Here is a 57671-nt window from a genome sequence, read left to right on the forward strand (position 1 = left end):
GGCGGCCGGAGCCGGTGCCGGTGCGGCAGCGGGTGCCGGTGCGGCGGCGGCCGGAGCGGCGGCGCCAGCGGTGGCCTCGGTATCGATCTTGGCGATGACTTCATCGGCCGTCACGGTGTCGCCGTCGTTCTTGACGATCTGCGACAGCACGCCCGCGGACGGTGCCGGCACTTCGAGCACGACCTTGTCGGTCTCGATTTCGATCAGGATTTCGTCCTGCGCGACCGCTTCGCCGGGCTTCTTCTTCCAGTTCAGCAGAGTCGCCTCGGCGACGGATTCGGACAGTTGCGGGACCTTGACGTCAACAATGGCCATGGTGTGAGTTTCCTCGGTAAATGCGTGTATGCAGCGGTATTCGGGGCGAACCGGCGCAGTCGCGGCGGATGCGGGCGACTGGCGCGCGATTCGATGCGTTCGATGCGATGCGTCGGGGATTGCAGGGGCGCAAGTGCAAGCACGGCGGCAAGCGCAGCGCGGCAGGGCCCGCCAACCGGCGCGCCCTGCCCGCACTGGCGCTTACTTGCTCAGCACGAAGCCCTTGAGCTTGGAGAACGCCGCGTCCAGCAGCGCCTTCTGTTGCTCGTTGTGCTTGGCGTAGTAGCCCACGGCCGGCGAAGCCGACGCCGGACGGCCGGCGTAGCCCAGCTTCTGCCCTTCCGTCATGTTCTCCATGATGTAGTGCTGGACGAAGAACCAGGCGCCCTGGTTCTGCGGCTCGTCCTGGCACCACACGATCTCGGTGGCGTTCGGATACTTCTTCAGTTCGGCGGCCACCGCCTTGTGCGGGAACGGATAGAGCTGCTCGAGGCGGATGACGGCGACATCGCTGGCGCCCCGCTCCTTGCGCGTCGCGACCAGGTCGTAATAGACCTTGCCCGAGCACATGATCACGCGCTTGACCTTGCTGGCGTTCAGTTCTTCCTGCTCGCCGATCACGGTCTCGAAATGGCCCTTGGCCAGATCCGACAGCGGCGACACCGCGTCCTTGTTACGCAGCAGCGACTTCGGCGTCATGATGACCAGCGGCTTGCGGAACAGCCGGATCATCTGGCGGCGCAGCAGGTGGAAGATCTGCGCCGGCGTGGTCGGCTGGCAGACCTGCATATTGTGGTCCGCGCACAGTTGCAGGAAGCGCTCGATGCGCGCCGAGCTGTGTTCCGGACCCTGGCCTTCGTAGCCGTGCGGCAGCATCAGCGTCAGGCCCGAGGCGCGGCCCCACTTGACTTCGCCCGACGAGATGAACTGGTCGATCACGACCTGCGCGCCGTTGACGAAGTCGCCGAACTGGGCTTCCCAGATCACCAGCGCGTTCGGCTCGGCGGTCGAGTAGCCGTATTCGAAGCCCAGCACCGCTTCCTCGGACAGCACCGAGTCGATCACGGTGAACGGAGCCTGGCCTTCCGACACGTTCTGCAGCGGCACGTACGAGCCCGCATCCCAGCGCTCGCGGTTCTGGTCATGCAGCACGGCGTGGCGGTGCGTGAAGGTACCGCGGCCGGCGTCCTGGCCGGTGATGCGCACCGGATAGCCCGAGGCCACCAGCGAGGCGAAGGCCAGGTGCTCGCCCATGCCCCAGTCCAGCGGCTGGTCGCCGCGGCCCATGTTGGCGCGGTCCTTGATCACCTTCTCGACCAGCGGATGCAGCTTGAACTGTTCCGGGATCGTCGTGATCCGCTCGGCCAGGCGCTTCAGTTCGGTCACCGGCACGGCGGTGTCGGCGGCGTCGGTCCACTTGCGGTTCAGGAACGGCATCCAGTCGACGGCGAACTTGTTCTTGAAGTTCGACAGCACCGGGTCGACCGTGTGCTTGCCCGCGTCCATCGCGGCGCGGTAGGCCTTGACCAGCTCGTCGCCGAAGTCGGCCGGCACCACGTTCTGCGTGGCCAGCTTGTCGGCGTAGACCTTGCGCGTGCCCGGATGCTGCGAGATCTTCTTGTACATCAGCGGCTGCGTGACCGCCGGGGTGTCCTGCTCGTTGTGGCCCAGCTTGCGGAAGCAGATGATGTCGACGACGACATCCTTCTTGAACTCCATGCGGTAGTCCACCGCCAGCTGCATCGCGAACACGACGGCCTCGGGATCGTCGCCGTTGACGTGCAGCACCGGCGCTTCGATCATCTTGACCACGTCGGTACAGTACAGCGTCGAACGGGCGTCGCGCGGGTCCGAGGTGGTGAAGCCGATCTGGTTGTTGATCACGATGTGCATCGTGCCGCCGGTACCGTAGCCGCGGGTCTGGGCCAGGTTCAGCGTTTCCATCACGACGCCCTGGCCGGCGAAGGCCGCGTCGCCGTGCACCTGCACCGGCAGCACCTCGCGATGGCCGGCTTCGCCGCGGCGCTCCTGGCGCGCCTTGGCCGAACCCTCGACCACCGGGTTGACGATTTCCAGGTGCGACGGGTTGAAGGCGAGCGACAGGTGGACCGGGCCGCCTTCGGTCGACACATCGCTGGAGAAGCCCTTGTGGTACTTGACGTCGCCTGCCGGCAGATCGTCGACGTGCTTGCCTTCGAATTCGGCGAACAGGTCGGCGGGCATCTTGCCCAGCGTGTTGACCAGCACGTTCAGGCGGCCACGGTGGGCCATGCCGATGACGATTTCCTGCACGCCCTGCTTGCCGGCGCGCTGGATCAGCTCGTCCATCGCGGCGATGAAGCTCTCGCCGCCTTCCAGCGAGAAGCGCTTCTGGCCGACGTACTTGGTATGCAGGAAGCGCTCGAGGCCTTCGGCGGCGGTCAGGCGCTCGAGGATGTGCTTTTTCTTCTCGGCCGTGAACACCGGACGGGCGCGCGTCGATTCGAGGCGCTCCTGCCACCAGCGCTTCTGCGCCTGGTCGCTGATGTACATGAATTCGGCGCCGATGCTGCTGCAATACGTCTCGCGCAGGTTCTGCAGCAGCTCGCGCAGGCTCATCGACTCCTTGCCGAAATAGGTATTGCTGGCATTGAAGACGATGTCGAGGTCGGCCTCGGAGAAGCCGTAGAAGGCGGGATCCAGATCCGGCAGGGGCGGACGCTCCTGGCGCTTGAGCGGATCGAGGTCGGCCCAGTGCGAACCGATGTTGCGGTAGGCGGCGATCAGCTGGGTCGCGGCGACGCGCTTGCGGCCCATGTCGGCATCGGCCGAGGCGACGATGGTGCGGATCGGGCCCTGCTTGGCGCGCTCGGCGAACGAGGCGACGATCGGGGCGTGGGGAATGTCTCGCGAGGCGGTGCCGTTCGCGGCCGGCACGTTCTGCATCGCGTCGAAGTACGCGCGCCAGTTGTCGGGGACGGAGGCGGGATTCTGGAGGTAGGCTTCGTACAGCTCTTCCACGTACGGCGCGTTGCCGCCGAAGAGGTACGAATTGCTCTGATACTGCTGCATCATGGGGCGCTCACTATTCTTCGGGTATGCCGAAGTTAAGCGGGTTTATCAACCTTCCGCGACACGGCTTGACCGGTTAGCGGATTGCAAACAACTCTTGGAGGCCCCTAAGCAAACGGCACCACTGGGGTGCCGGCGCGCAGAAGCCCGGAAGGGCAAGTTGTGCGGGGAAGGACCTAAGTCTTCACTGCGCGTAAGAATAGCACGTTTGCGCAAACGTCCACCGCTCTTTTCCTGTAGTGCAACACCGATCCAACGATTTCCCGCGGTATTGCGCGCCTTGCCGGTTTTCCGGGCCGAAAACCCCGTCTGGAACAGGGAATGGCTGTTGCGAAATCCCCTCGCTTTCTTTCAGCCGGCTTTCATTCCTGATTCACCCCGGCTTTTATTTCCGTGCTGCGGCGCAATAAGGTCGACCGCGTCCGTAATCACCGCGTCGACGCCCCAGGCCAGCAAAGCCGTGGCCCGGTCAGGGTCGTTGACGGTATAGCAGGCGACCCGATAACCGGCCTGATGCGCCTCTTCAATCACGTCTTGGTCCAGTTCCCGGTGATTGGCATCCAGCGCGACGCAGCCCAGCCGCGCCAGCCGGTCCCGCCAGTCGGCTGGCAGCGTGTCGAGCAGCAGCGCGCGCGGCAGGTCCGGCGCGACCCGGCGCGCCGCCTCGAGCGCCGTCTCCGAGAACGACGACAGCAGCGGCGGCACGGCGGCGCCGGCCCACAGCGCCAGCGCGTCGAGCGCCACCGCGGCGCCGGTGCGCGCCTCGGTACCGGGCACCGGCTTGATCTCGATATTGACGTGCAGGCCGTTGGCGCGCGTGTAGGCGGCGATCGCCGCCAGCGTCGGGATCGGTTCGCCGGCATAGGCCGGGCTATGCCAGCTGCCCGCGTCGAGCTGCGCCAGCTCGCCCAGCGTCAGCGCGTCGACGCGGCCGCGGCCGCTGGTGGTGCGATCCAGCGTCGCGTCGTGCAGCAGCACCGGCTTGCCATCGGCCGACAGCTTGACGTCGAACTCGAACATCCGATAGCCGAACGAGGCGCCGTGGCGGAACGCCGCCAGCGTGTTCTCGGGCGCCAGCTTGCCGGCGCCGCGATGGGCGATCGTGCGCGGATAGGGCCAGGGGGGAAGCGTGGTCGCCATCTCAGGCCTCGATCCGCTTCTCGATCCGCTTGCCGCTGGCATGGTCGAAGAAGTGCAGATGGTCGGCCGATGCCGTCACCGGCAGCTGCTCGCCCGCGCGCACGTGCATATGGCTATCGAGACGGACCACCACCTGCTGGCCGCCGAGCGTGCCGTAGGCGAACGAGTCCGCGCCCAGCGCCTCGACCACGCGCACGTCGATCCGCGCGATGGCCTCGTGGGCCGCGCACGGTTCCAGATGTTCGGGCCGCAGGCCCAGCAGCGCCTGCTGCGGCAGATGCAGCCCCATCGGCAGATGGCCCAGCGTCGCGTCCGACGGCTTGCCGTCCGCGCCAAGCACGCGCATCTGCGCGTCCGATGGCACACCCGAAGGTACCGTGCCCTGCCCCGCCTCGTTGCGCGCCACCGGAATCAGGTTCATCGGCGGCGAGCCGATGAAGCCGGCGACGAAGATGCTGGCGGGCCGCGCATAGACCTCGAGCGGCGTGCCGATCTGCTCGACGCGTCCGCCGTTGAGCACCATCATCCGGTCGGCCAGCGTCATCGCCTCGACCTGGTCGTGCGTGACATAGAGGCTGGTGGTGCGCAGCCGCCGATGCAGCTCCTTCAGCTCCAGCCGCATCTGCACGCGCAGCTTGGCGTCCAGGTTGGACAGCGGCTCGTCGAACAGGAATACCGCCGGCTCGCGCACGATCGCCCGCCCCATCGCCACCCGCTGGCGCTGGCCGCCCGACAGCTGGCGCGGCTTGCGCTCGAGCAGCGGCGCCAGCTCGAGAATGCCGGCCGCATGGCGCACGCGCTGTTCGATCTCGGCCTTCGGCATGCCGCGGATCTTCAGGCCGTACGCCATGTTGTCGTAGACGGTCATGTGCGGATACAGCGCGTAGTTCTGGAACACCATCGCGATATCGCGCTCGGCCGGCTCCAGCCGATTGACGACGCGATCGCCGATATGGACCTCGCCGCCGGTGATGGTCTCGAGCCCCGCGACCATCCGCAGCAGCGTCGACTTGCCGCAGCCCGACGGGCCGACGATCACGATGAACTCGCCATCGTCGATCTCCATGTCGATGCCATGCACGGCCGTGACATTGCCGGCGTAGGTCTTCTGTACGTTTCGGAGCGACAGTTTTGCCATGTGTTTCTGTTGTTCTGTTCGATATCGATCGATGCGACCTTACGCATTTACTCCCCTCTCCCGCTTGCGGGAGAGGGGTTGGGAGAGAGGGAAACGGCGGTTGACGCCGCGGGCGCGTTCGCGAATTCCGGCGCCCGTTGCCCTCTCCCCCGCCCCTCTCCCGCGAGCGGGAGAGGGGCGAAAACCATCGCGGATGGAGGATCGTGACAGTCTTCCCCTTACTTCTCGGTCTCCACCAATCCCTTCACAAACCACTTCTGCATCAGGATCACCACCACCGCGGGCGGGATCATCGCCAGCAGCACGGTCGCCATCACCAGGTTCCACTCTGTGGCGGCATCGCCCGAGCGCGAGATCATCTGCGTGACGCCGACCACCACCGGGATCATCGACTTCTGCGTGGTGATCAGGAGCGGCCACAGGTACTGGTTCCAGCCGTAGATGAACTGGATCACGAACAGCGCCGCGATGCTGGTCTTGGACAGCGGCAGCAGCACGTCGAGGAAGAACCGCATCGGCCCGGCGCCATCGATGCGCGCGGCCTCGGCCAGCTCGTCGGGCACGGTCAGGAAGAACTGGCGGAACAGGAAGGTCGCGGTCGCCGACGCGATCAGCGGCACCGTCAGGCCGACGTAGCTGTCGAGCATGCCGAGGTCCGACACCACCTCGTAGGTCGGCAGGATGCGGACCTCGACCGGCAGCATCAGCGTGATGAAGATCATCCAGAAGAAGGTCTTGCGCAGCGGGAACTTGAAGTACACCACCGCGAAGGCCGAGATGATCGAGATCGCGATCTTGCCCAGCGAAATGCCCAGCGCCATGATCATGCTGTTCATCAGCATCGTCGACACCGGCGCCGCGGCCACGCCGACGCCCTCGAACAGCACGGTGCGGTAGTTGTCCAGCAGATGCGGGCCGGGGATCAGCGTCATCGGCGCGTCCAGCACCTGCTCGGCGGTCAGCGTCGAGGCGACGAAGGTCACGTAGACCGGAAAGGCCACGATCAGGATGCCGACGATCAGCACCACGTGGGTCAGGAAATCGAGGAAGGGACGCCGTTCTACCATGAGGGATACCTGTCTGCGGTCTTCATTGCCGTATTCATCGGCCGCCGTTCAATACTGGACGCGCCGTTCGACGTAGCGGAACTGCACCACGGTCAGCGCGATCACGATCGCCATCAGCACCACCGACTGCGCCGCCGAGCCGCCGATGTCCATGCCGCGGAAACCGTCGTGATAGACCTTGTAGACCAGCGTGTTGGTCGAATTGAACGGCCCGCCGTGCGTGACCGCATCGATGATCGCGAAGGTATCGAAGAACGCGTACACCACGTTGATCACCATCAGGAAGAACGTGGTCGGCGACAGCAGCGGGAACACGATCGACCAGAAGCGGCGCCACGGTCCGGCGCCGTCGATCGCCGCCGCCTCGATCAGCGAGCGCGGGATGCTCTGCAGCCCGGCCAGGAAGAACAGGAAGTTGTAGCTGACCTGCTTCCAAGCGGCGGCGATGATCACCAGCAGCATCGCCTGGTCGCCGTTGAGCAGGAAGTTCCAGTCCACGCCCATCTGGCGCAGCACGTACGAGACGATGCCCAGCGTCGGATTGAACAGGAACATCCACAGCACGCCGGCCACCGCCGGCGCCACCGCATACGGCCAGATCAGCAGCGTCTTGTAGGCGACCGCGCCGCGCAGCGCGCGATCGGCGAAATAGGCCAGCAGCAGCGCGAACGACATGCCCAGCAGCGCCACCCCGACCGCGAAAATGGCGGTCACGCGGAACGACTCGATGTAGTTCGGGTCGTTCCACAGCGTCATGAAGTTGGCCGCGCCGACGTATTCGAGGCTGATGCCGAAGGCGTCCTGCTGCAGCACGGACTGGTACAGCGCCTGGCCGGCGGGCCAGAAGAAGAAGATCAGCGTGATCGCGATCTGCGGCAGCACCAGCAGATACGGCAGCCAGGGCGAACGGAAGACGACGCGTTTTTCCATGCGTGGCGATGGCAAGGGAGCGCCGTCGCGGCGCCCCGGGGGAAATCAGGCTGCCGCCGGTCCCAGGACACGGCGGCAGGTTCCGATGGAAACAGGGATCGCAGGCGGCGGACCGGCGGGCAAACCGTGGCGCCGATCGCCTGCCGCCGCTTACTCCTTGGCGGTGCGCTGGAAGCGTTCGAGCAGCTCGTTGCCGCGCTTGACCGCGGTATCGAGCGCTTCCTTGGGCTCCTTCTTGCCGGCCCAGACCGCTTCCAGTTCCTCGTCGACCACGGTGCGCACCTGGACCATATTGCCCAGACGCACGCCGCGCGACTTGTCGGTGGTCTTGACGACCATCTGCTGCACCGACACGTCGGCGCCCGGATTCTTCTCATAGAAGCCGGACTTCCTGGTCAGCTCGTAGGCGGCCATCGTGACCGGCAGATAGCCGGTGGCCTGGTGCCAGTCGGCCTGGACTTCGGGGCGCGACAGGAAGGTGAAGAACTTGGCCACGCCCTTGTATTCCTCGGGCTTGCGGCCGGCCATCACCCACAGCGAGGCGCCGCCGATGATGGTGTTCTGCGGGGCACCCTGCACGTCCGGGTAGTACGGCAGCTGCGACACGCCGAAGGCGAACTTGGCGTTCTTGCGCACGTTGGCCAGCGTCGCCGACGAGCCGGTGAACATCGCGCATTCGCCGTTGAAGAACTTGGCGCCCGACTCCGCCTTGCGGCCGCCATAGCTGAAGTAGCCCTTCTTGACCATGTCCTGCAGATTGCCGATGTGCTTGACATGCAGCGGGCTATTGAACACCAGGCGCGTGTCGGTGCCGCCGAAGCCGTTGTTCTTGGTCGCGTACAGCGTGTTGTGCCAGGCCGAGAAGCTTTCCAGGTGGACCCAGCCCTGCCAGTCGGTGGTGTAGGCGCAGTTGCCGCCCGAGGCCTTGATCTTGGCCGAATACTGCATCACCTCGGGCCAGGTCCTGGGCGGCTTCTCGGGATCGAGGCCGGCCTTCTTGAAGGCGTCCTTGTTGTAGTAGAACACCGTGGTCGAGCTGTTGAACGGGAACGACAGCATCTCGCCCTTGGCGGACGTGTAGTAGCCGGCCACCGCGGGGATGTAGACCTTCTGGTCGAACTTCTCGCCGGCTTCCTTCATCACGGTGGACACCGGCTTGATCGCGCCCTTGGCGCTCATCATCGTGGCGGTGCCGACCTCGAATACCTGCAGGATCGCCGGGGCGCCGCCGGCGCGGAAGGCGGCGATGCCAGCGGCCAGCGTCTCGTCGTAGTTGCCCTTGTTGACCGGCACGATCTTGTATTCGGTCTGGCTGGCGTTGAACTTGCTGGCAACCTCGTTGACCTTGTCGTTCAACGCGCCCTGCATCGCATGCCACCACTGGACTTCGACGGCGGCATGGGCGGCACCGGTGGCGGACAGCGCGGCCACGGCGGCAGCCGCGGCGGCGAGCTTGATGGTGATGGTGCGGGGGTTGGTCATCGACGGCTCTCCTCGTTTATTGCGTCATCCAGTCTGAAACCGGCTGAATGTATGCATTTTTTGTGACAAGCGGATGTTACTCCGCCAGCGCGCGCCGAGAAACCGAGCGTTTCTACCAATGTCCATGCGGCCTCGAGCCGAATCGGACCGGGGCCAAGGCAAGATGACAGCGCCGTGACATAGCTTAGGCCACGCCACATGCGAGGTACAATGCGCCGCCATGCCGACCCGCCCAATGCCCCCCGCGCTCCCCGACCTTCCCGTCTTTCCGGCGGCCCTGCCCGCCGCCGCGCTGCGCCGCGTGCGCGGCGTGCTGACCGATATCGACGGCACGCTGACCACCGCCGGCCGCCTGCCGGGCGTGACCTACCTGGCGATCGAACGCCTGCGGCACGCGGGCCTGCAGGTGATCCCGGTGACCGGCCGCTGCATCGCCTGGGCCGAGATCCTGACGCGGCTGTGGCCGGTCGACGCGATCATCGGCGAGAACGGCGCCTTCTACTCGCATCTGCGCGACGGCCGGCTGGTCACGCGCTTCATCGACGACGCCCAGACGCGCGCGCACAACCTGCGGCGCATCGACGAACTGGCGCAGCGGATCCTGCGCGAGGTGCCGGGCTGCGCGCTGGCCTCCGACCAGCACTGGCACGCAGCCGACCTGGCGATCGACCACGCCGAGGACGTCGCGCCGCTGCCGCCCGCGGCGGTCGACCGCATCGTCGCGCTGATGCGCGAGGCCGGCATGACGGCCACCGTCAGCTCGATCCATGTCAACGGCTGGTTCGGCCGGCACGACAAGCTGAGCACCAGCCGCCTGTGCGCGGCCGAGCTGCTGGGCGCCGACCTCGACGCCCGGCGCGACGAATGGGTATTCATCGGCGATTCGGCCAACGACGCGTCGATGTTCGCCCACTTCCCCCTGTCGGTCGGCGTGGCCAATGTGCGCGAGATCCTGCCGTTGCTGCCGGTGCCACCTGCCTATGTGACCGAGGCCGCCGGCGGCGAGGGTTTTGCCGAGATGGTCGACGCGCTGCTGGCGGCGCGGGACGCCGGCTAGGCGCCCTGCCGTCCGGCCGCACCGCCGTATCACCGCACCGCCGTATCACCGCACCGCCGTATCACCGCACCGCCGTATCGCCGCATCGCCGCATCGCCGCATCGCCGCCCGATCCGGCATGGTCCCGGTCCCGGTGCCGGCGTAAACACCGGCACCGGCCGCCGGCATCAGCTCATGATGCCGATGTGCCAGGGCACGAACTCGTTGTCGCCGAGCCCCAGCAGCTCGCTCTTCGAGCGCTGCCCCGACGCGGTGCGCAGCATCAGCGCGAAGATCTCCTCGCCGACCTGCTCGATGGTCTTGTCGCCGTCGAGGATGCTGCCGCAGTTCAGGTCCATGTCCTCTTCCAGCCGGCGGTACATCGGCGAATTGGTCGCCAGCTTGACGCTGGGCACCGGCTTGGCGCCGAACATCGAGCCGCGCCCGGTGGTAAACGCGATCAGGTTGGCGCCGCCGGCGATCTGGCCGGTGGCCGACACCGGGTCGTAGCCCGGCGTATCCATGAAGACCAGGCCGTGCTCGGTCACCGGCTCGGCATAGCGGTAGACCGCCATCAGCGGCCCGGTGCCGCCCTTCATCGACGAGCCCAGCGACTTCTCGAAGATGTTCGCCAGCCCGCCCATCTGGTTGCCGGGGCTGACCTGCCCGTTGATCTGCACGTCGCGCCCGACCGAATACTCGTCCTTCCACCAGCGGATCCGCTCGACCAGCTTCTCGCCGACTTCGCGGCTGACCGCGCGCCGCGTCAGCGTGTGTTCGACGCCATAGATCTCCGGCGTCTCCGACAGGATCGCAGTGCCGCCGTGGCGCACCAGCAGATCGACGGCGGCGCCGAGCGCCGGATTGGCGGTAATCGACGAAAAGCCGTCCGAGCCGCCGCACTGCAGGCCCACCGTCAGGTGGCTGGCCGGCACCGGCCGGCGTTCGACGCGGTCGGCCTCGGGCAGCATCGCCATCACCGCGGCGATGCCGGCCTCGATGGTCTTGCGCGTGCCGCCGCTGTCCTGCATCACGAAGGTCCGCAGCATCGGGCCGTCCCGCAGCGACTGCGTCTCGAGCAGGCCCTTCAGCTGGTTGCGCTCGCAGCCCAGCCCGACGACCAGCGCGCCGCCGAGATTGGCGTGGCGCGCGTAGCCGGCCATGGTCCGCCGCAGCAGGTCCATCGGCTCGCCGGTCATCTCCATGCCGCAGCCGAGCGAATGGCTGAAGGCGACCACGCCGTCGACATTCGGATAGTCGGCCAGCCGCTCGGGTGTGAACCACTCGGCGATCTTGCGCACCACGGTCGCCGAGCAATTGACGGTCGACAGGATGCCGACATAGTTGCGCGTCGCCACGCGGCCATCGGGCCGCACGATGCCGTCGAACATCGCCTGGCGCGACGCCGGCACGCGCTGCACCGGCACATAGTCGCGGCCGTAGGCGTAGTCGCGCTCGTACTCCTGGAAGCTGACGTTGTGCGAATGCACGTAGCTGCCCGCCGCAATGTCGGTCGCGGCGAAGCCGATGCAGACGTTGTACTTGACGATCGGCTCGCCGGCACGGATCGCCCGCGCGGCGATCTTGTGGCCGGCCGGCACCTGGCCGCGCGTGGTCCAGGCCTGGCCCGGCACCTGCGCGCCGATGCCGACATCGATGCGCGCGACCAGCACGTTGTCGGCGGGATGCAGGCGGATGCAGGGCCCCAGCAGGGTCTTGTCTTGGCTGACGGGAGGGCGAACTTCCATACGGGAGGGGATTGGCTGGTTTGGTGGAGGGGAACGCAGATCGAGAACAACCATCCTGTCGTTCCCGCGCACGCGGGAATCCAGCGTCCTCCAAAGAGGCTGGGTCCCCGCCTGCGCGGGGACGACAACGTTGGCTCAGCGTTCTGCTCGGATACGCTTATTCCGGCCGGATATTCGACGCCTTGACGACCGCGGCCCATTTCGGCACTTCTCCGGTCATGAACTTGCCGAACTGCTCGGGATTGGTGCCCAGGATGTTCAGGCCCTGCTCGGCGAATTTGGCACGCAGGCCCGGCTCCTTCAGCGCCTTGGCCACCTCGTCGCTGATGCGCGCGGCGATCGGGCGCGGCGTGCTGGCGGGCAGGAACAGGCCATACCAGGTCAGCACCTCGAAGTCCTTCAGGCCGGCCTCGGCGACGGTCGGCACCTGTGGCAGGCCCGGCGCGCGCGCCAGGCTCGATACCGCGATCGCCTTGAGCTTGCCGGACTGGATGAACGGCGCGGCCACCGGCACGTTGGCGAACATCACCGGCACATTGCCGGCGATCACATCGGTCAGCGCCGAGGACTCGCCCTTGTATGGCACGTGCGTCAGCTTGATGCCGCTCATCGTGTTGAACAGCTCGCCGGCGATGTGCTGCGGACCGCCGGGCCCGGACGACGCGTAGCTCGTCAGCTTGCCGGCACGCACCAGGTCGGCGACCTCCTTGATTGTGCTGGCCGGCACCGATGGATTGACCACCATCACCAGCGGCATCGATACCACCTGGGTCACCGGCATGAAGTCCTTCAGCGGATCGAACGGCAGCTTCGCGTACATGCTGGGCGCGATCACCATGGTCGATTGCGAGGCCAGCATCATCGAATAGCCGTCCGCCGGCGATTGCGCGACGTTCGACGCCGCAATCGTGCCGGTCGCGCCGGGCCGGTTCTCGATGACGACCGACTGCCCCATCTGCTTCGACAATTGCGCGCCGAGCTGGCGCGCCACGATGTCCGCGCCGCCGCCGGGCGCAAAGCCGACCACCACGCGGATCGGCTTGCTCGGGAACGTGTCGGTGGCGGCCGCCGCGGGGACCGCCGTCGACGCGGCGATGGCGAATCCGGCCACGGATGCGCACAGCGCGAGGCGAAGGCCGGCGGGACGCCGGCATGGCTGGGTAGCGAACATCATGTCGTCTCCTGGTGTTGTCGTTGTGTGTGCTGGTGTATGTCTTGCTGCCTGTGTCGCTGCCTGTGTCGCTGCCTGTGTCATTGCGCGAATCGCGGCGTTACGCGCCGGCCGACATCAGGCCGCGAGCCGCTCCGCGCCCGGCATCGCGAAGCCGAGCGCATCGAGCGCCTGGCGTAGCAGCGCGCGCTGGCCTTGCTGCAGCTCGGTCAGCGGCGGCCGCACCGTGCGCCAGCCGCCGTCGGCGCTCTGCACCGCGATCGCCTCCTTCATCGCGGCGATCATCGGGAATTGCTGGAAGGCCGCGCGCGTGCGGTTCAGCGCGGCCTGGCGCGCATCGGCATCGGACGCCTGCCAGTTGTCGTACAGGTCGACAATCGGCCCGGGATTGACGTTGCCGGTCGCGGTGATGCAACCCGCCCCGCCCGCGCGCATCGTCTCCAGCAGGATCGCCTCGGTACCGGCGAAGACATCGAAGCCGCGCGCGCCGAAGCGCTCGATCATCGCGCGCGTGTTGGCGAGGTCGCCGGAGCTGTCCTTGATGCCGGCGACGATGCCGGGATAGGCGCTCAGCAGCCGGTCGATCAGGTCCAGGCCGAGCGGCACCTGGCTGACCGCGGGGATGTGATACAGGTAGATGCGCAGCCGCTCGTTGCCGCTCCCCTCGCCAACCGCCTCGATGACCTGCGCAAACGCGCGGAACAGGCCATCGTCGCTGACGCCCTTGTAGTAGAACGGCGGCAGCATCAGCACGCCGGCGCAGCCGGCCGCCACCGCGTGGCGCGTCAGTGCAATGGCGTCCGGCAGCGCGCAGGCCCCGGTGCCCGGCATCAGGCGATCCGGCGGGATGCCGGCCTCCAGCAGACGATCCAGCAGCGCGCGCTTCTCGTCCAGCGACAACGAATTGGCCTCGGAGTTGGTGCCGAACACGGCCAGGCCGACGCCCTGCTCGATCAGCCAGTGGCAATGCCGCACCAAACGCTCGGCATCCGGCGCATAGCCGTCGGTGAACGGCGTCAGCACGGGGGAAAAGACGCCGCGTGGGCGGGCGGACTGGATCATGGCTGTCTCCGGGGATGGGCGCTCTCCATGTCGTCCCCGCGAAGGCGGGGACCCAGCGGCTTCCCATTGCGCGCAAAGATGAGCGCGGAAAGACGGACGCGGAAAGGCGCTGGGTTGCCGCCTGCGCGGCAACGACATCGATAGCGATGCGGGCCTGGTTGGCGGTCTTGGCCACCTGGTCGAATGGAGCCCATTCTAGGAACCGCCACCCCGCGAAAACAGCATCGGACGGCTGCTTCAAACGATAAAGTTTTTTGCGTTCCAGCCGGACCGATCTGGCGCGCACCCTTTGCTAAGATTTGCCGCGCCCCCCCTACGACAACAACGAGAGACAACCAGAGGCCTGCCTGCCGTGGACATTCGCTACCTGCAGAGTTTCGTCGCCGTGGTCGAGCACGGCTCGTTCGCCGAAGCGGCGCGACGCCTGGGCCTGACGCCGGCCGCCATCGCGGCGCGGGTCAAGGCACTGGAAGAATCGCTGGATACGCCGCTGGTGCAGCGCGCCGGCCGCACCGTGGTGCCGACCCAGGGCGGGCTGCGCATCCTGCCGAAGGCGCGCGCGGTGGTGCGCGATGTGCGCGACCTGAACGCGGTCGCGCACGACGACAGCCTGCTGGGGGAACTGCGGCTGGGCGTATCGACCTCGGCGCTGACCGGTCTGCTGCCGCCGATCCTCAAGCGCGTCTATGCCGCGCATCCGCGGTTGAAGATCTTCGTCGAACCCGGTTCGTCGTCGCACCTGTATCGCCGCATCGTCGGCGGCGATCTCGATGCCGGCATCATCGTCGCGCCGCAGTTCGCGATCCCGAAGGCGTTCGAGTGGCACGTGCTGGTGCGCGAGCCCTTCATCGTGCTGGCGCCCGAGTCGATGGCCGAGCGCGGCGCGCACGAGCTGCTGGCGACCGAGCCCTTTATCCGCTACGACCGCGGCATGTGGGGCGGCATGGTCGCCGACCGCTATCTGCACGAGCACAACATCGTGCCGCACGAACGGCTCGAGATCGACGCGCTGAACGCGATCGCGACGATGGTGGACCAGGGCATCGGCGTGTCGCTGGTGCCGGATTGGACGCCGCCCTGGCCCGAAGGGATTCGCGTCGCCCGCATTGCGCTGCCGGGGCGCGCGCCGGTGCGGCAGGTCGGCCTGCTGTGGTCGCCGCACGCCGCGCACGGCGCGCTGTCGCGCACGCTGCTCGAGCATGCGGCGAGCGCGACCGGGCAGCGCTAGGCGGCCGGCCGTCGCGCTACGCGCGCGGGCCGCTCATTCCGGAGTTCCAGGCGTCTTGCCGCGCGTCTCGGCGGCGCGCAGGAAGTCGAAGTCGACGCCCCGGTCCGCCTGCGTCACGGACTGCAGGAACAGCTTCAGATAGCCGCGCGGTGCGCTCGGCTCGCGCACCGGACTGGCCGCACGGCGCCGTTCCAGCTCGTCGTCCGGCACCAGCAGGCTCAGCTCGCGGCGGCTGACGCTCAGGCGAATCCGGTCGCCGGTGCGCACCAGGGCCAGCGGTCCGCCCACCGCGGCTTCCGGCGTGACATGCAGCACCACCGTGCCGAACGCGGTGCCGCTCATGCGCCCGTCCGAGATCCGCACCATGTCCTTGACGCCGGCGCGCGCCAGCTTGCGCGGGATCGGGATATAGCCGGCTTCCGGCATGCCGGGCGCGCCCTTCGGTCCGATGTTCTTCAGCACCAGCACATCGTCGGCGTTGACGTCGAGATCGTCGCCGTCGATGCGCTCGACCAGGTCCTGCGAATGCTCGAACACCACCGCGCGCCCCTCGTGCTCCATCAGCGCGGCGTCGGCGGCGGACTGCTTGATGATCGCGCCGCCCGGCGCCAGGTTGCCGCCGAGCACGGCGATGCCGCCCTGCGGATAGATCGGATCGGCGATCGGGCGCACCACGTCCTGCGCGAAGCCCGGCCCGGCGGCGTCGAGCTCCTCGCCCAGCGTGCGTCCCGTGACGGTCAGCGCATCGAGCCGCAGCAGCGGCCGCAGCTCGCGCAGCAGCGTGGCCATGCCGCCGGCCTTGTGGAAGTCCTCCATGTAGTGCTGGCCGCTGGGCTTCAGGTCGAGCAGCACCGGCGTCTCGCGGCCCATGCGGTCCAGCGCCTGCATGTCGATGTCCAGCCCCATGCGGCCCGCAATCGCGGCCAGGTGCACGATGCCGTTGGTCGAGCCGCCGATCGCCAGCAGCACGCGCATCGCATTCTCGAACGCGGCCGGCGTCAGCACCTTGTCGATGGTCAGCCGATCGCGCGCCATCGCGACCGCGCGGGTGCCGGTCAGCTCGGCGATGCGGATGCGATCGGCGGTGACGGCCGGCGGCGTGGCGGCACCGGGTAGGCTCATGCCCATCGCCTCGGTCAGGCAGGCCATCGTGCTGGCGGTGCCCATCACCGAACAGGTGCCGACGCTGGCGACCAGCTGGTCGTTGACCTGCGCGGTCTCGTGCGCGTCGATCTCGCCCGCGCGGAACTTGCCCCAGTAGCGGCGGCAATCGGTACAGGCGCCGACCCGCTCGCCGCGATGCGAGCCGGTCAGCATCGCGCCGGTCACCAGCTGGATCGCCGGCACGCCCGCCGAGGCCGCGCCCATCAGCTGCGCCGGCACGGTCTTGTCGCAGCCGCCGATCAGCACCACCGCGTCCATCGGCTGCGCGCGGATCATCTCCTCGGTATCGATCGACATCAGGTTGCGCAGCACCATGCTGGTCGGCGCGGCGAAGCTCTCGTGGATCGAGATCGTCGGGAACGGCATCGGCAGCCCGCCGGCCAGCAGGATGCCGCGTTTGACCGCCTCGATCAGCTGCGGCATGTTGCCGTGGCATGGGTTGAAGGCGCTGCCGGTATCCGCGATGCCGATCACCGGCCGCTCGAGCGCGGCGTCGGTATAGCCCGAGCCCTTGATGAAGGCCTTGCGCAGGAACAGCGAGAAGCCCTGGTCGCCGTAGTTGGTCAGGCCCTGGCGCAGGCCGGTGTCGGGCCGGGTATCGCCTCGGGTATCGCTGGGCGTATCGCGTCGCTTGTCATTGCCGGATGCGTCGGGTGTCTTCGAAATCGTGCTCATGGTGGGTGCGGAAATGATCGGTTTCGCGAATGCCTGTCAAACGATGTCGTCCCCGCGCAGGCGGGGACCCAGTGACTTAAAAAGACGCTGGGTTCCCGCGTGCGCGGGAACGACGAGATGAATGCGGAATCGGCTTCAGCTGTCCGATTCGATGCCGGCGTCGGTGATCACCTTCTGCCAGCGGCTGACCTCGTCGCGCAGCCGCTCGGCGGCCTTGTCCGGCGTGGTCGCGGGCAACGCGTAGACGCCCTGCTGCAGCAATTGCGCCTTGACCGCCGGCATCTGCAGCATCTTCGCCAGCGCGGCGTTCAGCCGCTGCACCACCGGCGCCGGCGTGCCGGCCGGCGCCAGCACGCCAAAGGTCGAGCTGACATCGAGCGCCGGCATGCCGCTCTCGCCGGCCGCCGGCACGTCCGGCAGCATCGAGATCCGTTTCGCCGCCGCCACCGCGACCGGCCGCAGCTGGCCGCTCTTGATGAAGGGCTGCGCCGCCGGCACGGTCTCGACCATCATGTTGACCTGTCCGGCGACCAGGTCGGTCATGGCCGGGCCGCTGCCCTTGTACGGCACGTGCACCATGTCGATGCCGGCCTCCTTGCGGAAGATCTCGGCCGCCATCCGCTGCGGCGCGCCGGCGCCCGAGCTCGCGTAGTTCAGCTTGCCGGGATTGGCCTTGCCGTACTGGATCAGCTGCTGCAGCGTGGTGACCGGCAACTGCGGATTGACCACCACGACCAGCGGCACCGAGCCGACCACCATCACCGGCACGAAGTCCTTCAGCAGATCGTAGCGCAGCCGCCCCTTCTCCAGCGTCGCCATCGTCGAATGCGAGGTCAGCGCGCCCATCAGCAGCGTGTAGCCGTCCGGCGCGCTCTTCGCGACCGCCTCGGCGCCGATATTGCCGCCGGCGCCGCCGCGGTTCTCGACCACGACCTGCTGTCCCAGCGCCTCGCCGAGCCGTGCGGCGACGATGCGGCCGATCACGTCGGTGGCGCCGCCCGGGGGATAGGGAATCACCAGGCGCACCGGCTTGTCCGGGTACGCGGCCAGGGCGGCGGGCGCGAGCGCGGCCCATAGCGGCGCGGACAAGGCGAGCAGGCCGGCGCGCAGCCAGGTCCGGCGGCGTCGCTGGAATGAGGGGATCGGCTTGGTGGTCATGGGGTCTCCTGGATCTCGTTGTCGTGGGCGCTGTCCTCGGGCCTTGCGTGGGAACGCATCGAGGCACGGGGCGCCGTGACGGCAAGTGTGGAGACGGGCGGCGGGCGGAAGAAGCGGTTGCCGCACCGATTAACCAAAAAATTATTTTGGTCCGGGCGGATCGCGCTGGCGAATCATCGATCGGAGTTTTTGATGCTCAGCGCCAAAATCATTCGTTTCATATCGCGAGTCCTGCTCAGTACAATCGGCCTGGCTTCGCGCGGATCTCGCCGCTGTCGACGACCCTCGCCCAACCCTTCGCTTCGCTCTCAATTCCATCACACCATGACCGAATTCGTGATTCCGCCCGTTGAACAAGCCAGCGTCGCCGTTGCCGGCAGCCACGCCCGCTTTCCGATCCGCCGCGTGTTCTGCGTGGGGCGCAACTACGCCGCCCATGCGCGCGAGATGGGCAAGGACCCGGACCGCGAGCCGCCGTTCTTCTTCACCAAGCCGGCCGATGCGGTGGTGCCCGCGCAAGGCACCGTGCCCTACCCCCCGCTGACGGACAACCTGCACCACGAGATCGAAATGGTGGTCGCGATCGGCACGGGCGGCACCGACATCGCCGTCGAGCGCGCGCTGGATCATGTGTGGGGCTATGGCGTCGGCGTGGACCTGACGCGCCGCGATCTGCAGGATGTCGCCAAGTCGATGAGCCGGCCGTGGGACTGGGCGAAGGCCTTCGACGCGTCCGGCCCGTGCGGGCCGCTGCAGCCGGCCAGTGCGGTCGGCCATCCGGCCCAGGGCCGCATCTGGCTCGAGGTCAATGGCGAGGTGCGCCAGCAGGGCGACCTCGACGAGATGATCTGGCCGGTGGCCGACGTGATCGCCTATATCTCGCAGAGCGTCGCGCTGGCCCCCGGCGACCTGATCTTCACCGGCACGCCGGCCGGCGTCGGCAAGCTGCAACCGGGCGACGCCGTGCGCGGCGGCGTGCAGGGGCTCGGCGAGTTCGTGTTTACGGTGGGTCAACGCCGCGGTTGAGCGCGGACGCGTCTTTCGCTGTCATTCCCGCGCAGGCGGGAATCCAGCGTCGTTTTCAAGCCGCTGGGTCCCCGCCTTCGCGGGGACGACAGCGCCGCCAAGCAAAAAGGCCACGGCATGGGACCGTGGCCTTTTGTTTGCGTGGCGGCAAGCACCACGCAGCGTTCAATCGAAGCCCAGCTCCTGCAGCTTGCGCGTGATGGTATTGCGGCCGATGCCGAGCCGGGTCGCCGCCTCGACGCGGCGGCCGCGCGTGACGCCCAGCGCGGCCTCCAGCACCGCCTTCTCGAAGCGGCGCGTCAGCAGGTCCATCACCTCGGGCTGGCCCGCTTCCAGCATTGCGCGCGCCTCGCCCGCCAGCAGGCTTTCCCAGCCGGGGGCCGGCGCCGAAGGCAGCGCGCCCGCGGCGCCGAAGCCCGGCGCCAGCCGGCCGCCGTAGGCCGGGCCTTCCGCATCGGCTGACAGCGTGGCCGTGCCATCGGCGGCAAACCCGCCCGCCATCGCACCGGCGATGCCGCCCGCCACGCCTCCCGCCACGCCGCCCGCCAATCCGCCAGCCATGCCGTTGCCCAATGCCCCCGCCTCGGCCGCCTCGGCGCCGCCCTGCGCGTCGCGTTCGGTCACGCGCGCGCCGCCGTAGCCGGCCATGCCGGCCTGCCCGTCCGGGGCACCGCCGCCGATCATCTCGCGCGGCAGATCCTTGACCTCGATGGTCTGCGCCGGCGCCATCACGGTCAGCCAGTTGCACAGGTTTTCCAGTTGCCGCACGTTGCCGGGGAACGGCAGCGTGCTGACGTAGGCCAGCGCCTCGTCGGACATCCGCTTCGGTTCGACGCCCAGTTCCTTGGCGCTCTTCTGCAGGAAATGCCGCGCCAGCAGCGTGATGTCCTCCGGCCGTTCCCGCAGCGGCGGCAGCCGCAACCGGATCACGTTCAGGCGGTGGAACAGGTCCTCGCGGAACAGTCCCTCCTTGACGCGCGTTTCAAGGTTCTGGTGCGTGGCGGCGATCACGCGCACATTGGCGCGCAGCGGATTGTGGCCGCCGACCCGATAGAAGTTGCCGTCCGACAGCACGCGCAGCAGCCGCGTCTGCAGGTCGAACGGCATGTCGCCGATTTCGTCGAGGAACAGCGTGCCGCCCTCGGCCTGTTCGAAGCGGCCGCGCCGCATCGTCTGCGCGCCGGTGAAGGCGCCGCGCTCGTGGCCGAACAGTTCGGACTCGAGCAGGTCCTTCGGAATCGCCGCGGTATTGAGCGCGATGAACGGGCCGTTGGCACGCGGGCTGTGCTTGTGCAGCGCGCGGGCGACCAGCTCCTTGCCGGTGCCCGACTCGCCGGTGATCAGCACCGTCACGTTCGACTGCGACAGCCGGCCGATCGCGCGGAACACGTCCTGCATCGCCGGCGCCTGGCCGAGGATCTCCGGCGCGTCGAGCAGGCGGTCGTCCATCTCCTCCTCGCGCAGGCTTTCCTCGAGCGCGCGGCGGATCAGCTCGACGGCCTTGTCGACGTCGAAGGGCTTGGCCAGGTATTCGAAGGCGCCGCCCTGGAAGGCCGCGACCGCGCTGTCGAGATCCGAATAGGCGGTCATCACGATCACCGGCAGGCCCGGATGGCGGGCCTTGATCGCCTGCAGCAGATCGAGCCCCGAACCGCCGGGCATGCGGATGTCCGAGATCAGGACCTGGGGCTCGTCTTCCTCGAGCGCCGACAGCACGTCGCGCACATTGGTAAAGCTGCGGGACAGCAGGCTCTCCCGGGCCAGGGCCTTTTCCAGGACCCAGCGAATAGATTGATCGTCGTCGACTATCCAGATCGGCTTCATGTGCGTCGCTTGTCTGCTCGGTGTTTCGGAGGTCCGCCTTCGCTGCGCTGTTCAGCCCGCCGCCCGGCGGGGGAGGCATCGATCGTCAGCCGATCTCGGGCGATTCAGCGCAGCGGCAGCAGGATGCGGAAATCGGTACAGCCGGGCCGGCTCTCGCATTCGATCAATCCCTCGTGCTGCTGCACGAAGGTCTGCGCCAGTGTCAGACCGAGCCCACTGCCGCCATCCCTGCCCGACACCAGCGGGTAGAAGATGCGTTCGCGAATATCGTCGGGAATGCCCGGACCGTTGTCGATCACATGCAAGTCCAATGCCAGCTTGTACAGCCGCTTGGCGATCGTGACCTGGCGCGCGACGCGCGTGCGCAGCACGATCTGCGCATCGCCGCGCGCGATGCGCTCGGCCAGCGCCTGCGCCGCGTTATGGACGATGTTGAGCACGGCCTGGATCAGCTGCTCGATGTCGCCCGACAGCTCGGGCAGGCTGGCGTCGTAGTCGCGCACGATCTCGAGGCCATTGGGGAATTCGGCCAGCACCACCGAGCGCACCCGCTCGAGCACCTCGTGGATATTGAGCTCGCGCACGATATGCGGATGCCGGTGCGGTTCGAGCAGCCGGTCCACCAGCGTCTGCAGGCGGTCCGATTCCTTGATGATGACCTGCGTGTACTCGCGCAGGCTGCGCTCGGGCAGCTCGAATTCGAGCAGCTGCGCCGCGCCGCGGATGCCGCCCAGCGGGTTCTTGATCTCGTGGGCCAGATTGCGGATCAGCTCCTTGTTGGCCGAGGTCAGGTCGAGGATCCGTTCCTCCCGTTCACTGCGGACCTTCTGCTCGTTGGGCAGTACCTCGACCAGCGCGGTGCCGGGGCTGGCGTCGATGCCGCCGATCACCACGTGCGCGTGCATCGGCTCGCGCAGCGGCGGTTGCAGGACCACGTCCTGGCGCCGCGCGTCGACCTGGCGCGCCAGCACCGAATCGATCATCGCGTCGAGCTCGTCGGCGCGGCCGAACAGCGCCGACAGCGACAGCTCCAGCATCGATTTGCGCGAGAGGCCGAAGCTCGCCTCGGCCGCCGGGTTCGCATAGACGATCCGCATGCCGGGCTGCGCGACCAGCAGCACCGGGTTCGGCATCATGTCGAGCCCCCCGGCAAGTCCGGTCAACGCGGCCAACGCGGGCGCCACCGGTGGCGCGGCGCTTGCCGGCGACCCGGTGTCGTCGTCGGCCGGCGCGCGTTCGCCGCCGCCGACCTTGCGTGAAACGCTGCGAATCAGGCGGCGCATCGATCGATCCTCAGTCCTTCAGGTTGGCCAGCTCGCGCCGCAGCGCGGCCGCATTGGCCTCGCTGCGCGCGATGTCGTCGCGCAGCGCGGCGGTCCGGTCCAGATAGCGCTGGTAGTTGCGCTCGTCGCCCTGCCGCTCCGGCTGGCCCTCGTTGAATTGCGCACGCAGCGCGGCCAGCTTGGCCTGTTCGCTGCGCAGCTCCTCTTCCAGCACCGCGCGGCGTTCGCCGTCGCGGCGGCGCTGCGTGGCCGCGTCGATGCGCGGGAAGTTTGCCGCGGCGGCGCCATCGGGCGGGGCCGCACCGGCACCACCGCCGCCGCCACCGCCGCGTGACGGCTGGCGGGTCACCGGCACGGTCAGCACCTCGGGCAGGTCCAGCCGCCTGCAGCCCTTGCCGCCGTTGCCGTTGCGGTATTCGGGCACGCCCTTCGGGCCGCTGCAGACGTAGATCTCCGAGCCGTTCGGCGCGGCCTGCGCCGCTGCCGGCGACACGCCAGCGGAACCGAGTGCCGCGGCGACGCCCAACAACAGGGCGGCCGATGCACCGGGCCGGGCAGGCGGCGCCGATCCGGCACCGGGGCGGTGCGGCAAGCGGAACGAAGACAGGGTCGCGGTCATGGACGGGCGTCGCATCAAGAGGCATCGAGATCGGAGGAAGCCCAATTCTAGCGAGCCAAACAAAAAGGGACAGCCGAGGCCGCCCCTTCCTGGTGCAACAAGCACGGTGTGCTTACAGCGCGTGCTGGCAGCGAGCGCTTACAGCGAGTAATACATCTCGAACTCGAGCGGATGGGTGGTCATGCGGAAGCGGGTCACTTCCTCCATCTTCAGTTCGATGTAGGCGTCGATCATCGTGTTGCTGAACACGCCGCCACGGGTCAGGAACTCGCGGTCCTTGTCGAGGTACTCGAGGGCCTGATCCAGGCTCGCGCACACGGTCGGGATCTTGGCATCCTCTTCCGGCGGCAGGTCATACAGGTTCTTGTCCGCGGCTTCGCCTGGGTGGATCTTGTTCTGCACGCCGTCCAGGCCGGCCATCATCAGCGCGGCGAAGCCCAGGTACGGGTTCATCAGCGGATCCGGGAAGCGCGTCTCGATGCGGCGGCCCTTCGGGTTCGCCACGTACGGGATGCGGATCGAGGCCGAGCGGTTGCGGGCAGAGTAGGCCAGCTTGACCGGGGCTTCGAAGCCCGGCACCAGACGCTTGTACGAGTTGGTACCCGGGTTGGTGATCGCGTTCAGCGCACGGGCGTGCTTGATGATGCCGCCGATGTAGTACAGCGCGAACTCCGACAGGCCGGCGTAGCCGTTGCCCGCGAACAGGTTCTGGCCGTCCTTCCAGATCGACTGGTGCACGTGCATGCCCGAGCCGTTGTCGCCGACCACAGGCTTCGGCATGAAGGTCGCGGTCTTGCCGTAGGTGTGGGCGACGTTCTGGATCACGTACTTCTGCAGCTGTGTCCAGTCGGCGCGCTGCACCAGCGTGCTGAACTTGGTGCCGATCTCGTTCTGGCCCTGGCCGGCCACTTCATGGTGGTGGACTTCGACGGGGATGCCCAGCGATTCCAGGATCAGGCACATTTCCGAACGCATGTCCTGGAACGTGTCGATCGGGGCGACCGGGAAGTAGCCGCCCTTCTTGCCCGGACGGTGGCCGCTGTTGCCGTGCTCGAATTCGCGGCCCGACGACCACGGCGCTTCCTCCGAATGGATCTTGACGAAGCAGCCCTGCATGTCGACGTTCCAGGTCACGCCGTCGAAGATGAAGAACTCGGGCTCCGGACCGAAGTAGGCGGTGTCGCCCAGGCCGGTGCTCTTCAGATAGGCTTCGGCGCGCTTGGCGATCGAACGCGGGTCGCGGTCGTAGCCCTTGCCGTCCGACGGCTCGACCACGTCGCAGGTCAGCACCAGCGTCGGCTCTTCGTAGAACGGGTCGATATGGGCGGTGTTCGGGTCCGGCATCAGCAGCATGTCCGAGGCCTCGATACCCTTCCAGCCAGCGATGGACGAGCCGTCGAAAGCATGGCCGCTCTCGAACTTGTCGTCACCGAAGTGCGAGGTCGGCACGGACACGTGCTGCTCCTTGCCCTTGGTGTCGGTGAAACGGAAGTCGACGAACTTGACGTCGTTTTCCTTCACCAGCTTCATCACATCTGCAACGCTCTGCGCCATGCCTATCTCCTGGTAATTCGGCTGAGTTCAGTTGGAGCCATTCACGTGCCGGCCGCCGGGGGCGCATCGCTGCCGCCTGCCGGCGGCGACCGGCCTTCAAAAGGACGAAGCATGTTAGCAGAAAGCATGCCAACGTCCGCACGGATTTGGCGCGGCGGTAACGCGCGCGCCGCGTCCACGACCGGCCGTTCCCGCAATCTGTGCATCGGCGCGGGAAGGCGGCCTCGCACCGCGTTGGCGCACGGACCGGGACGGATGCCGGCCACGCCGCAACAGCGCGCCGCTTGCGCGGCCGCGGCGCCGTCCGGCCAGCCGCGCACCCCAAACCGGTGCATCGCCGCCGTCGAATGCACCGTCATGGTGCCACCAGCACCATGCTGGCGCCAGCACCGGATTTCGGACCTGTCGGCTGGCCTCGCACTGCGGCCGCGCCGCGCCGGCGGAGTAGAATAACGGTCTTTGCAGCAGGCGTGGCCGCGATCGGCGTCACGCCCGTATCGATCCCAACCCGCGACCCAATCCCGCGATCCAAACCCGCGATTCAAACCGCCCCTTGCAATGACCACCCGAGACGCGCTTCTGCAGGCCGCCAACGCGCGGCAACAACAGGACCAACTGCCCTACTACGGCGCGCTGACGCCGCAGCAGGCCTACGATCTGCTGCTGGCCGATCCCGCCGCGGTGCTGGTCGACGTACGCACCCAGGCCGAGCTGGACTGGGTCGGCGGCCCGGACGTGCCGGAGCGCCAGTCTCTGCATGTGGAATGGTCCGGGTATCCGGGCGGCGCGCAGAATCCGCGTTTCGTCGAGGAACTGAAGGCGAAGGTGCCGCAGGACGCGCCGGTGCTGTTCCTGTGCCGCAGCGCGGCGCGCTCGAAGCACGCCGCCCGGGTCGCCACCGAAGCCGGCTACCGCTACGCGATCGATGTGCTGGAAGGCTTCGAAGGGCCTCGCGACGAACACCATCACCGCAAGACCGTCGAGGGCTGGTGCGTGCGCGGGCTGCCTTGGCACGGGGCTTGAGGACTGGACAGTGTCGTCCATGCGCTTGTTTTCTCCCCTCTCCCGCCGTGCGGGAGAGGCGAGCAAACCCGGCGAGACTGGCAGCGCAATAGCCTACGGCCTGTTCACCCAGCGCTGACGCCCGCCCCCGCGTTCTCCACTACCTCGAATCCCATCGCGCGCACGCCGTCGCGCAGCATCGCGTAGGCCGGCTCCACCAGCGCGGGCGTGCCCTTGACGCCCAGATCGATATGCCGGCGCGCATAGAGCTCGCCGCGCTGGGCGTCGCCGACCGACGGCAGGCTGAACACGCGCACGCCCGGGAAGGCGGTCTCGACCTGCTCCATCAGCGGCGTCAGCGTCGATTCGGGCGCCTCGAACACCAGGAAAGCGCGCTCGACATGCTGGACCTGGTGGAACAGGTGCGAATACTCGTTGTCCAGCACCCACTCCATCATCGGCCACGCCATTACCGGGAAGCCCGGCATGAAGTGGTGGTGGCCGATCGAGAAGCCCGGGATCCGGTTGTAGCTGTTGGGGATGATGCGGGCGCCCCGCGGAAACTCGCCCATCTTGAAGCGATGCTGGTTCTCGGGCAGCGACAGATCGGCCTTGACCGGGTCGCCGCCCGCCGTTTCCGCGATCCGCTGCGCGATCAGCTCCCGCGCCTCGGGATGCAGCTCGAGCGGCACGCCCAGCGCCGCGGCCGCGCACTGGCGCGTGTGGTCGTCAGGCGTGGCGCCGATGCCGCCGGTGCAGAACACCACGTCGGGGCCCGCCAGCGTGCGCCGCAGCGTCGCGGTGATGCGCTCGCGTTCGTCGCCGACATACTCGGCCCATTGCAGCGCCAGTCCGCGCTCGGCCAGCAGCGCGATCGCGCGCCGCATGTGCTTGTCCTCGCGTCGTCCCGACAGAATCTCGTCGCCGATCACGATCAGGCCGAAACCCATGATGCCCCTCTTTTCAGGATGATTCGATGCGGCGCACGTCCGACGGCGCCAGCTCAATGACGTCCGGCCCGGCCGGGGGCGGTGCCACCGACTGCCGCTCGGCGCGCAGCTGGCCGAGCGCGTGCAGGCAATAGTGGCCGAACCACAGCGCCGAGAAGATGAAGATCAGCGCGTAGAGCCACAGCGCGCCGGCCAGCACGAACGGAAACAGGAAGATGATCGCCGCCGAGGATACCCACAGCAGCGTCGGCGCCGAGCCCAGCAGCCCGACCACCACGCCGATGATCAGCAGCGGCATCCGGTGGCGCCGCATGATGGCCTTGCGCTCGTCGGCGCTGGCATGGTCGGCCAGCGCGTCGTAGGTCATCACCCGATAGGTCAGCCAGCCCCACAGCAGCGGCGGCACCAGCGCGAAGAACGGCGGCACCAGCCACAGCGGCAGCGAGATCAGCACCAGCAGCAGGAACACCCCGGTGCTCGACAGCGAATGCCAGACGCTGCCCAGCACGCTGCCGCCCTTGCTCTTGGCCAGCTCCGGATAGCTGCGCTCGAGAAAGCGCACCGCCGCCGGCACCGACCACAGGCCGATGAACAGCAGCAGCGAGGCCACCGCCAGCGGAATCGTCAGCGCGACCACGAACAGCGGCGCCACCACCGCGCGCAGCGACGACAGGCCGAACCAGTCGAGCGCGCCGTAGATCCAGCTGGTGAAGATCGAGGTTTCGAGGAAGCCGCGCGCGGCGGTCATCACCGGATCCCAGGTGAAGTACAGCAGGCCGCCCCACAACACGGTGGCCAGTACGAAGGGAATCACGGTCAGCGCCAGCATGCGCGGATGCAGCTGGCTGATCAGCGCGCGGACGAAGGAGCGGACGAGGTCGTTCATGCAATGCGAAGGTCGAAACGGATCGGCGCGGGTTCCGATGGCGTCATGCCGATGGCGTCATGCCGATGGCGCAGGCCGCGCGCAGCGGGGCGGCGGCCGGCCGGCGGGGCCGATTCAGGTGGGACAGACTAGCACACGTGCCGGCAACGCATCGTGTCGGCGCGGCATGGCGCCGCCCACGGCAGCGAACTCAGGCGCGCCGGAACCAGCGCTTGATGCCGTACCACTGCTGTTCCAGCAGGCCCGCACCGTAGTCGCGCCCACGCCCCGCCGGCGGCGGCAGCTGGTCGCGGATGCCGGTGGCCTGGTAGTCGCCGACGAAGCGCGCGGTGCCGAACAGCATGTCCCACCAGGGGAACAGCACGCCGTAGTTGCAGCCGCCCAGCCGCGCCGGCTGTCCGTGCGCCTCGTGGCCGATGCCGATCGCATGATGGGTGCGGTGAAAGCGCGGCGATACCAGCAGGCGCTCGCCGATGCGGCCGAAATGCAGCCGCACGTTGGCATGCTGCAGGCTCTGCATCAGCTGCGACAGTGCCACCAGCAGCAGGAACTGCGACGGCTCGACGCCGATCGCCAGCGCGGTCAGCGCGAACACCAGGCTGCGCAGCAGGTCGTCGAGCAGATGGTTGCGGTTGTCGCTCCACAGCGTCATCTGCCGCTGGCTGTGATGGACCGCATGCAGGCACCACCACCAGCGCACGGTGTGCGACAGCCGGTGATACCAGTAGCCGAGCAGGTCGAACAGCAGCAGATAGACGAGGAAGCTGACCAGCGGCTCGCTGGTGACCCCGGGCCACCAGTCCTCGACGTTGATCCGCTGCCAGCCGGCCAGGTGCAGGCGCCCTTCGATCGCGTCGACGACCGGATCGAGCGTGAAGAACAGCACCAGCCGGAACAGGCCGAGCCGGTGGATCATCGTGTACAGCATGTCGGTGCGGATCGCGGCGCGATCGGTGACCGGCTCGACCGGACGCAGCCGCTCCAGCGGCCACAGCAGCGCGACCATCACGGTCAGCTGCAGCAGCCCGACCACCAGCCATTCGGTGCCGGTGAACGCGTCCTCCGCATAGCCGCCGAGGCCGAGCGCGTAGACCACCGGCAGCACCACGTGCTGGAATAGCGCGCCCTCGAGATCGCCGAGCCAGGCGTCCAGTGTCTGCAGCATCAGTTGGCCCCTTTGCCGTTGCCGGCCGGGCTGGCCTGGCGGTAGTCCGGATGCTCGCGCAGCGTGGCGAAGCAGAAGCCCTTGCGGCGCAGCCCCTCGATCAGCGGCTCCAGCACGGCCGGCGCCCACGGATCGCGGCGAGACCAGATACCAAGGTGCGCCATCGCGATATCGCCGTCGCGCAGGTCGCGCAGCGCCCGCGTCAGCAGCGCGGTGTTCGGATAACGATCCGAATCAAGTTCGTCGCCGAGAAAGCCCGCCTGCGCCCAGCCGACATGGCGATAGCCGCATTGCCGCGCCCAGGCCAGCGTCTGCGGCGCGGTGCGGCCGCCGGGCGCGCGCCACAGCGGCTCCATGCCGACCCCGGCCAGGCGCTGCAGCGCGGCGGCGCTGCGGTCCAGCTCGGCGCAGAAGGCGGCCTGGTCCATTGCGATGTCCTGGCCGGCCTTCGGGCCGAACTGCGGCCGCATCACGACCTTGCCGCCGCGCGTGCTGCGCAGGTACACGTGGTCGAAGGTGTGCGAGCCGAATACGTGGCCGTCGGCCGCCAGCGCCTTCCAGTACGGCGCCCAGCCCGGATCGAGCGAATGGTCGCCACGCACGGTCGGCTCGTTGGCCAGGAAGAAGGTCGCGCGCACGCGCTGGCGGCGCAGCACGTCGGCAATCAGCTGCGCCTGGCTCATGCTGCCGGTGTCGAAGGTCAGGTACAGCGTGCCGGCACGGCAGTCGTCGGGCGCGGCATGGGCGGTGGGCGACATGACCGTCAGGCAGGACGTCAACAACGCGGCAATCGTGCGACTGCGTCCGGCGCGGCGTTTCTCGATTGACGATGGGGTCCTCCCTCTCCCCCTCAGGGGGGAGAGGGTTGGGGAGAGGGGGTGGTTTCCGGCGGTGGTGACATAGCCCACGCCGCTTGCCCTCTCCCCCGCCCCTCTCCCGCTGGGCGGGAGAGGGGAGAAAACCGACAGCATCGATACCGGCAGCAGATGGCCGAGCTTCATGCCGCCCCCCTTTAATACAGCGGCGCCCGCGTGCGGAAATAGATGCCGTGCGGCGAGCGTCCGACGCGGATGGTCTTGATCAGCTTGCGGCTCGGCACGTCGATCACGCCGACCGACCGGGCCCAGCGGAAGGTGACCCACAGCGTCTTGCCGTCGGCGGCCAGTTCCATGTCGTCCGGTCCCGGCGGCAGGCCGGTGATGTCGCCGACCTTGGTCAGCGTCTGCTGGTCCAGGATGCTGATGGTGCCGGAGACGCGGTTGGTCAGCAGCAGATGGCGCTTGTCGCCGAGCGCGCGGAAGTTGTGCGCGCCCTTGCCGGTCTGGATCTGCTTGACCACCGCGCGCGTGCGCCAGTCGATCACGGCGACATAGTCGGCGCCGGTCATGCCGACCAGCAGATAGCGCTGGTCCGGCGTGATCCAGATACCGGCCGGCGCCGAACCGGCCTCCATGCGCCACAGCAGCGTCTGCGTCGGCAGGTCGATCGCCGCGACCTCGTTCGAGTCCTGCAGCGTCACGAAGGCGATGCGGCTGTCGGCGGTGAAGGCGATATGGCTGGGCGTGCGGCCCAGTGGCAGCTGCTTCGCCGCCTTCAGCGCGCGCCCGTCCCAGCGGTACAGGTCGACGCGGTCGAGCCGGTTGCCGGTGACGACGAACCATTTCTGGTCCGGCGAGAAGCCGATGTGATAGGGATCGTCGATGTCCGGCACGCGCTGCTGGACCCGCCCGCTGACCGGATCGAGGAAGACCAGGTCGTTGCCGACCGCGTTGGCGACGATCAGCGAGCGATCGTCGGGCGTGGCGATCAGGTGATGGGGCTCCTTGCCCACCGGAAAGGTCTCCAGCACCTTCTGGCTGTCGCGGTCGATCAGGGTAACGCTTGCGTCACCCGAATTAAGTACCACGACGACTTCGGCATGGGCCGACAGGGCTGGCAATGCCGCCGCGCCAAGACAGGCCCAGGTCAGACAGGCAGCGACGACACGGCGAAAGGCGGGCATAGACACGGCGAACGGAACGGTTGGCGGACCGTTCGGAACGGTCGGCAAAAGGTAGGAACAAGGAAACGGATCAGGCGGAAGGGCACGGTCCGAAGGGTCCGGTTGCCCCCGGATAATGCGACCGCCAAGGCCCACGCATTCTAACGTCGAGCCCCACCGTTTCGATGACCGGATGCGCCAAAATCGTGCGCCACCCGCCCTACCGTTGCATCGACTCCCACACCTTCTGCAGACGCTTGACAGACATCGGCACTGGCGTTCGCAATTCCTGCGCGAACAGCGCGATGCGCAGCTCCTCCAGCATCCAGCGGAATTCCTCGAGCCGCACGTCCTCGCCGCCCCTGGCCTGCCGCCGCTGCTTGTCCGCGCGCTGCCACTGCTGCAGCAGCGGCGCCATTTCCTGCTGCCGCTGGGTATCCCGGGACGGATCGCCCTTCAGCTTGTCGATCCGCATCGCGATGCCCTTCAGATAGCGCGGGAAATGCACCAGCCTGTCGTACGGCGTCTCGGCCAGGAAATGCTTGCCCATCAGCTGCGACAACTGCGCCTGCATGTCGGCGTGGGCGGCGGCGAAGGGCTTGGCCTGCAGCAGCTTGCGCGGCAGCGCCGCGTACTCGGCCAGGATGGTGCCCGCCAGCCGGGCGATCTCCTGCGCCAGCAGGCCGAGCCGCCCGCGGCCCTCCTCCTTGCGCGCGGCGAACTCCGCCTCGTTGCGCGGCAGCGGCGCCTGCATGCAGGCGCGCTCGAGCGCCAGCGTCACGATCTGGTCGCGCAGCATGTCCTGCGTGCCCAGCGTCATGTACTGCATCGCCATCTGCGACAGGCCGGGGATGTTCTTCTGCACGAACTTGACCTGCTCGCGCAGCTGCAGCGCGAACAGCCGCCGCAGCCCGGCATGGTGCAGCCGCTCGGCCTCCTGCGGGTCGTCGAACACCTCGACGTCGCAGTGGGTGTCGCGGTCGACCAGCGCCGGGTAGCCGAACAGCGTGCGGTTGCCCTTGCGGATCTCCAGCAGCTCCGGCAGCTCGCCGAAGGTCCACCCGGTCAGCCCTTCGTACTGCGCCGCCTCGGCGACCGGCGCCTCGCGCGCGACCAGGCTCTGGAACGACTGCTGCGCCTGCCCGCCCAGTTCGGCGCGCAGCTGGGCCAGGTTGCGGCCCATGTCGAGCTGGCGGCCGTGCTCGTCGACCACCTTGAAGTTCATGAAGTGGTGGGCCGGCAGCGTCTCGAGCTTGAAGTCCGCGCGCCGGATCATCGTGCCGGTCTGCTCGCGGACATCGGCAATCAGCACGTCGATCAGCTCGCCCTCGCCGAACGGCCGGCGCTCGACGAAGCCCGCCGCATAGTCGGGCAGCGGCACGCAATGGCGGCGCAGCTTCTGCGGCAGCGACTTGAGCAGCAGGTGCACCTTCTCCTTGATCATGCCGGGCACCAGCCAGTCGGCGCGCTCGGGCCGAACCTGGTTCAGCGCGTACAGCGGCACCGTCAGCGTGACGCCGTCCCGGTGGCTGCCGGGCTCGAAGTGGTAGCTCAAACCCATGTCGACGCCGGCGACGTTCAGCGTCTTCGGGAACAGGTCGGTGGTGATGCCGGCCGCCTCGTGCCGCATCAGCTCTTCGCGGTTCAGGTACAGCAGCTTGCGGTCGCCCGCGCTCTCCTTCTGGTACCACTGCTCGAACTGCGTCTGCTGATGGATGTCGGCCGGGATATGGCGGTCGTAGAACGCGTAGATCAGCTCGTCGTCGACCAGCACGTCCTGCCGGCGCGCCTTGTGCTCGAGGTTCTCGATCTCGCGCACCAGCCGCTGGTTGTGCGCGTAGAACGGCAGCCGCGTATCGAACTCGCCTTCGACCAGCGCGCGGCGGATGAACAGCTCGCGCGCCTCCCGCGGATTCATCGGGCCGTAGTGCACACGCCGATGCTGGTAGACCGTCAGCCCGTACAGGGTGGCGCGCTCCATCGCCAGCACCTGGCCGGCCTTCTTCTCCCAGTGCGGATCGCTCCAGCTGACCTTCAGCAGATGGCGGCCGACCTGCTCGAGCCAGTCCGGCTCGATGCGCGCCAGCGTGCGCGCGAACAGCCGGCTGGTCTCGACCAGCTCGGCGGCGACCAGCCAGCGGCCCATCTTGCGCGCCACCAGCGAGCCCGGCCACAGGTGGAACTTGATGCCGCGCGCGCCAAGGTACTCGCGGCCGCGGCCGTCGGCCTCGTCCAGCTTCTGGCCGATATTGCCCAGCAGACCGGTCAGCAGCGCCTTGTGGACCTGCTCGTAGGTCGGCTCGCTGTCGTTGAGCTTCCAGCCCTGCTCGGCGACCGTGGTCAGCAGCTGCGAATGGACGTCGCGCCATTCGCGCAGCCGCAGATGCGACAGGAAGTTGGCGCGGCACTGGTCCTGCAGCTGGCGATTGCTCTTCTTGTGCGCGACCGCGTCCTCGAACCACTTCCACAGCTTGACCCAGCCGAGGAATTCCGAGCGTTCGTCCATGAACTTGCGGTGCGCCTGGTCGGCGGCCTCCTGCGCCTCCTGCGGCCGGTCGCGCGGATCCTGCACCGACAGCGCGCTGGCGATGATCAGCACCTCGCGCAGGCAATGCTGGTCGCGCGCGGCGAGGATCATGCGGGCCACGCGAGGGTCCAGCGGCAGGCGCGCCAGTTGCTTGCCGAGCGGCGTCAGCGCATTGGCCTCGTCGACCGCGCCGAGCTCCTGCAACAGCTGGTAGCCATCGGCGATCGCGCGCCCGAGCGGCGGCTCGATGAAGGGGAACGACTCGATCGCGCCGAGGCGCAGCGCCTTCATCCGCAGGATCACCGCGGCCAGCGACGAGCGCAGGATCTCGGGATCGGTAAAGCGCGGGCGCGCGGCGAAATCGGCTTCGTCGTACAGGCGGATGCAGACGCCGTCGGCGACGCGGCCGCAGCGGCCGGCGCGCTGGTTGGCGGCCGCCTGCGAGATCGGCTCGATCTGCAGCTGCTCGACCTTGTTGCGATACGAATAGCGCTTGACGCGCGCCAGGCCCGTGTCGACCACATAGCGGATGCCGGGCACCGTCAGCGAGGTCTCGGCGACGTTGGTGGCCAGCACGATGCGGCGGGCGTTCGACGGCTTGAACACGCGCTCCTGCTCCTGCACCGACAGCCGCGCGAACAGCGGCAGGATCTCGGTGTGCGGCGGATGGTGCTTGCGCAGCGCCTCGGCGGCCTCGCGGATCTCGCGCTCGCCGGGCAGGAACACCAGCACGTCGCCGGGGCCGAGCCGGCTCAGCTCGTCGACCGCGTCGACGATGCCGTCGTACAGGTCGCGCTCGCGCGCCTGGGCCGCCTTCGCCGGGCCATCGCCGGCCCTGGCACCCTTGTCGCCCTTGTCACCCTTGTCACCCTTGTCGCCCTTGTCACCCCGCTGGTTCGCGCCGCCTTCGTCGGCGATCGGCCGATAGCGGACCTCGACCGGATACAGCCGCCCGCTGACCTCGATCACCGGCGCCGGCTTGCCGCCGCTGCCGAAATGCTCGGCGAAGCGTTGCGCGTCGATCGTCGCCGACGTGATGATGACCTTCAGGTCCGGGCGGCGCGGCAGGATCTCCTTCAGGTAGCCCAGCAGGAAATCGATGTTCAGGCTGCGCTCGTGCGCCTCGTCGATGATGATCGTGTCGTAGGCGCGCAGCAGCGGATCGGTCTGCGTCTCGGCCAGCAGGATGCCGTCGGTCATCAGCTTGATCGACGCGCCGGGCGACATCGTGTCGTTGAAGCGCACCTGGTAGCCGACGTGCTCGCCCACCGGCGAGCCCAGCTCCTGCGCGATGCGCTTGGCGGTCGAGGTCGCGGCGATGCGGCGCGGCTGGGTATGGCCGATCAGGCCGCCGCGGCGCCGGGGCTGACCGTCCTTGTCCTGGTCTTCGCCCTTCCCTTCGCCCTTCCCTTCGCCCTTCCCTTCGCCCTTCCCTTCGCCGTTCCCTTCGCCGCAGGCGGCATCGGCGCGCGCCGGTCCGCGGCCGATCGACAGGCAGATCTTGGGCAGCTGCGTGGTCTTGCCCGAGCCGGTCTCGCCCGAGACGATCACCACCTGGTGCTGCTCGATCGCGCGCGCGATCTCGTCGCGCCGTGCCGAGACGGGCAGCGCTTCGGGGAAGGTGATCGGCGGCAGCGGATTGGCGAGCACGGCGCGGCGCGCGGGCCGGCCTTCAAATCGGCGTTCGGGCTTGCGTTCGGGCTTGCGTTCAGCCTGGTCTTCGGTCGGACCCTGGGACGAGCCCTCGGAGCGGCTCTTCGATGGGCCCTGGGACTGGCGTGCGGACTGCGGTCGGGACGGCCTGCGGCGCGGGGCTGCGGGTGGGACGGGGCGTTGTTCGGACATTGGCGGGGATTATAATCCGCGCCATGAACGCCAGAACCGCCACGACCCCGACAGCCGGCACGCACAACGACGCCGCCGGCGATCCCCTGCCCGACCCCGCCGCCGACGCGCTCGATCCTCCGGCTGCGACCGTGGCCGTTCCCCCCACCCCTGCCGATGTGCCGAGCGTGCCGAGGGCACCGGCCACGCCCGAGCGCGCCGCGCCCGGACCGGACCGCCAGCAGTTCGTCGACTGGCTGCGCGCGGTCGCGCCGTATATCCACGCCTTCCGCGGCAAGACCTTCGTGATCGCCTTCGGCGGCGAGCTGGTCAAGGCCGGCATGCTGAACGCGCTGGTCAACGACGTTGCGCTGCTGCACGCGATGGGCATGCAGATCGTGCTGGTCCATGGCTCGCGTCCGCAGGTCGAGGAACAGCTGGCGCTGCGCCAGGTCGAGTCGCGCTTCGTCGACGGCCTGCGCATCACCGACAACGCCGCGCTCGAATGCGCGAAGGAAGCGTCCGGCGAACTGCGCCTCGATATCGAGGCCGCCTTCAGCCAGGGCCTGCCCAATACGCCGATGGCCGGGGCGCAGCTGTCGGTGGTGTCGGGCAACTTCGTCACCGCGCGTCCGGTCGGCATCGTCGAGGGCACCGACTACCAGCACACCGGCCTCGTTCGCAAGATCGACGGCGACTCGGTACGCATGTCGCTGCAGCACGGCAAGATCGTGCTGCTGTCGCCGCTGGGCTTCTCTCCCACGGGCCAGGCCTTCAACCTGTCGATGGAAGATGTCGCCAGCGCGACCGCGACCGCGCTGAAGGCCGACAAGCTGATCTTCATCACCGAGGTGCCGGGCGTGCTGGACCCGGTCGGCAAGCTGATGCCCGAGATGTCGCTGCGCACCGCGGTCGAACGGCTGCAGAACAACCATCTGCCGCCCGACGTCGCCTACTACCTGCAGCATCTGGTCAAGGCGCTGAAGGGCGGCGTGCCGCGCGCGCACCTGATCCCGTTCGACATGGACGGCTCGGTGCTGCTGGAACTGTTCCTGCACGACGGCGTCGGCACGATGGTGTCGGACACCGACCTCGAGAGCCTGCGCGAGGCGACGCTCGACGACGTCGGCGCGATCGTGCAGCTGATCGCGCCGCTCGAACAGGACGGCACGCTGGTGCCGCGCGGCCGCCATCTGATCGAGCGCGACATCGCCAACTTCTCGGTGATCGAGCACGACGGCGTGCTGTTCGGCTGCGCCGCGCTCTACCCGTATCCGCGCGAAGGCATGGCCGAGATGGCCTGCCTGACGGTGTCGCCCGAAGCCCAGGGCACCGGCGACGGCGAACGGCTGCTCAAGCGCATCGAGCGGCGCGCCCGCGCGCTGGGGCTGGAGCGGCTGTTCGTGCTGACGACCCGCACCGAGCACTGGTTCCTGAAGCGCGGCTTCGTGCGCGCCAGCGTCGACGACCTGCCCGAGGACAAGCGCAAGCTGTACAACTGGCAGCGCAAGTCGATGGTGCTGATGAAGAAACTGTAAGGGCGGTAGGGGCGGCGCGCGGCGGACGCGCCCGCTTCGCTACAATGGCCGCCGGACGAACGCGCCACGACATCGCACCGCGATCACACGAACAGAACGATAGAAGGAGTTCCCCATGGCCCGCATGGTCCATTGCGTCAAGCTGAACAAGGAGGCCGAGGGCCTCGATTTCCCGCCGCTGCCCGGCGAACTGGGCAAGAAGATCTGGCAGAACGTGTCGAAGGAGGCCTGGGCCGGCTGGCTCAAGCACCAGACCATGCTGATCAACGAAAACCGCCTGAACATGGCCGACGCGCGTGCGCGGCAGTATCTGCTGAAGCAGACCGAGAAGTACTTCTTCGGCGAAGGCGCGGACCAGGCGGCGGGGTATGTGCCGCCGCAGGCTTGAGTCGGCTGCAGCCGTCGACATCCCGTAGGTGTTCTCCCTCTGCCCCTCAGGGGGAGAGGGTCGGGGCGAGGGGGTGGTTTCGAGCCGCTGCGGCATAACGACCGCCTAATGCCCTCTCCGCTGCCCCTCTCCCGCGAGCGGAGAAAAGAAAAAGGCGCCAGGTTTCCTGGCGCCTTTGTCGTTTATGCGGGCTGACGAATCGGCTCAGAAATCCGTGCGCCGCACCCCGTCGGCCGTGCCCAGCAGCAGCACGTCGGCGCCGCGCAGCGCGAACAGCCCCACGGTCACCACGCCGGGCAGCTGGTTGATCGCCTGCTCCATGCCCTTCGGATCGCCGATGGCCAGGCCGCTGACGTCCAGGATCACATTGCCGTTGTCGGTCTTGTAGATGCCGCCTTCCCTGGTCATGCGCAGGCGCGGCTGGCCGCCCAGCGCCGCCAGCTGGCGCGCCACCGCGGCGCGCGCCATCGGGATCACCTCGACCGGCAGCGGAAACTGGCCCATCACGCCGACCAGCTTGCTGGCGTCGGCGATGCAGACGAAGGTGCGCGCCACCGAGGCGACGATCTTCTCGCGCGTCAGCGCGCCGCCGCCGCCCTTGATCATCGCGCCGCTGGCGTCGATCTCGTCGGCGCCGTCGACATAGACCGGAATCTCGTCGACCTCGTTCAGGTCCAGCACCTTGAAGCCGTGCTGCTGCAGGCGGCGCGTCGAAGCCTCGGAGCTCGATACCGCGCCGGCGAAGCGGTCCTTGAAGCGCGCCACCGCATCGATGAACAGGTTGGCGGTCGAACCGGTGCCGACACCGAGCACCGCCCCTTCCGGGACTTCCTTCTCGACATAGTCCGCGGCGGCCTGCGCCACCTGCGCCTTCAGTTCATCCTGAGTCATTGCCTGCTGCCTTCGGCGCCGCCGCGAACGGGTGCGGTACGGTGCGGCGCCGGAAAAGTCGGTTGCGGAAACCGCGTAGTGTAACGGATTGCGCCCGGGCCGCCAGGGGTCCCACAATGGGCCGGTACAATGAACCGATGCGGCACCGATGCAGCCCCGCTGCGGCAGCCCCGTTCCGATTCCTTTCCCGTCCGACGCAATCATCATGAACCAGCTAGCGCAACTGAAGCAGTTCACCACCGTGGTGGCCGATACCGGCGACTTCCAGGCGATGAAGCAGTACACGCCGCAGGACGCCACCACCAATCCGTCGCTGATCCTGAAGGCCGTGCAGAAGCCCGAATACCGGCCGCTGCTCGAGAAGGCCGTGCGCGATCATCACGACGCCGGCGTCGATGCCGTGATGGACGCGCTGCTGATCGCCTTCGGCGGCGAGATCCTGAAGATCGTGCCGGGCCGGGTGTCGACCGAGGTCGATGCGCGGCTGTCCTTCGATACCGCCGCGACCGTCGACAAGGCACGCCACCTGATCGCGCTGTACGAACGCGCCGGCGTGCCGCGCGAGCGCGTGCTGATCAAGATCGCCTCGACCTGGGAAGGCATCCGCGCCGCCGAGGTGCTGCAGCGCGAGGGAATCCGCTGCAACATGACGCTGCTGTTCTCGCTGGTACAGGCAGTCGCCTGCGCCGAGGCCGGCGCCCAGCTGATCTCGCCGTTCGTCGGCCGCATCCTCGACTGGTACCGCAAGCAGGCCGGCGACAAGTGGAATCCCGACGCCAACAGCGGCGACGCCGATCCGGGCGTGCATTCGGTGCGGCAGATCTACGACTACTACAAGCGTTTCGGCTACAAGACCGAGGTGATGGGCGCGAGCTTCCGCAATACCGACCAGATCCTGTCGCTGGCCGGCTGCGATCTGCTGACGATCAGCCCCGAGCTGCTGGAGCAGCTGGCGGCCAGCACCGCGCCGGTCGAGCGCAAGCTGTCGGTCGACGATGCGCAGGCCGGCCATATCGCGCGCGTCCATTGCGAAGAGCCGGCCTTCCGCTGGCAGCTGAACGAGGACGCGATGGCCACCGAGAAGCTGGCCGAGGGCATCCGCGCGTTCGCGGCGGATGCGATCAAGCTGGAACGGCTGATCGCCGAGACGTTCTCCTGAAGACGGGCGCGGCGCGGCTCCGCGGGCCTGCCGGGCCTTGCGTCAGGCGCCCGCCCCGTCCCACAGCATCGGCAGGCATTGGCCGGCCGGTGCCGCCAGCACCAGGTCGGCGGTCGCGTCGAGCGCCGACGGCTGCGGATTGACGACGATCACGCCGGCGCCATGGTCCTTGGCCAGGCCCGGCAGGCCGGCCGCGGGATAGACCATGCCCGAGGTGCCGACCACCAGGCACAGATCGCAGGTCTGCGCCGCATGCTCGGCGCGGTAGCGCGCCACGCGCGGCAGGTCCTCGCCGAACCACACCACGCCGGGCCGCATCGGCGCGCCGCAATGGATGCAGCGCGGCGGGCTGCGGCCGTCGTCCGGCGCGGCCTCGCAGCGGCCGCAGCCGTCCAGCCATTTGTTGGCGAACAGGTTGCCGTGCAGCTCGATCACGTCGGGGCTGCCGGCGCGCTGGTGCAGGCCGTCGACGTTCTGCGTGACCAGCGTCACCTTCTTCTGCGCGGCCAAAGCGACGATTGCATGATGCGCGGGATTGGGCTGCGCCGCCGCAACCAGCGCGCGGCGATGCTGATACCAGTCCCAGACCAGGCCGGGCTGGCGGCGGTAGGCCTCCTCGGTGGCCAGTTCCTCGGGATCGAAACGGGCCCACAGGCCCGTCAGCGCATCGCGGAAGGTCGGCACGCCCGACTCGGCCGAGATGCCGGCACCGGTCAGCACCAGGATGTCGTTGGCGGCGGCGATGCGCCGCCGCGCGTCGGCCAGGTCGGCGGCATCGATCAGCATCGCGCCCCCTTCATTGAACCGTCCGCTCAACGCGCCACGGCGCGGCGCTGGCGCACCGCTTCATAGAGGCAGACGCCGCTGGCGACCGACACGTTCAGGCTCTCGACGCCGCCTGCCATCGGGATCGACACCAGCTCGTCGCAGGTCTCGCGGGTCAGGCGGCGCATGCCCTCGCCTTCGGCGCCCATCACCAGCGCGGTCGGGCCCTTCAGGTCGATGTCGTAGACGGTGCGCTCGGCGCCGTCGGCGGTGCCGACCACCCAGATGCCGCGCTCCTGCAGTTCGCGCAGCGTGCGCGCCAGATTGGTCACGGTGATATAGGGCACGGTCTCGGCCGCGCCGCTGGCCACCTTGGCCACCGTCGCGTTCAGGCCGACGCTGCGGTCCTTGGGCGCGATCACCGCATGGGCCCCGGCGCCGTCGGCCACGCGCAGGCAGGCGCCGAGATTGTGCGGGTCGGTGACGCCGTCGAGCACCAGCAGCAGCGGCGTGCCTTCGATGCCGTCGAGCAGTTCGTCGAGATTGAGCGCCAGCGACACGTCCTCGGCGCGAGCGACCACGCCCTGGTGGCGGTCGGTGCCCGCCATGCCGCGCAGGCGTTCGGCATCGACCGGATGGAGACGCACGCCGAGTCCCTCGGCGAGGCGGATGAAGTCCTGCATGCGGCGATCGCGCCGGTTGGACTCGATATAGACGTCGGTAACGCCGGCCGCGTCCTGGCGCAGGCGCGCGGTGACGGCGTGAAAGCCGATCAGAAGTTTTTGTTTGGCCATGGGCGGGATTGTACCCGTCCGAGCTTGCCCTCCCCCCACCCTTCTCCCCACCCCTCTCCCGCTTGCGGGAGAGGGGAGTGAGGTCTGCATGCGGCGGCGCGATGCGGGGCTCCGTCTGATGGAAGCGTTCACGGCATCCGCATGAGCGGCAGTCGGAGGGGACCGCCTTGCTTTCCGCTCCCGCTTGCGGGAGAGGAGAGTGAGGTCTGCATACGGCGGCGCCTTGCGGGGGGCGCGGCTTATGGAAATCGCGGCGTTCGCACGAGGCGCACTCGCGGATGGCGCGCCGTCTTGCTTCCGTATTGCTCCCCTCTCCCGCTTGCGGGAGAGGGGCCCGGGGGAGAGGGCAGCGGCGGTCAATGCGCCACCGCCCGCGTGGCTCACCGCGTCCGCGTGGACTTCTTCGACGCGGTCTTGCGTGCCGTCTTGCCGGCGGCCTTGCCGGCCCGCTTGGCGGTCGACTTCGCCGCCGTCTTGTCTCCCGCCCTGCCGCCCGCCCTGCCGCTTTCCTTGCCCGCCGTCCTGGCCACCGCGCCGGCCGGCTTGGGCTTGGCCGCGCGCCTGGACGGCTTGCCGGTACCACCGGCGGTACCGCCCTCCGGCCTGCCCTTGATCGGCGTGATCACCGCCTCGAACACCGGTTGCTCCTCGAACACGCGATCGAGCGTTTCGTCGAACGACTCCTCGGGCTTGGAGGTGCCGCCCAGCAGCGCCGCCAGCTGGCGGCCCTTCTTGCGCGCGGGCAGCGCATGCGCGGCGGGCACATGCGGCGCCGGCTCGGTGGTCGGACGCGCGCGCAGGCTCTTGGCCGACGGCTCCTGCACCAGGCGGAAATCGATCTTGCGGGCGTCGAGGTCGACGCGCGAGACCTGCACGCGCACGCGATCGGTCAGCCGGTAGCGGATGCCGGTGCGCTGGCCGCGCAGCTCGTTGCGCGCCTCGTCGTACTCGAAGTAATCGCTGCCCAGCTCGGTCACGTGGACCAGCCCTTCGACATACAGCTCGTCGAGCTGCACGAAGATGCCGAACGACGTCACCGCGCTCACCGTGCCGGCAAACTCGTTGCCGAGCTTGTCGCGCATGAAGTAGCACTTGAGCCAGGCCTCGACATCGCGCGAGGCCTCGTCGGCGCGGCGCTCGTTGGCCGAGCAGTGCAGCCCGAGCTCGTCCCACACCGCTTCGTTGCGGCGCGCGCGGCCGGCCATCTTCTCGGCGCGCGCGGCCTCGTCCTTGGCCTGCATGCGGCGGGCCTTCGGCGAGACTGCGGTATTGAGCGCGGTGCCCGGGGCGAAGGCCGGCTGGTACTTGGTGTGCGCCAGCACCGCCTTGATCGCCCGGTGCACCAGCAGGTCCGGATAGCGCCGGATCGGGCTGGTGAAGTGGGCGTAGGCCTCGTAGGCCAGGCCGAAGTGGCCGATGTTGTCGGGGCTGTAGACCGCCTGCTGCATCGAGCGCAGCAGCATGGTCTGCAGCATCGGCGCATCGGGACGCGCCTTGATCTTGTCCATGACCTCGGCGTAGTCGGAGGCCTGCGGCTTGTCGCCGCCGCCCAGCGACAGGCCCGAGGTCTTCAGGAACTCGCGCAGCGCCTTGAGCTTTTCCTCGCTGGGGCCGGCGTGGATCCGGTACAGCGCCGGATGCTTGAAGCGCTCGAGGAAGTCGGCCGCGCAGACGTTGGCGGTCAGCATGCATTCCTCGATCAGCCGATGCGCGTCGTTGCGCGTGCGCGGCAGGATCTGTTCGATCTTGCCCTGCGCATTGCAGACGATATAGGTCTCGGTGGTGTCGAAGTCGATCGCGCCGCGCTCGCGGCGCGCCTTCAGCAGGACCTGGTACAGCTCGTACAGGTTCTGCAGATGCGGCACCAGCTCGGCACGCTTGTGGGCCTCCGGACCCTTGGTGTTGGACAGCACCGCCCAGACCTCGTTGTAGGTCAGGCGCGCGGCAGAATGCATCACGGCGGGATAGAACTGGTAGGCCTTCAGTTCGCCCTTGGCGGTGATCACCGCATCGCAGACCATGCACAGCCGGTCGACCAGCGGGTTCAGCGAGCACAGGCCGTTCGACAGCTTCTCCGGCAGCATCGGAATCACGCGGCGCGGAAAGTAGACCGAGGTGGCGCGGTCGAGCGCGTCGGCGTCCAGCGGCGTGCCGGGACGCACGTAGTGCGAGACGTCGGCGATCGCGACGATCAGGCGCCAGCCCTTGGCGCGGCCGATCTTGACCGGCTCGCAATAGACCGCGTCGTCGAAGTCGCGCGCGTCCTCGCCATCGATCGTCACCAGCGGCACGTCGCGCAGGTCGATGCGGTGGTCCAGGTCGGCCTCGCGCACCTCGTCGGGCAGTGCGGCGGCCTCGCTCTGCGCGCCCGGCGAGAACGTATGCGGCACGCCGTACTTGCGCACCGCGATCTCGATCTCCATGCCGGGGTCGTCGATCTCGCCCAGCACCTCGACCACGCGGCCGACCGGCTGCACATAGCGGTCCGGATATTCGACGATCTCGACGCTGACGACCTGGCCGACCTTGGCCTTGCCCTGCGCCCGCGGCGGGATCAGGATGTCCTGGCTGATGCGCTTGTCCTCGGGCGCCACCACCAGCACGCCGCCCTCGCTGAGCAGGCGGCCGATCACGAAACGGTTGGCCCGCTCGACGATCTCGACGATCTGCCCTTCGGGACGGCCGCGGCGGTCGTAGCCGATCACGCGCACCTGCGCACGGTCGTTGTGCATCGCCTTCTGCAGCTCGCGCTCGGGCAGGAAGATATCGTCCTCGCCGTCGTCGCGGATCAGGAAGCCGAACCCGTCACGGTGGCCCTGCACGCGGCCGACCACGAAATTGGGCTGATGGGCGAGCTCGTAGCGGCCCTTGCGGTTCAATTCGATCTGGCCGTCGCGTTCCATCGCGGCCAGCCTTTTCTGGAAGCCGTCATGCTCCTTGCGCGTGACGGCGAGGGCCTTGGCGATGTCGCCGGCCGACAGTGGCGAACCGGAGGTACGCAGGACGCCGAGGATTTCTTCCCGACTCGGGATCGGATAGTTGTTCTGATTCAATTTCTTCTAAAGAGGATTTGACAAATCGATTGTCGTCGCTATAATGAGCGCTTCGGTTGTTTCGACACCTGCCCAGGTGGCGGAATTGGTAGACGCACTAGGTTCAGGTCCTAGCGGTGGCAACACTGTGGAGGTTCGAGTCCTCTCCTGGGCACCAGATCAAAAAACCCGCATCGCTTTCCGGCGCTGCGGGTTTTTTCTTTCCCGCGTGCATCTGCGTTTCCATCCGGACCGCTTGCGCGTTCTGCTTTGATCGGGCCATTGGCGCTCCAGTTCGGCGCCGCGAGCGCCGGTTGCCCCGGATCCCCGGGATCGCGTCCCGACGAATTCCGACCATGTGCCGACCTTGCGCGGCCGACGACCATCTTTCACTGCTTGCGGCGCGCTGGCAACCGCTCGAACCGACCAAACCAACCGGCCGAACCGACGCGCGACTGCGCCGCCCCTTGCGCCGGGCACGACCGTCATCGCCGCGCCTCGGCATCAACGCGCAGTGTATCAGCTTCAGTGGCGCTTCCGGCATTCTGTCGAGTTCGTGTCTGCATCGCTTGCCGGCCGCTTGCCCGCCGATCGCCCGGCGCCCTTCCCTCCATCGTTTTCCGCCGCGGTTGACAGTCGGATTATATGTAACTACGATGGTTTCACTTGTTCGTTCTCCGCCATGTCCACCAGCAGCCGATTCGCCGTTGCCGTCCATATCCTGACCCTGCTCGCCAGCGCCGACGAGCCGCTGCCTTCGTCGCTGATCGCCGGCAGCGTCGGCACCAATCCCGCGCTGATTCGCCGTCTGATCGGCGTGCTGGCGCAGGCGGGACTGGTCTGCACCGCGATGGGCGCGGCGGGCGGCGCCTCGCTGGCACGAGCCGCGAACACGATCACGCTGCGCGATGTGTTCCGCGCGGTGGAGTCGGACAGCGTGATCGGGCTGCATGCCGGCGCACCGAATCCGGCCTGCATGGTCGGGCGCGAGATCACCGGCGCGCTGACCCGCATCACCGACCGGGCGCAGGCCGCGATGGAGGAGAACCTGGCGCAGACGACGATCGCCGGCATGCTGGCCGACGTCGAGCGATCGGCCCGGGCGCGGCGACGCTGATTTTTTTGTCCGCATATTTTTTGTCCGCATATGTAACCAAAGTAGTTTCATATGCGAATCTCTCTTTGCTTCCTCGCGAAGCCAACCTGTGAAGGAGTTCCATCATGCAAATCGCCATCCTGGGTGCCACCGGACGCGTCGGCAGCCGCATCGCCGACGAGGCGCTACGCCGCGGCCATACCGTGACCGCGATCGCTCGCCACGCCGGCACGCTGGCGGATCGTCCGGGCCTGAAACGGCTGGACGCGGATATCGCCGATCCGGCCAATACCGCAAAGCTGGCGCCGGCCCTGGCCGGTCACGATGCGCTGGTCAGCGCAGTGCGCTTCGCGCAGGCGGGGCCCGAGCCGCTGCTGCAACTGGCCCGCCAGGCCGGCGTCAAGCGCGTGGCGGTGGTCGGCGGTGCCGGCAGTCTGTATGTCGCACCCGGCGTGCAGCTGGTCGACACGCCTGAATTTCCGGCGGCCTACAAGGACGAGGCGCTGGCCGGCCGCGACTTCCTGAATGCGCTGCGGGGAGAAAACGAGCTGGACTGGGTCTTCCTGTCACCGTCCGCGCTGCTGGAGCCAGGCCAGCGCACCGGCAGCTATCGCGTCGGCAAGGACGAGCTGCTGAGCGATGCCAACGGCAAGAGCTGGATCTCGATGGAGGATTTCGCCGTCGCGCTGATCGACGAGCTGGAGCGGCACGCGCATTCGCGCGAGCGGTTTACGGTGGGGTATTGAAGAGAAACGCAACAGGTGCGCTGCCCTCTCCCCCGGCCCCTCTCCGGCAAGCGGGAGGGGTAGAAAACCAATTGGGTTCGCCTCTTCCCTCAGGGGAAAGAAAACCGACAAGCGTCGATTCGCGCCGATTGGGTTCTCCCTCTCCCCCTCAGGGGGAGAGGGTTGGGAAGAGGGGGTGGTTTGAACCGGTCAAAAAATTCAGCCCTGACCGCCCTCGCCCTCTGCCCGCTTGCCGCGCTTGAGCCAGGCGGCCAGGTTGTGCGGACGCAGCGTGTCGTATTCCTCGAACGGCTGATGGATCCACGGATTGGTCGGCAGGAAGCTGACGTGATAGTCGGGCTTGACCTTCGAGCAGGCCTTGTACCACAGCACCGCCGAACGGACTTCGGTCACCGCGGGATAGCGCTCCTGCAGATGGCGGCCGACGCGCTCCAGCGTCACGCCCGAGTCGACCAGATCATCGACCAGCAGGATGCGCCCGCTGAGCTCGCCGCGCGTCATCGTGATGTACTGCGCGATATCGAGATCGCCCTGCACCGTGCCGGCCGCCTCGCGGTAGCTGCTGGTGGCCAGGATCGCCAGCGGCACGTCGAAGATGCGCGACATCTGGTCGCCGACGCGCAGGCCGCCGCGCGCCAGGCACAGGATCTTGTCGAAACGCCAGCCCGACTCGTGCACGTTCAGTGACAGGCGGGCAATCAGCCGGTGGTATTCGTCCCACGAGATCCACAGGTTCTCGTCATCGTTCTGGGGCAGGGTCATCGCTTGCTCTTCGTCGCTGCTTTGTAATAGGGGGTTCCCGTGCGCGGGATACAGTAAGGCCCGCTTGCGCGGGCCGTCATTCCATCGAAGGCCGCGGTTTGCCCGCGGCTCGCGCCGGATCAGATCACCGAATCAGACCAGATACGGATGGCGCAGCAGAATGGTTTCGTCGCGGTCCGGACCGGTCGAGATCATGTCGATCGGGATGCCGACCACTTCCTCGATGCGCTTCAGGTACTGGCGCGCGGCCTCGGGCAGCGCGTCCCAGCTCTTGATGCCGAACGTCGATTCGTTCCAGCCGGCGAAGTCCTCGTAGATCGGCTCGCAGCGCGCCACCGCGTCCGAGCCGCGCGGCAGCATGTCGATCTGCTTGCCGTCCAGCGTGTAGCCGACGCACAGGCGGATCGTATCGAGACCGTCGAGCACGTCCAGCTTGGTCATGCACAGGCCCGACACACCGTTGATCTGCACCGAGCGCTTCAGCGCGGCGGCATCGAGCCAGCCGGTGCGGCGCGGACGGCCGGTGACCGAGCCGAATTCCTTGCCGACATTGGCCAGGCGCACGCCGACCGGATCCTGGCGGCGGGGATTGTCGTTGTCGTACAGCTCGCTGGGGAACGGGCCCGCACCGACGCGGGTGCAATAGGCCTTGGTGATGCCCAGGATGTAGTGCAGCCGGCCCGGACCGACGCCGGCGCCCGCGGTGGCGGCGCCCGCCACGCAGTTGCTCGAGGTCACGAACGGATAGGTGCCGTGATCGACGTCGAGCAGCGTGCCCTGCGCGCCCTCGAACATCAGGTTCTGGCCGGCGGCGTTGACCGCGTACAGCTCGGCCGACACGTCGGCGACCATCGGCGCCAGGCGCGGCGCATAGGCCAGCGCCTCGTCCAGCGTCTGCTGGAAGTCCACCGCCTCGGCGCCCAGGTACTGGGTCAGCATGAAGTTGTGGAAGTCCAGGTTCTCGCGCAGGCGTTCGGCGAATTGCTGCGGATCGAACAGGTCCTGCACGCGCAGCGCGCGGCGGGCCACCTTGTCCTCATAGGCCGGGCCGATGCCACGGCCGGTGGTGCCGATCTTGCCGGCGCCACGGCGCAGCTCGCGCGCCTTGTCGATCGCCACGTGGTACGGCAGGATCAGCGTGGCCGCTTCGGAAATGCGCAGGCGGTTCTGCACCTGCAGGCCGGCCCCTTCCAGTTCCTCGATCTCGCGGAACAGCGCCTCGGGCGACAGCACCACGCCGTTGCCGATATAGCAGACGGTGCCTTCGCGCATGATCCCCGACGGGATCAGCCGCAGGATCGTTTTCTTGCCGCCGATGATCAGCGTGTGGCCGGCATTGTGGCCACCCTGGAACCGCACCACGCCCTTTGCATGATCGGTAAGCCAATCGACGATTTTTCCTTTGCCTTCGTCACCCCACTGGGTGCCGATCACGACGACGTTGCGTCCCTGGCTTACTGCTGAAGCGGACATGTTGAACTGGTCAGAAGGTTAAAAACGTATTCTACTCTTGTTGCGGGCCGATCCCCGATTTTGCGGGGAGAACCGCTCAGTCGGGCGAACCGGCGCTCAGCGCGGCACCACCACCCAGCGGCTACCGTCGCGCACCAGCTGGCGGTCGCAATTGAACTCGTCGAGCTCGTGCGTGTGGCCCGGCAACGACTGGATCACGATCTCGCCGCCCTCGCGCAGCGCCGCGATCGCGGTGCGCAGCGCGGGATCGGCGTCCCACGGCGCGAAGATGGCCAGTGCGCGCACCTCGACCGGTGACAGCGCCGCCACCTCTCGCAGGTCCAGCGAAAAGCCGGTGGCCGGACGCGCGCGGCCGAAGGCCTCGCCCACCTTGTCGTAGCGGCCGCCGCGGGCAACGTGGTTGGGCAGGCCCGCCACGTAGGCGGCGAACATGACTCCACTGTGATAGTGGTAACCGCGCAGATCGGCAAGGTCGATGTTGACCGTGGCGCCGCGCACCTCGCCGGCCAGGAAGGCCAGCTCGTCCAGCGCGCGGCCGATGGCCGGGCTGGCCGGCAGCACCGCGCGGGCCCGCTCGATCACCTCGGGGCCGCCGTACAGCGTCGGCAGCGCCAGCAGCGCGTCGCGCTCGACCTGCGGGAATCCGGTGGTCAGCTCGCGCAGGCCCGGCACATCCTTGTTCTCGAGCGCATCGAACAGTGCCTGCTCGTTGCTGCGCGCCGGCGGCAGGCCGTCGAGCAGCGCCGCGACGATGCCCGCGTGGCACAGGTCCAGCCGCACCTCGCCCAGGCCAGCGGACTGCAGCGCGGCCAGCATCAGGTTCTGGATCTCGACGTCGGCCTCGAGACCGGCATGGCCGTAGATCTCGGCGCCGACCTGGATCGGCTCGCGCGTCGCGTGAAAGCCCGCCGGGCGCGCGTGCAGCACGTTGCCGGCGTAGCACAGCCGCGTCACGCCAGGACGGTTCAGCAGGTGCGCGTCGATGCGGGCGACCTGCGGCGTGATGTCGGCGCGCAGGCCCATGGTGCGGCCCGACAGCTGGTCGACCAGCTTGAAGGTACGCAGATCCAGGTCGTGGCCGGTGCCGGTCAGCAGCGACTCGATGTATTCCAGCAGCGGCGGCATCACCAGCTCGTAGCCGTAGGTGCGGAACAGATCGAGCATGCGGCGGCGCAGCTCCTCGATCTTGCGGGCCTCCGACGGCAGCACGTCGGCGATGTTCTCGGGCAGGAGCCAGTGGTTGGACATGGTGCTTCTCAGATTCGTGTGGATCGCGGGCCGGGGGCGGGCGGCTCGCACAAAAGGGGCATCGGTCAGCGGACGGCGCCGATGGCGCACCGTCCTGCGAGCGAACAAAACCCCGGCAAGCCGGGGTTCGGGCACAGCGGACTACCGCATTGACGCACTCACCGAAGACCGGGCTGTCGCACTGCGGAGGCCGGCACGCTCGCTAGCGGCGGGTCGCCGTCTGCGCGCCGCCCGACGAGCGCATGTAGCGGAAGAACTCGGAGTCCGGCTCCAGCACAAGCACGTCGCGCTTGTCGCGGAAGGTGTTGCGATAGGCTTCCATGCTGCGCCAGAACTGCGCGAACTGCGGATCGCGTCCGAACGCGTCGGCGTAGATCTGCGAGGCGCGGGCATCGCCCTCGCCCTTGATCTTCTGCGCTTCGCGATAGGCCTCGGCCAGCACCACCTCGCGCTGGCGGTCGGCGTCGGCGCGGATCTTCTCGCCCTCGGCCGCGCCGGTCGAGCGCAGCTCGTTGGCGACGCGCTTGCGCTCGGCTTCCATCCGGCGGTAGACCGATTCGCTGATCGCCGGCAGCAGGTCGACGCGCTTCAGGCGCACGTCGAGAATCTCGACGCCGACCGACTGGCCGTACTCGGTCATGCTGTTGCGGATGTTCTGCATGACCTTGTCGCGCTCGCCGGCGACCACCTCGGCGACGGTGCGGCGCCCGAACTCCTCGCGCGCGGCGGCATCGATCCGCTGCGTCATGCGGTCCTGCGCGCCGCGCAGGTTGCCGCCGAAGGCGACGAAGAACTTGCGCGGATCGGTGATTCGCCATTTGACGAACCAGTCCACCATCATGCTCTTCTTCTCGGCGGTCAGGAAGCGCTCGCCGGCGGCCACGTCGATCGTCTGCAGGCGGCGGTCCATGAAGACCACGTTCTGCAGCGGCGGCGGCAGCTTGAAATGCAGGCCGGGGTCGCGCACCACCTGCTTGATCTCGCCGAAGGCGAACACCACGGCGTACTGCCGCTGGTCGACCACGAACACCATCGAGGAGGCAATCGCCAACACGATGAAGAGGCCGATGGCATAGGAAATCAGTCGGTTCATCTCGGTTCTCTCCTCAACGGGAATCGCGATCGCGATTGCGCAGCGCTTCGCGCGAACGCGTGTCGGCGCTGGCGTCCGGCACCGGTGCCGGCGTGGCCGGCGGCGGCACCGCGCCCGCCATCCCGCGGGAATCGCCCTGCGACTGCGCCATCAGCTTGTCCAGCGGCAGGTAGAGGAGATTGTTGCCCTGTTTCGTATCGACCAGCACCTTGCTGGTATTGGCGTAAATCTGCTGCATCGTTTCCAGATAGATGCGGTCGCGTGTGACCTGGGGCGCCTTGGCGTACTCGTTCTGCACCTGGCGGAAGCGCGAGGCATCGCCCTCGGCCTGCGCGATCACGCGGGCCTTGTAGGCCTGCGCCTCCTCGGCCAGGCGCGCGGCGGTACCCTGGGCGCGAGGAATCACGTCGTTGGCGTAGGCCTGGCCTTCGCTGATCGCGCGCTCGCGGTCCTGGCTGGCCTTGTTGACGTCGTCGAAGGCGGCCTGCACCTGCTCGGGCGGCTGCACGCTCTGCACGTTCACCGAGATCACGCGGATGCCGGTCTTGTAGGCCGACAGGATCGCCTGGATCGACTTGGCCAGGCCCTGGGCGATCTGCTCGCGGTTCTCGTACAGCACGGAATCCATCTTGTTGCGGCCGACGATCTCGCGCACCGAGGTCTCGGCGGCCTGCGTCACCAGTTCCTCGTCGCCGCCGCGGTCGGTCTTGTTGAAGAACAGGAATTCGGTCGCGTCCTGGATGTCGTACTGCACCGTGAAGCGGACGTCGATGATGTTCTCGTCCTGCGTCAGCATCGACGAGTCCTTCAGATTGCTGTCCTTGATCGAGGTCGAACGGCCGACCTCGACCGAGCGCACGGCCGACAGGTTGACGATCTCGGCCGACTGGATCGGCCACGGCATGCGCCAGTTGATGCCGGGGCCGGTGGTGTATTTGAACTTGCCGAACTGCAGCACCACCGCGGTCTGGCCTTCCTGCACCATGAAGAAGCCGCTGGCCAGCCAGATCGCGATCACCGCGACCGCGATGACGCCGGCACCGATGCCCGATCCCTTGCCCGGCGTACGCGTGCCGCCGCCGAAGTTCTGGTTGTTGTTGCCGCCGCCGTTGTCCTTGCGGCCCAGCAGGCTGTTCAGGCGGCGATTGAAGTCGCGCCACAGCTCGTCCAGGTCCGGCGGACCGTCCTGCGGGCGCTGGTTCTGACGGCCGTTGTCGCGTCCGCCGTCGCGCCCATCCTTGTCCTCGTCGTCCTTGTCGCCACGGCCCCAGCGGGGATCGTTCAGCGACAGGATCGCGCGCAGACGCTGCCAGCTGCTCGGCCGACGGGCGCCTCGGGCAAGGCTTGTATCAGAGGTCCGGGAGAACTGGGGCATGTAGGGCACGGTTCCGGGAAAGTTGTAACGAGGGGATTCTAGCAGCCATCGACGCCACTTTTGCTCATTTGATGCCGAAGGCGGCGCATGGCGCCGCCCGCATCAGTCGGCGTCGCGATCGGGAAGACGACGATTGGCCCGTGCCTGGGGGTCCGAACCGGGGTCCGGACTGCGGTCCGAATCGGGGTCCGGATCGGGGTCCAGATCGGGCTCCGAATGCGGATTGGCGTCTTGCGCATCCGGCCGGGCATCGGCGCCGGAATCGGCAAACTCGGCGCCATCGGCCCCATCGGCACCATCGCCCTCCCACTGGCGGCGTTCGTGCAGGTCCTGCAGCCGCGGGTCGGCGGGGTCCGGCGCGGCCGGCCGCTCGGCCAGCCAGCGCGCGACATCGACGATCGCATCGCGCAGGCCGTCCAGTCCGATGCCGTCGCGCGCGCTGATGTAGACGCGCACCGGCACGCCGTCCTCGTTGCGTTCGATGCGGGGACCGTGCTCGAGCAATTCGGGCGCCGCGTCGATCTTGTTCATCACGACGATCTGCGGAATGTCGGCCGCGTCGATCTCGGCGAGCACGCGATTGACCTGTTCGATCTGCTCGTGGCGCACCGGACTGGCGGCATCGACCACATGCAGAAGCAGATCGGCATGCACGGTCTCTTCCAGCGTGGCGCGGAACGCCGCCACCAGTTGCGTGGGCAGGTCGCGGATGAAGCCGACCGTATCGGACAGCACCACATTGCCCAGGCCATCCAGATAGAGACGGCGCGAGGTCGTATCGAGCGTCGCGAACAGCTGGTTGGCCGCATAGGCGCGCGCCTTGGTCAGCGCGTTGAACAGCGTCGACTTGCCCGCGTTGGTATAGCCGACCAGCGAAATGCTCAGCGTCTCGTTGCGCGCGCGGGCACGGCGCTGCGTGCTGTGCTGGCGCTGCAGCCGCGACAGATCCGTCTTGAGCCGCTTGGCGCGGTCGTCCAGCATGCGGCGGTCCAGTTCGAGCTGGCGCTCGCCGGGGCCGCCGCGCATGCCGATACCGCCCTTCTGCCGCTCCAGGTGGCTCCAGGCGCGAACCAGACGCGAGGCGCGGTATTGCACCTGGGCCAGTTCGACCTGCACCTTGCCGACATGGCTCTGCGCGCGCTGGCCGAAGATATCGAGGATCAGGCCCGTGCGGTCGATCACGTGCCGGTTCAGGAAGCGTTCGAGATTGCGCTGCTGCGCGGGGCTCAACGCGTGGTTGAACACCACCACGTCGGCGTCGAGCGCGTCGGCCGCTTCCTTCAGTTCCTCGGCCTTGCCCGAGCCGATGAACAGCGCCGGGTCCGGACGCGAACGCTTGCCGGTCAGGGTGTGCACCGGCGTGGAACCGGCGGTGGACGTCAGCAACGCCAGTTCGCTCAGGCTCTCTTCGAAATCGTGCTTGCCGAAATCGACGCCGACGAGAATGGCGCGGGTGGGTTCGGAGGGGGAAGTGGCTCTAGGTTGCAAGCTCGGGGCGCACAGCGGCGCGGGAAAAAACGGGGATCAGGAACAGGAAGGCGCGCTCCGCAAAACACGACGATACAAAGAACGATGCCGCGCCAGCACCGGATGGCGCTGGCGCGGCGTCGGAGCGTGATTGCCGCGCGTGCGCGCGGCGGGAAATACGTGCGGCGTCGGAATCAGCCTTCCGCGGAGTCGTCGACGCGGAAATTGACCGCGCGCGCGGGAACGACAGTGGAAATTGCATGCTTGTAGACCATCTGCGTCACCGTGTTACGCAGCAGGACGACGTATTGGTCGAACGATTCGATATTACCTTGCAGCTTGATGCCATTGACGAGGTAGATGGAAACCGGCACGTGCTCCTTGCGCAGCGCGTTCAGGAACGGGTCTTGTAGCAATTGCCCTTTGTTGCTCATGGCACACTCCAAATTTATAGATTTAGTGATCAATGATGGGGATCGATATCCCCGGTTTCAAGTCGGACGACGCAAGATCGCGTCAAAAAAAGTCAAAACGGTACCAGGCCGGCATCAACCAGCGGGGGCTCCCGCTAGTGTGAATTTAGCCGCAGTTCCAAACGAACGCAAACGAAACTTCGGCGCCACAGACGGACTGCGGCGCCCCCATCTGGCCGCCTTTTCCGACTCAATCCTTCGAGTCCGCGTACGGGTTTTTGTTCGTACGAAATTCGATTCGAAGCGGTGTTCCCTTCAGATTGAAGGCCGCACGGAAACGCCCTTCCAGAAAACGCCGATAGGTTTCCGGCACCGCGTTCAGCGAGTTGCCGTGCACGACGATGATCGGCGGATTGGAACCACCCTGGTGCGCGTAGCGCATCTTCGGGCGAGTCGCGCCGACGCGGCGCGGCTGCTGGAAGGCCACCGCGTCGTGCAGCACGCGGGTCAGCTTCGGCGTCGGCATCTTGAGCATCGCCGCGGCGTACGCCTCATCGACCGAGCGCAGCAGCGGGCCGATGCCGGTGCGCTCGCGCGCGGAGATGAAATGGAAGTTGGCGAAATCGAGGAACTGCAGCTTGCGCTGCAGATCGTGCTTGATCCGGTCGCGGGTATGGCCGTCCAGCCCGTCCCACTTGTTGACGCCGACCACCAGCGCCCGTCCCGATTCGACGATGAAGCCGGCGATATGGGCGTCCTGCTCCGACACGTCCTGCTGGGCGTCCAGCAGCAGCACCACTACGTTCGCATCGGCGATCGACTGCAGCGTCTTGACCACCGAGAACTTCTCGATCGCCTCGAACACCTTGCCCCGCTTGCGCAGGCCGGCCGTGTCGATCAGCGTGTACGGCTTGCCGCCCCGTTCGAACTCGACATAGATCGCATCGCGCGTGGTGCCCGGCATGTCGAACGCGATCACGCGCTCCTCGCCGATCAGCGTATTGACCAGCGTCGACTTGCCGACGTTGGGGCGGCCCACGATCGCGATCTTGGTGCCGCGCGTGTTCTGGTCCTCGGGCTCGGCCAGCTCGGGACGCTGCTCGACCGCGGCCTCCAGCGCCTCCTCGATCAGTTCGCGCACGCCGTCGCCGTGGGTGGCCGAGATCGCATAGGGGTCGCCCATGCCGAGCTCGTAGAAGTCGGCCGCGACCGCGGTGTACTTCATGCCCTCGGCCTTGTTGACCGCCAGCATCACGCGGCGGCCGGTCTTGCGCAGATAGTCGGCGATGACCAGGTCCTGCGGCGCCAGGCCGAGGCGGCCGTCGACGATGAAGATCACGACGTCGGCCTCGACCACGGCCTGCCGGGTCTGCTTGGCCATCTCGGCGACGATGCCTTCCTTGGCCACCGGTTCGAAGCCGCCGGTATCGATGACGATATACGGACGGTCGGCGCCGCGCCCCTCGCCATAATGGCGGTCGCGGGTCAGGCCCGGCAGGTCCGCGACCAGCGCGTCGCGCGAGCGGGTCAGGCGGTTGAATAACGTCGACTTGCCCACATTGGGGCGGCCGACGAGTGCGATCACTGGTTTCATGCAAATCGTGGAGGGCCACGCCGGGCGCGGTGCGCCGGGCATGCCTCCAAAGAATCAGGTTGGTCCGACAGCCTGGCGCAACGCGCCGGGCCGGCAATCCTGTCGGGTGAAATCAAGTCGCGGGCCATGGCCCGCATGACGCATGCGGCCGACACCGCCATTGCGGCGGGTCGGCCATGCTGTCGGGTCCGGCGATCGCGCGCACCGACAGGTGAGCGCGCGGTTACCGGCAGGACGCCCGCCGTGGCGGCCGCCCCTGTTTCGGTCAGCGCTTCAATCCGGAATATAGCCGTAGACGTCGCCCCCTCGGCTCTGCACCACCAGAGTCTGGCCGGCCACCACCGGTGCGGCGGTGATCGGGCTGCTGCCGGCTCGCACGCGCGCGACGAACTTGCCGTCCTCGCGTGACAGGAAATGCAGGTAGCCCTCGAAGTCGCCGAACACCACCGAGCGGCCCAGCGCCAGCGGCATGCCGAGCGGACGGTTGCGCAGCTGCTCGTTGCGCCAGCGCTCGTTGCCGTTCTGGCGGTCGAAGGCATAGACCACCGAATTCTCGTTGGCGGCAAACAACGACACGTCGTCCTGGGTCGGGCCCACCGGCGACGAGAAGTCCTTGCCCCACTGCGGCTGGCCGTTGGCCAGTTCCAGGCAGGCGATGCGGCCCTGGAAGGTCGTCGCACAGACCTGGCGGCCGTTGATCATCGGCAGGCCCGTCACGTCGTTGAGCCGCTCGATCTCGGACACACCCTTCGGATACGAGATCGTGCTCTCCCAGCGCAGCACGCCATTGGACGGGGCCAGCACGCCCAGCTTGCCGCCGGGGAAGCCCATCACGATGCCGTCGCCGGCGAACACCATGCCCATCGCGGCGCGCAGGTTCAGCGGCGTCTGCGCGCGCTGGTAGATCCAGCGGCGCTCGCCGGTCTGCGCATCGAGGCCGAGCACGCGGGTATCGGTGGTGCGCACGACTACCAGGTCATGGCCGACCAGCGGCGACGACAGGATCTCGCCATTGATCTGCTTCTTCCACAGCTGCTTGCCGCTGGCATCGAAGGCGAACACCACGCCCTTCTCGCCCGCCACCGCGGTCACGTTGCCGTCGCTGCCGGGACCGGTGGTCAGGTCGACGTCGGTGTCGACCTTCCACAGCGTGCGGCCGCTGGTGGCGTCCAGCGCCATCACGTCGCCGCCGTGCGACGACACATAGACCTTGTCGCCGACCGCGACCGGCTGCAGCGAATACGGGCCGCTCTTGCCGACGCTGGCGCGCCAGGCTTCCTTGACCGTCAGCGTCTGCGTGACCGGCTGCAGTTGGGCCGGCGGATTCTTGTCGGCCTTGCCGAACAGCGAGCAGCCAGCCAGGGCGGTGGCACAGGCAACGACGAGCGCCTGGGTCAAGCGAACAGGGCGAGAGATCCGGGCAGCGCCGTTGGGCATCGACATCATCTGGTTGCGTTCCTGAAAAAAGGTGGGAAGCGAAATGGGGAGCGTTCTGTCAGCAATGGACCACGGCCGATGCAGCGGCCGGGCCGGTGCATCGGTGGCGGCGGCCCTGCTTACGCGGTACCCAGGGCGTCCAGCTTGAACTGGATGATCTGGCGCATGCCGGCCTCGTCGACGCCGAGCTTGTCGAGCGCCTGGCGGTAGGCCGCGCGCGCCTCGTCGCGCTTGTCCTGGGCGGCCAGCAGATCGCCGCGGCGGTCCGCATACAGCGCGACGAACGGGCTCGGCGGCTCGTTCTTCAGCAGCGCCAGCCCCTGGTCGTAGGCCTTCTCGTCGAGCAGCACGCCGGCCAGCCGGACGCGCGCCAGGTGCTGGTACTCGCCATCACCGTGATCGACCGCCCATTGCAGCTGGCTCTTGGCGCCGGCCAGATCGCCGGCCTCGTACAGCACCTTGGCCGCGACCAGCGCGGTCATCTGCCCATAGGCAGTCTTGCCGTACTTGTCCTCGAGGTCGCCGGCCGCGCGCTTGGTGCGCTCGACATCGCGGGCCTCGGCGGCCTTCAGCACCTGTTCGTACAGCACCGCGGCCTCGCCGGCCTGCTTGCGCTGCCACCAGTTCCAGCCGTTCCAGGCCGCGAAGGCCAGCAGGCAGGCGATCAGCAGCCAGGTCAGGAAGTTGCCGTACTGGCGCCACCATGCCTTGATGTTTTCAAGCTGTTCCTGCTCTTCCAGATCGTAAGCCATCTCGTGGTTTCAACCGCGTTGGTTTGTCGTCGGGCAAGCGCGCGCATCAGCGCGGCGCCTGCGTCATTGAAGGTCTTCGCCGGCCTCGCCGCCCATGCCGGCGACCATCGATTCGACCAGATAGTCGACCAGGTCCTCGGCGGGCACCGTGGCCTGCTGGCCGTTGTTCTCGGTCTGCCCGTCCGCGGCACGCAGGGCCTTGACCTGCACCACGCCGGCGGCCAGCTCGTCCTCGCCAATGATAACGGCATGCGAAGCCCCGCTCGCGTCGGCGCGTTTCATCTGCGACTTGAAGCTGCCGCTCTTGCCGTCCGCGGTGGCGTGCACGACCACGTCGAAACCGGCGTCACGCATGCGCTCGGCAGCGATCATGGCCTGCTGCGCGGCGGCCTCGCCCTGGTGCACGACATAGACGTCGCAGGCATCGGCCTGGCGCGCCAGGCCTTCCTCGCGCATCAGCTCGATGATCCGCTCGATCCCCATCGCCCAGCCGCAGGCCGGCGCCGGCTTGCCGCCCATCTGCGCGATCAGCGGATCGTAGCGGCCGCCGCCGGCGATCGTGCCCTGCGCGCCGAGCTTGTCGGTGATCCACTCGAACACCGTCAGGTTGTAGTAGTCCAGCCCGCGCACCAGCCGCGGATT

Annotated in this window: 46 protein-coding genes and 1 tRNA gene (1 of these 47 running past the window's edge); 10 read left to right on the plus strand and 37 right to left on the minus strand. The window is 68.0% G+C overall.

From position 1 onward, the window contains the following. From LRR16_RS22535 to ugpB, 7 genes are all read right to left on the minus strand, one after another. The coding region (locus tag LRR16_RS22535; RefSeq protein WP_304524548.1) for a biotin/lipoyl-containing protein at positions 1–315 on the minus strand (315 nt) is incomplete at its 3' end. Between the two features lie 201 nt (positions 316–516). Then, positions 517–3369, minus strand: a complete 2853-nt coding sequence (locus LRR16_RS22540; RefSeq protein WP_006578969.1) for a 2-oxoglutarate dehydrogenase E1 component — start codon at positions 3367–3369, stop codon at positions 517–519. A gap of 348 nt (positions 3370–3717) precedes the next feature. Then, positions 3718–4506 carry a glycerophosphodiester phosphodiesterase gene (gene ugpQ, locus LRR16_RS22545; RefSeq protein WP_232207161.1) on the minus strand — a complete coding sequence of 263 codons (789 nt, stop codon included), beginning with the start codon at positions 4504–4506 and terminating at the stop codon, positions 3718–3720. 1 nt (position 4507) lies between these two features. After that, a complete protein-coding gene (locus LRR16_RS22550; protein WP_006578416.1) occupies positions 4508–5644 on the minus strand; it encodes a sn-glycerol-3-phosphate import ATP-binding protein UgpC in 1137 nt (378 codons plus the stop codon). A 218-nt stretch (positions 5645–5862) separates the two neighbouring features. Next, on the minus strand, positions 5863–6711 hold the full coding sequence (gene ugpE / locus LRR16_RS22555; protein WP_006578417.1) for a sn-glycerol-3-phosphate ABC transporter permease UgpE: 849 nt from the start codon (positions 6709–6711) through the stop codon (positions 5863–5865). A 48-nt stretch (positions 6712–6759) separates the two neighbouring features. Next, positions 6760–7641, minus strand: a complete 882-nt coding sequence (gene ugpA / locus LRR16_RS22560) for a sn-glycerol-3-phosphate ABC transporter permease UgpA (protein WP_006578418.1) — start codon at positions 7639–7641, stop codon at positions 6760–6762. A 150-nt stretch (positions 7642–7791) separates the two neighbouring features. Further along, positions 7792–9123: a sn-glycerol-3-phosphate ABC transporter substrate-binding protein UgpB gene (gene ugpB / locus LRR16_RS22565; protein WP_232207162.1), complete on the minus strand. Its 1332-nt coding sequence runs from the start codon at positions 9121–9123 to the stop codon at positions 7792–7794. 235 nt (positions 9124–9358) lie between these two features. On the opposite strand from ugpB, the gene LRR16_RS22570 reads away from it, so the two are divergent. Continuing rightward, positions 9359–10180, plus strand: coding sequence for an HAD-IIB family hydrolase (locus LRR16_RS22570; protein ID WP_232207163.1), 822 nt, complete (start codon positions 9359–9361; stop codon positions 10178–10180). Positions 10181–10347: 167 nt separating this feature from the next. Here LRR16_RS22570 and LRR16_RS22575 read toward each other — a convergent pair whose 3' ends face one another. From LRR16_RS22575 to LRR16_RS22585, 3 genes are all read right to left on the minus strand, one after another. Next, positions 10348–11907: a UxaA family hydrolase gene (locus LRR16_RS22575; RefSeq protein ID WP_232207164.1), complete on the minus strand. Its 1560-nt coding sequence runs from the start codon at positions 11905–11907 to the stop codon at positions 10348–10350. 157 nt (positions 11908–12064) lie between these two features. Next, the gene (locus LRR16_RS22580) at positions 12065–13081 is read right to left on the minus strand and encodes a tripartite tricarboxylate transporter substrate binding protein (protein WP_232207165.1); all 1017 of its coding nucleotides are present in this window, start codon (positions 13079–13081) and stop codon (positions 12065–12067) included. 114 nt (positions 13082–13195) lie between these two features. Next, on the minus strand, positions 13196–14140 hold the full coding sequence (locus LRR16_RS22585) for a dihydrodipicolinate synthase family protein (protein WP_232207166.1): 945 nt from the start codon (positions 14138–14140) through the stop codon (positions 13196–13198). 352 nt (positions 14141–14492) lie between these two features. Here LRR16_RS22585 and LRR16_RS22590 point away from each other — a divergent pair, with 352 nt between their 5' ends. After that, positions 14493–15368: a LysR family transcriptional regulator gene (locus LRR16_RS22590; RefSeq protein WP_064577299.1), complete on the plus strand. Its 876-nt coding sequence runs from the start codon at positions 14493–14495 to the stop codon at positions 15366–15368. 33 nt (positions 15369–15401) lie between these two features. Here the strand turns inward: LRR16_RS22590 and LRR16_RS22595 are convergent, their stop codons facing one another. Further along, positions 15402–17207, minus strand: a complete 1806-nt coding sequence (locus LRR16_RS22595) for an IlvD/Edd family dehydratase (RefSeq protein WP_232207167.1) — start codon at positions 17205–17207, stop codon at positions 15402–15404. A gap of 135 nt (positions 17208–17342) precedes the next feature. Then, positions 17343–18365: a tripartite tricarboxylate transporter substrate binding protein gene (locus tag LRR16_RS22600; protein ID WP_232207168.1), complete on the minus strand. Its 1023-nt coding sequence runs from the start codon at positions 18363–18365 to the stop codon at positions 17343–17345. 324 nt (positions 18366–18689) lie between these two features. Between LRR16_RS22600 and LRR16_RS22605 the strand changes: the two genes are divergently transcribed. Continuing rightward, positions 18690–19391 (plus strand): fumarylacetoacetate hydrolase family protein, encoded by a 702-nt coding sequence (locus LRR16_RS22605; RefSeq protein WP_232207169.1) that lies wholly within the window; start codon positions 18690–18692, stop codon positions 19389–19391. Positions 19392–19556: 165 nt separating this feature from the next. Here LRR16_RS22605 and ntrC read toward each other — a convergent pair whose 3' ends face one another. The 4 genes from ntrC to LRR16_RS22625 all read right to left on the minus strand — a co-directional run bounded on the left by ntrC (position 19557) and on the right by LRR16_RS22625 (position 24671). Further along, a complete protein-coding gene (ntrC, locus tag LRR16_RS22610; RefSeq protein WP_232207170.1) occupies positions 19557–21215 on the minus strand; it encodes a nitrogen regulation protein NR(I) in 1659 nt (552 codons plus the stop codon). A 104-nt stretch (positions 21216–21319) separates the two neighbouring features. Further along, positions 21320–22498: a nitrogen regulation protein NR(II) gene (gene glnL, locus LRR16_RS22615; protein WP_232207171.1), complete on the minus strand. Its 1179-nt coding sequence runs from the start codon at positions 22496–22498 to the stop codon at positions 21320–21322. A gap of 10 nt (positions 22499–22508) precedes the next feature. After that, positions 22509–23117, minus strand: coding sequence for a DUF4124 domain-containing protein (locus LRR16_RS22620; RefSeq protein WP_370646874.1), 609 nt, complete (start codon positions 23115–23117; stop codon positions 22509–22511). 138 nt (positions 23118–23255) lie between these two features. Next, positions 23256–24671, minus strand: a complete 1416-nt coding sequence (locus LRR16_RS22625; protein WP_023264285.1) for a 3-hydroxylaminophenol mutase — start codon at positions 24669–24671, stop codon at positions 23256–23258. Positions 24672–25229: 558 nt separating this feature from the next. Between LRR16_RS22625 and LRR16_RS22630 the strand changes: the two genes are divergently transcribed. Beyond that, positions 25230–25694 (plus strand): rhodanese-like domain-containing protein, encoded by a 465-nt coding sequence (locus LRR16_RS22630; RefSeq protein WP_064577293.1) that lies wholly within the window; start codon positions 25230–25232, stop codon positions 25692–25694. 104 nt (positions 25695–25798) lie between these two features. On the opposite strand, the gene LRR16_RS22635 is transcribed toward LRR16_RS22630, so the two are convergent. From LRR16_RS22635 to hrpA, 6 genes are all read right to left on the minus strand, one after another. Then, positions 25799–26623 (minus strand): molybdopterin-binding protein, encoded by an 825-nt coding sequence (locus tag LRR16_RS22635; protein ID WP_006579614.1) that lies wholly within the window; start codon positions 26621–26623, stop codon positions 25799–25801. Positions 26624–26636: 13 nt separating this feature from the next. Further along, positions 26637–27509 (minus strand): EI24 domain-containing protein, encoded by an 873-nt coding sequence (locus LRR16_RS22640; RefSeq protein WP_232207172.1) that lies wholly within the window; start codon positions 27507–27509, stop codon positions 26637–26639. Positions 27510–27699: 190 nt separating this feature from the next. Continuing rightward, positions 27700–28674: a sterol desaturase family protein gene (locus LRR16_RS22645; RefSeq protein WP_232207173.1), complete on the minus strand. Its 975-nt coding sequence runs from the start codon at positions 28672–28674 to the stop codon at positions 27700–27702. Further along, a complete protein-coding gene (locus LRR16_RS22650; RefSeq protein WP_232207174.1) occupies positions 28674–29432 on the minus strand; it encodes a polysaccharide deacetylase family protein in 759 nt (252 codons plus the stop codon). The genes LRR16_RS22645 and LRR16_RS22650 overlap by 1 nt, the downstream gene beginning before the upstream one ends. 254 nt (positions 29433–29686) lie before the next feature. Next, positions 29687–30676 carry a cytochrome D1 domain-containing protein gene (locus LRR16_RS22655; RefSeq protein WP_023263806.1) on the minus strand — a complete coding sequence of 330 codons (990 nt, stop codon included), beginning with the start codon at positions 30674–30676 and terminating at the stop codon, positions 29687–29689. 199 nt (positions 30677–30875) lie between these two features. Then, complete coding sequence (gene hrpA / locus LRR16_RS22660) at positions 30876–35027, minus strand: ATP-dependent RNA helicase HrpA (protein ID WP_232207175.1); 4152 nt, start codon at positions 35025–35027, stop codon at positions 30876–30878. A gap of 23 nt (positions 35028–35050) precedes the next feature. Between hrpA and argA the strand changes: the two genes are divergently transcribed. Next, entirely contained in the window at positions 35051–36544 is a 1494-nt protein-coding gene (gene argA / locus LRR16_RS22665) for an amino-acid N-acetyltransferase (RefSeq protein WP_023263804.1), read from the plus strand. Between the two features lie 115 nt (positions 36545–36659). Further along, a complete protein-coding gene (locus tag LRR16_RS22670) occupies positions 36660–36932 on the plus strand; it encodes an oxidative damage protection protein (RefSeq protein WP_006577139.1) in 273 nt (90 codons plus the stop codon). Between the two features lie 204 nt (positions 36933–37136). On the opposite strand, the gene rpiA is transcribed toward LRR16_RS22670, so the two are convergent. Next, on the minus strand, positions 37137–37823 hold the full coding sequence (gene rpiA, locus LRR16_RS22675) for a ribose-5-phosphate isomerase RpiA (RefSeq protein WP_006577138.1): 687 nt from the start codon (positions 37821–37823) through the stop codon (positions 37137–37139). Between the two features lie 205 nt (positions 37824–38028). Between rpiA and tal the strand changes: the two genes are divergently transcribed. Further along, a complete protein-coding gene (gene tal / locus LRR16_RS22680; protein WP_064577306.1) occupies positions 38029–38982 on the plus strand; it encodes a transaldolase in 954 nt (317 codons plus the stop codon). A 42-nt stretch (positions 38983–39024) separates the two neighbouring features. Here tal and LRR16_RS22685 read toward each other — a convergent pair whose 3' ends face one another. From LRR16_RS22685 to rnr, 3 genes are all read right to left on the minus strand, one after another. After that, the gene (locus LRR16_RS22685; protein WP_232207176.1) at positions 39025–39768 is read right to left on the minus strand and encodes an NAD-dependent deacylase; all 744 of its coding nucleotides are present in this window, start codon (positions 39766–39768) and stop codon (positions 39025–39027) included. Between the two features lie 26 nt (positions 39769–39794). Continuing rightward, entirely contained in the window at positions 39795–40541 is a 747-nt protein-coding gene (gene rlmB / locus LRR16_RS22690) for a 23S rRNA (guanosine(2251)-2'-O)-methyltransferase RlmB (RefSeq protein ID WP_006577134.1), read from the minus strand. A gap of 380 nt (positions 40542–40921) precedes the next feature. Further along, the gene (rnr, locus tag LRR16_RS22695; RefSeq protein WP_232207177.1) at positions 40922–43594 is read right to left on the minus strand and encodes a ribonuclease R; all 2673 of its coding nucleotides are present in this window, start codon (positions 43592–43594) and stop codon (positions 40922–40924) included. A gap of 70 nt (positions 43595–43664) precedes the next feature. On the opposite strand from rnr, the gene LRR16_RS22700 reads away from it, so the two are divergent. From LRR16_RS22700 to LRR16_RS22710, 3 genes are all read left to right on the plus strand, one after another. Beyond that, positions 43665–43751: transfer RNA gene (locus LRR16_RS22700), tRNA-Leu, on the plus strand. 504 nt (positions 43752–44255) lie between these two features. Continuing rightward, a complete protein-coding gene (locus LRR16_RS22705) occupies positions 44256–44690 on the plus strand; it encodes an Rrf2 family transcriptional regulator (protein ID WP_006577133.1) in 435 nt (144 codons plus the stop codon). 104 nt (positions 44691–44794) lie between these two features. After that, the gene (locus LRR16_RS22710) at positions 44795–45415 is read left to right on the plus strand and encodes an NAD(P)-dependent oxidoreductase (RefSeq protein WP_232207178.1); all 621 of its coding nucleotides are present in this window, start codon (positions 44795–44797) and stop codon (positions 45413–45415) included. Between the two features lie 198 nt (positions 45416–45613). Here LRR16_RS22710 and LRR16_RS22715 read toward each other — a convergent pair whose 3' ends face one another. The 11 genes from LRR16_RS22715 to hisS form a co-directional block, all read right to left on the minus strand. Beyond that, positions 45614–46177 (minus strand): phosphoribosyltransferase, encoded by a 564-nt coding sequence (locus LRR16_RS22715; protein WP_006577131.1) that lies wholly within the window; start codon positions 46175–46177, stop codon positions 45614–45616. A 132-nt stretch (positions 46178–46309) separates the two neighbouring features. Then, positions 46310–47650: an adenylosuccinate synthase gene (locus LRR16_RS22720; protein WP_064577284.1), complete on the minus strand. Its 1341-nt coding sequence runs from the start codon at positions 47648–47650 to the stop codon at positions 46310–46312. 96 nt (positions 47651–47746) lie between these two features. Beyond that, positions 47747–48898, minus strand: a complete 1152-nt coding sequence (locus LRR16_RS22725) for an ATP phosphoribosyltransferase regulatory subunit (protein ID WP_023263801.1) — start codon at positions 48896–48898, stop codon at positions 47747–47749. A 202-nt stretch (positions 48899–49100) separates the two neighbouring features. After that, positions 49101–49991, minus strand: a complete 891-nt coding sequence (gene hflC / locus LRR16_RS22730) for a protease modulator HflC (RefSeq protein ID WP_006577129.1) — start codon at positions 49989–49991, stop codon at positions 49101–49103. Positions 49992–50004: 13 nt separating this feature from the next. After that, entirely contained in the window at positions 50005–51366 is a 1362-nt protein-coding gene (gene hflK, locus LRR16_RS22735) for an FtsH protease activity modulator HflK (RefSeq protein WP_006577128.1), read from the minus strand. 102 nt (positions 51367–51468) lie between these two features. Next, a complete protein-coding gene (hflX, locus tag LRR16_RS22740; protein ID WP_232207179.1) occupies positions 51469–52854 on the minus strand; it encodes a GTPase HflX in 1386 nt (461 codons plus the stop codon). Between the two features lie 173 nt (positions 52855–53027). Next, complete coding sequence (gene hfq / locus LRR16_RS22745) at positions 53028–53267, minus strand: RNA chaperone Hfq (RefSeq protein ID WP_006577126.1); 240 nt, start codon at positions 53265–53267, stop codon at positions 53028–53030. A 229-nt stretch (positions 53268–53496) separates the two neighbouring features. Then, complete coding sequence (gene der / locus LRR16_RS22750) at positions 53497–54840, minus strand: ribosome biogenesis GTPase Der (protein WP_232207180.1); 1344 nt, start codon at positions 54838–54840, stop codon at positions 53497–53499. A gap of 273 nt (positions 54841–55113) precedes the next feature. Continuing rightward, complete coding sequence (bamB, locus tag LRR16_RS22755) at positions 55114–56283, minus strand: outer membrane protein assembly factor BamB (protein WP_370646875.1); 1170 nt, start codon at positions 56281–56283, stop codon at positions 55114–55116. A 113-nt stretch (positions 56284–56396) separates the two neighbouring features. Beyond that, complete coding sequence (locus LRR16_RS22760; RefSeq protein ID WP_006577123.1) at positions 56397–57029, minus strand: tetratricopeptide repeat protein; 633 nt, start codon at positions 57027–57029, stop codon at positions 56397–56399. A gap of 63 nt (positions 57030–57092) precedes the next feature. Next, positions 57093–57671, minus strand: the 3' portion of a protein-coding gene (gene hisS, locus LRR16_RS22765; RefSeq protein WP_064577282.1) for a histidine--tRNA ligase. 813 nt of this gene lie beyond the right edge of the window; only the last 579 of its 1392 coding nucleotides appear in the window; its start codon lies off the right edge, out of view; it ends in the stop codon at positions 57093–57095.

This window comes from Cupriavidus sp. UGS-1, from assembly GCF_021213615.1.
Lineage (GTDB): Bacteria > Pseudomonadota > Gammaproteobacteria > Burkholderiales > Burkholderiaceae > Cupriavidus.

Bases quoted from the DNA above. Each gene is read 5' to 3' on its own strand.
- LRR16_RS22540 (WP_006578969.1), bottom strand. From the start codon at position 3,369: ATGATGCAGCAGTATCAGAGCAATTCGTACCTCTTCGGCGGCAACGCG.
- ugpQ (WP_232207161.1), bottom strand. From the start codon at position 4,506: ATGGCGACCACGCTTCCCCCCTGGCCCTATCCGCGCACGATCGCCCAT.
- LRR16_RS22550 (WP_006578416.1), bottom strand. From the start codon at position 5,644: ATGGCAAAACTGTCGCTCCGAAACGTACAGAAGACCTACGCCGGCAAT.
- ugpE (WP_006578417.1), bottom strand. From the start codon at position 6,711: ATGGTAGAACGGCGTCCCTTCCTCGATTTCCTGACCCACGTGGTGCTG.
- ugpA (WP_006578418.1), bottom strand. From the start codon at position 7,641: ATGGAAAAACGCGTCGTCTTCCGTTCGCCCTGGCTGCCGTATCTGCTG.
- ugpB (WP_232207162.1), bottom strand. From the start codon at position 9,123: ATGACCAACCCCCGCACCATCACCATCAAGCTCGCCGCCGCGGCTGCC.
- LRR16_RS22570 (WP_232207163.1), top strand. From the start codon at position 9,359: ATGCCCCCCGCGCTCCCCGACCTTCCCGTCTTTCCGGCGGCCCTGCCC.
- LRR16_RS22575 (WP_232207164.1), bottom strand. From the start codon at position 11,907: ATGGAAGTTCGCCCTCCCGTCAGCCAAGACAAGACCCTGCTGGGGCCC.
- LRR16_RS22580 (WP_232207165.1), bottom strand. From the start codon at position 13,081: ATGATGTTCGCTACCCAGCCATGCCGGCGTCCCGCCGGCCTTCGCCTC.
- LRR16_RS22585 (WP_232207166.1), bottom strand. From the start codon at position 14,140: ATGATCCAGTCCGCCCGCCCACGCGGCGTCTTTTCCCCCGTGCTGACG.
- LRR16_RS22595 (WP_232207167.1), bottom strand. From the start codon at position 17,207: ATGAGCACGATTTCGAAGACACCCGACGCATCCGGCAATGACAAGCGA.
- LRR16_RS22600 (WP_232207168.1), bottom strand. From the start codon at position 18,365: ATGACCACCAAGCCGATCCCCTCATTCCAGCGACGCCGCCGGACCTGG.
- LRR16_RS22605 (WP_232207169.1), top strand. From the start codon at position 18,690: ATGACCGAATTCGTGATTCCGCCCGTTGAACAAGCCAGCGTCGCCGTT.
- ntrC (WP_232207170.1), bottom strand. From the start codon at position 21,215: ATGAAGCCGATCTGGATAGTCGACGACGATCAATCTATTCGCTGGGTC.
- glnL (WP_232207171.1), bottom strand. From the start codon at position 22,498: ATGCGCCGCCTGATTCGCAGCGTTTCACGCAAGGTCGGCGGCGGCGAA.
- LRR16_RS22620 (WP_370646874.1), bottom strand. From the start codon at position 23,117: ATGACCGCGACCCTGTCTTCGTTCCGCTTGCCGCACCGCCCCGGTGCC.
- LRR16_RS22625 (WP_023264285.1), bottom strand. From the start codon at position 24,671: ATGGCGCAGAGCGTTGCAGATGTGATGAAGCTGGTGAAGGAAAACGAC.
- LRR16_RS22630 (WP_064577293.1), top strand. From the start codon at position 25,230: ATGACCACCCGAGACGCGCTTCTGCAGGCCGCCAACGCGCGGCAACAA.
- LRR16_RS22635 (WP_006579614.1), bottom strand. From the start codon at position 26,623: ATGGGTTTCGGCCTGATCGTGATCGGCGACGAGATTCTGTCGGGACGA.
- LRR16_RS22640 (WP_232207172.1), bottom strand. From the start codon at position 27,509: ATGAACGACCTCGTCCGCTCCTTCGTCCGCGCGCTGATCAGCCAGCTG.
- LRR16_RS22645 (WP_232207173.1), bottom strand. From the start codon at position 28,674: ATGCTGCAGACACTGGACGCCTGGCTCGGCGATCTCGAGGGCGCGCTA.
- LRR16_RS22650 (WP_232207174.1), bottom strand. From the start codon at position 29,432: ATGTCGCCCACCGCCCATGCCGCGCCCGACGACTGCCGTGCCGGCACG.
- LRR16_RS22655 (WP_023263806.1), bottom strand. From the start codon at position 30,676: ATGCCCGCCTTTCGCCGTGTCGTCGCTGCCTGTCTGACCTGGGCCTGT.
- hrpA (WP_232207175.1), bottom strand. From the start codon at position 35,027: ATGTCCGAACAACGCCCCGTCCCACCCGCAGCCCCGCGCCGCAGGCCG.
- argA (WP_023263804.1), top strand. From the start codon at position 35,051: ATGAACGCCAGAACCGCCACGACCCCGACAGCCGGCACGCACAACGAC.
- LRR16_RS22670 (WP_006577139.1), top strand. From the start codon at position 36,660: ATGGCCCGCATGGTCCATTGCGTCAAGCTGAACAAGGAGGCCGAGGGC.
- rpiA (WP_006577138.1), bottom strand. From the start codon at position 37,823: ATGACTCAGGATGAACTGAAGGCGCAGGTGGCGCAGGCCGCCGCGGAC.
- tal (WP_064577306.1), top strand. From the start codon at position 38,029: ATGAACCAGCTAGCGCAACTGAAGCAGTTCACCACCGTGGTGGCCGAT.
- LRR16_RS22685 (WP_232207176.1), bottom strand. From the start codon at position 39,768: ATGCTGATCGATGCCGCCGACCTGGCCGACGCGCGGCGGCGCATCGCC.
- rlmB (WP_006577134.1), bottom strand. From the start codon at position 40,541: ATGGCCAAACAAAAACTTCTGATCGGCTTTCACGCCGTCACCGCGCGC.
- LRR16_RS22705 (WP_006577133.1), top strand. From the start codon at position 44,256: ATGTCCACCAGCAGCCGATTCGCCGTTGCCGTCCATATCCTGACCCTG.
- LRR16_RS22710 (WP_232207178.1), top strand. From the start codon at position 44,795: ATGCAAATCGCCATCCTGGGTGCCACCGGACGCGTCGGCAGCCGCATC.
- LRR16_RS22715 (WP_006577131.1), bottom strand. From the start codon at position 46,177: ATGACCCTGCCCCAGAACGATGACGAGAACCTGTGGATCTCGTGGGAC.
- LRR16_RS22720 (WP_064577284.1), bottom strand. From the start codon at position 47,650: ATGTCCGCTTCAGCAGTAAGCCAGGGACGCAACGTCGTCGTGATCGGC.
- LRR16_RS22725 (WP_023263801.1), bottom strand. From the start codon at position 48,898: ATGTCCAACCACTGGCTCCTGCCCGAGAACATCGCCGACGTGCTGCCG.
- hflC (WP_006577129.1), bottom strand. From the start codon at position 49,991: ATGAACCGACTGATTTCCTATGCCATCGGCCTCTTCATCGTGTTGGCG.
- hflK (WP_006577128.1), bottom strand. From the start codon at position 51,366: ATGCCCCAGTTCTCCCGGACCTCTGATACAAGCCTTGCCCGAGGCGCC.
- hfq (WP_006577126.1), bottom strand. From the start codon at position 53,267: ATGAGCAACAAAGGGCAATTGCTACAAGACCCGTTCCTGAACGCGCTG.
- der (WP_232207180.1), bottom strand. From the start codon at position 54,840: ATGAAACCAGTGATCGCACTCGTCGGCCGCCCCAATGTGGGCAAGTCG.
- bamB (WP_370646875.1), bottom strand. From the start codon at position 56,283: ATGTCGATGCCCAACGGCGCTGCCCGGATCTCTCGCCCTGTTCGCTTG.
- LRR16_RS22760 (WP_006577123.1), bottom strand. From the start codon at position 57,029: ATGGCTTACGATCTGGAAGAGCAGGAACAGCTTGAAAACATCAAGGCA.